Genomic DNA, 57,404 nt, shown 5'->3' with positions numbered 1-57,404 from the left:
CCGACCGGCGGATGAGCCATGTCTTCATCCTCGATGTCCCGACCTATCCGCGCCCGATCTTTCTCAGCGATGCGGCCATCAACATCGCGCCCGATCTCGCCACCAAGAAGGATATTGTCCAGAACGCCATCGATTGCGCCCATGCCCTTGGCGTCGCCGAGCCGCGCGTCGCCGTCCTTGCCGCCGTCGAGACAGTTCACCCGAATATGTCCGCGACGCTTGACGCCGCCGCCCTCTCGAAAATGGCGGAGCGTGGCCAGATCGTCGGCGGGCTGGTTGACGGCCCGCTCGCGTTCGATAACGCAATTTCCCCGGAAGCGGCCGCGACCAAAAAGATCACCTCACCCGTGGCGGGGCGCGCGGACGTGCTGATCGCGCCGAATATCGAAGCGGGCAATATGCTGGCAAAGCAGCTTGCCTATCTCGCGGGCGCCCAGTCGGCGGGCATCGTCATGGGCGCGCGGGTTCCCATCATGCTGACGAGCCGGGCCGACGGGCGTCTGTCGCGACTGGCCTCCTGCGCCGCCGCCCTGCTGGTCGCGCGCCATGAAAGGATCAAACCGAGCCGATGACCGATGCGCTTCTCGTCCTCAATGCCGGATCGTCCAGCCTGAAATTCGCGGTTTATGGCTGCCAGGCCGAGCTGCCGCTGCTGTTCAAGGGCAGTATCTCCCGCCTCGCCCATGAACCACGCCTCAAAATCCGTGCGGGCGGCAAGACCGTCTGCGACCGGATTACCGGCCCCGCCCCCATGCCACTGCACGCCGCCGCCCGGGAGGTGTTCGCCGCGCTCGATGAGTATGGGCTGACCGATAATATTGTCGCCGTCGGCCATCGTATCGTGCATGGCGGACAGGCTTTCACCGAACCCGCCCTGCTTGACAGCGCGGCGATCGACCGGCTCCGCCGTCTCGTGCCGCTCGCGCCCCTGCATCAGCCCTATAATCTCGACATCGTCGATCTGGCGACGAGCCTGCTGCCCGCCGCGCTTCAGGTCGGCTGCTTCGATACGGCGTTCCACGCGGCAAGGCCACGACGCGACCGCCTTTATGCCCTGCCGCGCGAGCTTAGCGATGACGGCATCCTCGCCTATGGCTTCCATGGCCTCTCTTACGCGCATATCGCGCAAGCTCTGCGCGCACAGGACGGCGAACGCGCCGGGGGCCGCACCATCGTCGCGCATCTTGGCAGCGGCGCAAGCCTCTGCGCCATGGACAGGGGGCGGAGTGTTGCGACGACAATGGGCTTTTCGGCGCTCGATGGCCTTGTCATGAGCACGCGCTGCGGGTCACTCGATCCGGGGATCATCCTGCATCTGTTGCGCGACCGGCAGATGAGCCCTGACGCGGTCACCGATCTTCTCTATGCGCAGTCCGGCCTGCTTGGCGTCTCAGGGATTTCCAGCGATATGCAAACGTTGCTCGAAAGCACGGATGCGCGCGCGGCCGAGGCGATCGATCTCTTTGTTTACCGGATCAAGCGTTCCATCGGTTCTCTCGCGGCCGCGCTTGGCGGGCTCGATACGCTGGTCTTCACGGCGGGGATTGGCGAGAACGCCCCGGCGATCCGGGAGCGCATCGGCGAAGCGGCCGCGTGGCTCGGCGTCCGGATTGATCCCGCGCGCAACGACCGCGGCGAGTTGAAGATCAACACCGCGCAATCAGCCGTCGATGTGCTCATCATCCCGGCCGATGAGGAACATGCCGTGGCTGAAGAGACGCTGGCCTGCATCGGAAAACAAAAGGAGGGAGCTGCGGCGGGATGAACGATACTGCGGGAGATCCGGGCGGCCTCAAACCTGCCGCAAACGCCGCGGCCGCTTATCATGCAATGCCCCCTGACGAGGCGCTGGCGCATGTTGCCGCGATCCCGCCGGGTCTCGATAGCGCGGAGGCGGCGCGCCGGCTTGCGCGCACAGGCCCGAACGAGCTTCCCGCCGCCAGAGGCCGCCATCCCGCCCTTCGCTTTTTCGCGCAGTTCAACAACGCGCTGATTTATTTCCTGCTCGCGGGAGCCGTCGCCGCATGGATCCTCGGCCACATCGTCGATGCGTCGGTGATCGTTGCGGTGGTCGTCGTCAACGCCATCGTCGGCTTCATCCAGGAAGGAAAGGCCGAGAACGCCCTCAACGCCATCCGGAGCATGATCTCGCCGCGCGCCAATGTGCTCCGCGACGGCAGACGGATGAGCGTTCCTGTCGCCGAGCTGGTACCGGGAGACATCGTGCTTATCGAGGCGGGCGATCGGGTGCCCGCCGACTTGCGGCTCATTCGCGCGCGCGGCCTTCTGATCGACGAAGCGGCGCTGACGGGCGAATCCGTCGCCGCCGAAAAGCAGGAAGAGCCGGTGCCCGCCGATGCGGCGCTCGGCGATCGCGCGTCTATGGCCTATTCGGGAACAATGGTCGCTGCCGGCCAGGGGACAGGCATTGTCGTCGCGACAGGCAGCAATACGGAAATTGGCAGGATCAGTACGCTGATCAGCGGGGTTCAGGAACTGACGACGCCGCTCTTGCGGCAGATCAACCGCTTCGGCCGGCGCTTTACCTGGGTCGCGATTACGGGCGCTCTTCTCCTCTTCCTCTTCGCCGTGTTCGTGCGTGATTTCGCCTGGGCGGAGGCGTTGATCGCCGTGGTGGCGCTTGCCGTCGGCGTCGTCCCCGAGGGCTTGCCCGCCGTCATCACCATCACGCTCGCCATCGGCGTGCAGCGCATGGCGGCGCGCAATGCCGTGATCCGCCGCCTGCCCGCCGTCGAGACGCTCGGCGCGACCTCCGTCATTTGCTCCGACAAAACGGGCACACTCACGCGCAATGAAATGACGGCGCGGCGCGTCATCGTTCAGGGTGATGAAATCGTCGCGGGCGGCTCCGGCTATTCGCCGGAAGGTGAGCAGCTCTTTCCTGACGATGCGCCGGATGCCGCCGCCGAGCATGGCAACGCGCTGACGCTGATCCGCGCGGGGCTTCTCTGCAACGATGCAGAGCTGCGGCACGCGGCGGGAACATGGACGATCGAAGGCGATCCCATGGAAGGCGCGCTGGTGACGCTCGCCGTGAAAGCCGGCTTCGATCCGGAGAACATCAGGGCCGAGTGGAAGCGTCAAGACGAAATTCCGTTCGATGCAGAGCACCGTTTTATGGCGACGCTGCACCGGGTTCCCTATGGCGGGCGGGTCATTTTAGTTAAAGGCGCACCCGAGCGCGTGCTCGAGATGTGCTCGCATCAGGCGGATGGAGACGGCATCTCCGCCCTTGATCCCGGCTATTGGGCCGGCCGGATTAGCGCCGCCGCCGCGGAAGGCGAGCGGGTTCTCGGCTTCGCGATGAAACATGCGCCGGAAGTCATGGACCGGCTCTCTTTCGACGATGTCGAGCGCGGTCTCACCTTTCTCGGCGTCGTCGGCTTCATAGACCCGCCCCGGGAGGAGGCGATTGCGGCAATTGCCGAGTGCCGGTCCGCCGGTATCCGGGTGAAGATGATTACCGGCGATCATGCCGCGACGGCCGCCGCGATTGCCCGGCAGCTTGGCCTTGGCGAAACCGGGCGTGTCCTCACGGGCCACGATCTCGACAACATTTCCGACGAGGAATTCGCCGCCGCTGTCAGGGACACGACCGTCTTTGCGCGCACCAGCCCCGAACACAAGCTCCGCATCGTGCGGGCGCTCCAGGCGGACGGGGAAGTCGTTGCCATGACGGGCGACGGCGTCAATGATGCCCCCTCGCTCAAGCAGGCGGATGTCGGCATCGCCATGGGCCGCAAGGGGACCGAGGCGGCGAAGGAAGCCTCGCAGATGGTGCTGCTGGATGACAATTTTGCCTCCATCGTCGCCGCCGTCCACGAGGGACGGACGGTGTATGACAACATCCGCAAGGTCGTCTCCTGGACGCTGCCGACGAACGGCGGCGAGGTGCTGACCGTCATCGCGGCCATCCTCTTTAATTTCACGATGCCGATGACCCCGGCGCAAATCCTCTGGATCAACCTGATCCTAACCGTCACGCTCGGTCTCGTCCTCGCGTTCGAGCCGCCGGAGCCGAATGTCATGAAGCGCCCACCGCGCGCGGCCAGCGCCGGGCTGCTTTCACCCTTTCTGGTCTGGCGCATCGTCTTCGTCTCGCTGATCTTTGTCGCCTGCGCGCTTTTCATTTTCTTCTATGCGCTCGGCAAGGGCCTCGATGTCGATACCGCCCGGACGATGGTGGTGGACATGATCGTCGTCCTCGAGATATTCTATCTCTTTAACGTCCGCTATCTGCACATGACTTCGTTCACATGGCGTGGCGCGCTCGGAACGCCGGCGGTGCTGATCGCCATCGCCGTTGTCGTGGCGGCCCAGCTTGCCTTCACTTACCTGCCCCTCATGCAGCAGCTTTTCGCAACACGGCCCGTAAGCTTGCTTGACGGCATGCTGATCGTCGCGATCGGCGTGCTCGCCATGGCGATACTCGAAGGCGAGAAATACCTGATGCGCGCCCTCGGACGACAAACCGACTAAAGCGTGACCCTTACGCTACAGCGCCAGCATGTTGAGCCAGGCGTCATGCTTGTTACAGAGCGAGACGATATAGAGGCGATTCTTTAGGCCGGTGATGTCATAGGTGGTGATCGGGGCGTCGATTTCGGGGTTGAACAGCCGTTCCTCGACGAAACCGAGGTTCTCATCGAGCAGGATATGCTTGATGATATAATGGACATAGCTGTCCATCTCGTGGCCGGTGGTCACCTCGATGCTGTTGCCGCTCCGCTCGATCATGGGAACGTGGGTTTCTTCCTTGCCCTGCCAGCGGCCCGGCGCGGCCTTTGTGTAATAGAGGGCGCCGGCGAATTTCGAGCCCATCGGATCGGGCATCCCGCCCGCAAAGGCGCCCCTTGGCAGGACCACGGAAGACGCCACGCCAAGTAGCCCGAGCCCCTTTAAAAATACCCGTCTCTGCATCTCTCCCTCCCTATATTCTCCGCCCCTGTCAGTGAACGGCAAAAGCTTCAACCAGCTCAAGCGGCCCCTTGCCCTTGACGTTGAGCGTGCCGAGCGACCGGGCATCGCAGTCACTTCTGATTTCCCGCCACGCGGCGTTCGTCATCACGACGCTGCCCGGTGTGCCATGCTCGACCAGCCGCGCGGCGATATTCACCGTATCGCCCCAGACATCGAACAGAAACTGATGCTTGCCGACGATCCCGGCAACGACAGGCCCGACATGGAGGCCGATCCGCACCTCCCAGTTCGGCGCCATCGTGCCGGCAACGCGCGACATCTCAAGGCCGCAGCGGACCGCCGTCAGGAGCGGCGCCTCGACCGGGCGGAGCAGTCCGCTGGTCGCCATGAAGGCATCGCCGATGGTCTTGATCTTCTCCATCCGGTGCCGCTCGACAAGTGCCTCGAACGCCTCGATCAGCGCCTGCAGATGACCGACGACGGTCTCCGGCAGGTTGCGGTCGCAATAGGCGGTAAAGCCGACGATATCGCAAAAGAGGATGCCCACGGCCTCATAGTTGCGGGGCCGAACGGCGCCTGTCTCTTTCAACTCGCGCACCGCCGTCGCGGGAAGGATGGCATGGAGGAGCTCATCGGTGCGCTTCTGCTCGGCGATGATCTGGATGCGGTGCGCCTCCTCCTGATCGCGCAGGCGCTTCTTTTCGAGCGATGCCGACACCCGCGCCTTGAGGAGGGTCGCGTTAAAGGGCTTGGGCAGGAAATCCTCGGCCCCGAACTCGATGCATTTGACGACGCTTTCAAGCTGGTCGGCGGCCGAAATCATGATGACCGGGATATGGCGAAGGCGGACATCCTTCTTGACCGTTTCCAGCACCTGATAGCCATCCACCTCCGGCATCATGATGTCGAGAAGGACGAGATCAAACGGCCGGGACATCATCTTCTCCAGCGCCTCGCGTCCGTTGATCGCGGTCTCCAGCTGCCGATAGCCGATCTTTTGCAGCCGCCGCGTGAGGGTGAAGCGGTTATCCTCGTTATCATCGACAATCAGAATGCGGGCGGCGGCGTCCATCACGATGGCGCCCCCTTATCGAGGAAATGGCGGATCTTCTCCAGCAGCCGCTCAAACTCGACCGGCTTGGTATCAAAGTCATCGCAGCCCGCCGCGAGCGCCCTCTCCCGCTCCCCCTCCAGCGCATGGGCCGAGAGGGCGATGATCGGAATGGCCTTCGTCTCCGCGCCGGATTTCAGCAGGCGCGTCGCCTCCCACCCGTCCATGACCGGCAGGCTGAGGTCCATCAGGATCAGTGCCGGTCGCTCGCGCCTTGCCGCCTCGATCCCGGCGGCGCCATCCTCGGCGGTCACCACCTCGAAGCCTTTGCGTTTGAGGCGGCGCGACAACATGTAGATATTGTCCTCATTGTCTTCGATATAGAGGATTTTGGTCATCCTGCTTCTCCGGCCGTCGAGTAGGGTGCTTTGAGATGGCGCCTGACATAACGGCGCACTTCATCGAGGAAAGACGGCGCGCCATCGACCGTTTTCTGGATAATCTGCTTCACCCCGCCATTGAGCCGCCTGCGATCCTCATCGGAGAGATCCGCGCCGGTGATCACCACGACCGGCACGCCCCGCGCCTCGGGGATTGACTTCAGCGCATGGACGAATTCAAAGCCATCCATTTCCGGCATGATCAGGTCGAGCAAGATGAGATCGGGGATGGCCCTGCCGACCAGCTCGAGCCCGGTCCGGCCGTTCACCGCCTCCCGCACGCGCCAGCCTTCGGCGACAAAAATCCGCCGCATCTGCTGACGGGTCGATCCGTCATCCTCGACAATCAGAACACTGCCGCCATTGCCGTTCAGCTTGTAGCGCTCCAGCAGCGTAAGCAGGCGCTTGCGATCGACCGGCTTGGTCATATAATCGGCGACGCCGAGCGAGAAGCCCTTGTGCTTGTCGTCAACGATGGAGACCATCACCACGGGGATCTCGCGAAGCTCCGGATCGGCCTTCAGATCCTGAAGCAGGCTCCAGCCGTCCTTGCCCGGCATCACCACATCGAGGGTGATCAGCGCCGGGCGGAGTTTCCGCGCCTCGACCAGCCCCTCCTCGCCGCCGCTTGCCGTCACCACCTCATACCCCTCGCTTGTGAGGAAGTTGCAGAGGATGTCGCGGGCCACCGGATCATCATCGACTACCAGCACGACATTGCGGCCCCGCCCGCCCCGCACGGGTATGCGGGCAGGCGGCGCGCCGGGCCGCGCGTCAACCTCCAGCCCCGCCGGTATTTCAAGGGGCAGGCGGACGCGGAAAACCGATCCCTTTCCGGGCGTGCTCTCGACGCTGACATCGCCGCCCATCATCCGGCAGAAGCGCTGCGAGATGGCGAGGCCGAGACCGGTGCCGCCATATTTCCGGGTCGTCGAGGAATCGGCCTGCGAAAAATCGCTGAAGAGCCGCTCCAGCTGCTCGGGCGTCATGCCGATGCCGGTATCCGAGACGGCAATCTCGACGCTTCCTGTCTCTTCTCGAACGCGGATGCCGATGGTGCCGTTTTCGGTGAATTTGCAGGCATTGCTGACAAGGTTGAAAACGACCTGCCGGACCCGCGTGATATCGGAGACCATCGGCGGCAGGCTATCGGGCAGCGTTACCTCGATGCGGTTGTTGTTCGGCGCCGCGAGCGGGCCGGCCATATCAACGCAGTCGCGGATCACCGAGGCGAGATCGAAACGCTCCACATGCAGTTCCATCTTGCCCGCTTCGATCTTGGAAAGATCGAGGATGTCGTTGATGAGCTTGAGGAGATGCTTGCCCGCCCGGCTGATCCGCTGCAACGGCTCGATCATATGCTCATCACCGTCGGCGATGGCGTCTTCCTCCAGCATTTCCGTAATGCCGATCACGGCGTTCAGCGGCGTGCGGAGTTCATGGCTCATATTGGCGAGGAACTGGCTCTTGGTGCGCGTCGCCCGCATCGCCATGTCACGCGCCTCGGCCAGCCGGTCGACCATCTCGCCAAGCTCTGTCTCACGCGCCTTGGCTTCGGTGATATCGGTGAACACCCCAACGATGCCGCCGTCCGCCGTCTTCTGCTCGTTAATGCGCAGCCACTGCCCGTCGGCGCGCAAATGCTCATAGGGCCCGGTCGGGTTGCGGTGCCGCTCGAGCCTCTCCGTCAGCCACTGATCGGCATTGCCCTCCGCCGCGACGATCATTTTCTTCGCCACCGCGGCGGAGATGATCTCCTCGTAGCTGATGCCCTTTTCAATCGGCAGGCCGAGATAGCTGTACATCTCGCGGTATTTCCTGTTGCTGACGATCAGGCGGTCATCGGCGTCATAAAGGGCGAAGGCGTCGGTCACGGCCTCGATCGCCTCGAGCAGCTTCTCCTGCGCCGATCTCGCCTCGGCCTGCGCTTCCTCGCGCTCGACCTCAAGCCGGTCCCGCTCGATCAGGCTGTCGCGAAAGAGGGTGAGGGTGCGGGTCATCTCGCCGATTTCATCGCGGCCCGCGGGCGGGATCGCCACCTGATGATCGCCGCGGGTGATCGCGCGCATGGCGGTGACAAGGCGCATTAGCGGCGTGCGGATCGAGCGAAGCACGAGAAAGGTCAGGAGCAGCCCGACAAGCGTTGCCGCCGCGATAATATAAAGCGACAGGGTGACGGTCTCGCGCGCCGAGGAGAGACCCGCCCGGCTCTCGGCCAGCGCTTCGGCTTCGAGCCGGCTGACAATCTCCGAGAGATGATCGTCAATCGTCTGGATATGCACCCGCGCCCGCGCCATCAGGGAATTGCCGATCACCCGGCGCTCATCCGTATAGGCCTCAACGGCGAGCAGCGCCTCCTTCATCAGAAGATCCAGCTCCTGATTGATCAGCGCGACGCGCTCGGGCTCATAGTCCGCGAGCTCGGCAAGGCTTGACTTGAGCGAGGCGCGGGCCGCTTCGGCATTCCGCTCCGACAGGGTGAGCAGGCTGACCGCGAGGTCTGAGAGCCAGAATTTCAGATCGCCAAAGGATTTGCTCGCCGCATTCGCGGTCGTCATCCGGCTGACAAGCATTGCCTCTGACGCGATTGTCTCCGCATTCTGCGTCAGCCGGTTGTTGAGAAAAAGGTTCGACCCGACAAGCATCACCAGAAGCGCCACGCTCAGGATTGAAAGCCGCGTCAGAATGGAAAAATTGCTCATCTCCCTACCGCGCTTTCATTGAGGTAGCGTCATTTTCGAAACAGCGTCACACTGATAACGCCACCGAGATCGCCAATCTCGCCGCCCTCTTTCGGATAGCCGGTGATATCCAGCTCTCCCTTCGGCCCGCCATGACAGGAGAGGCAGCCCGGCGTGTAATATTCCGGCACCAGAACCCGAAAGGCGGGGCGCCCGTCCTTCTCCGCGAGGGCGGAATACACTGCGCCCGGCTCCCAGTCCGGCGCTGCCAGCGTCTTGCGAATGGCCTCGATTTCCCACTCATCGGGGCGCGCCTTGCGGTTGCGGATCAGCTCCGGCGGGGCGGTGACCTTGACTTCGGCCTCCGCGCCCATCTTGCTCTGGAACTCCTCATTCACCAGGCGGGCGAAAACGGCGGGGACGAAGCCCTTGAAGCCGATATCCGGCTGGTTGATGGTATCCTGATGCTGCTCCACGACGTGGTAGATCGCCTCCACCTGCGCGCGGAGCAGGCGGCTTTTCAGATCATCCGATTCAAGATCCGGCGCCTCGCCGCCCTTTGCCTTGATGAATTCCTCAATCGCCCGCGCCCGAACGACCGCCCCCGTCAGCCCCTTGTCGCCGATCGCCGGGTCGTTGATCAGATCCTGATTTGCCCCGATGACCGCGCGGGCGGATTGCAGCATCGTCGCGAGATCGATCGCGATATCGTAATCAATGTCGGTGTCAGCCGCATATCCGGGGAAAGAAACAAGCAACGTCAGGGCATAGAGCAGAATCGCGAAGCGTCTGGTCCGGTGTATGATAAACATTCCACACCTCCCCGGTTTGCAAATCACTTTAACGGCCGTGCCGTCATGATTTGCAGAAGATGCAGAATATCAATTTACCACCAATCCGTAAAGGATTTCACTCGGGGAATGGAGACACTCCCCGCTCATACACGCGTCACCGCGCGGCAGGGCGGGTGTTCAACTATATGGACAAGCGCGGAAAGTCCGCTAACATGGTCTTCTAATAATAAACAAAAAGATGAGTTTGCCATGACCTTCACCCTGAACGAAGCCGACGTCATTGACCGGATTTTCGCCCATATGGATGCGAAGACCACCGATGCGGGAGAGCGCGTCTGGCGCGAGCCTGTGGAGAATTACCGCTCAATCGAGCGCTTCAACGCGGAGATCGAGCTGCTGCGCCGCCTGCCGGTGCCCTTCTGCCCGTCCGCCGCGCTGCCCGAGGCGGGATCCTTTATTGCCCGCACGGCGGCCCAGACGCCGATCGTCGCGGTGCGCGGGGATGACGGCGTTGTCCGCGCCTTTCGCAACGCCTGCCGTCACCGCGGCATGGCGGTGGCCTCGGGGAGCGGCTGCGCCCGCGCCTTCGTCTGCCCCTATCATGCCTGGACCTATGGCCTCGATGGCAATCTGAAGCATATTCCGGGGCGCGAGGGATTTCCCGATATCGACATGAAAGCCCACGGGCTCGTTCCGGTCACCGCCGAGGAGCGCGGCGGCCTCGTCTTCATCACGCAGGAGACGCCGGTTTCAAACGGCGCGCTTGATGCGATGCCCGAGATCCTGAGCCCCCTTCAGGATATGTTCGCGACCGATGAATATAGCGATGCGGCGAACTGGAAGCTGATCGCTGAGACCTCCATGGAGGGCTATCACATCAAGAGCCTGCATAACCGGAGCTTCTATCCATATGGCCTCGACAACACCAATATCGTCGAGATTTCCGGTCTGAACTCGCGCATTATTTTCCCGTTCCGCCGCATCAACAAGCTGCGCGACATTCCGCGCGAGAAACGCCGCATGAGCGGGATGACGACGGACGTCTTCCAGTTCTTCCCCAACACGCATCTTTCCGTTCTCTCCAACCACACGCAGCTCGTGATACTGGAGCCGATCTCACCGTCGGAGACGCTCTCGATTGTTTATCGGCTCCGCAATCTCGATGCGAACGGCGCGCCGGTCGATCTTGAAGTCGCCCGGCGCGATGCGGGTTTCGTCAAGAACTCCGGCATCGAGGAGGATCGGGAAGCGGCGCGGACCATCCAGGCCGGGCTCGGCTCCAAAGCCAACAGCCATTTCACCTTCGGCCATTATGAAAAGGCAATCGTTCACTTCCACGAGAACCTTGCCGCGCATCTTAGGCGGATGGGCGCGCCTGCGGCCTGACCGCGCGCCTTGTAAAACAAGGGCCGCCCCGCACTCTGCGAGGCGGCCCTTTTCCGTTCAGGCGCTCTGACGCACGACCCGGTGCTGCTGATGGCCGAGACCCTTGATTTCAAGCCGCAGCTCATCGCCGTCGCCGAGAAACACCGGCGGCTTCATGCCAAGCCCGACGCCCGCGGGCGTGCCGGTCGAGATAATGTCGCCGGGCTCCAGCGTCATGAAGGAGCTGACGTAGCTGACAATCTTCGCGATATTGAAGATCATATTCTTCGTCGAGCCGTTCTGGCGCACGTCACCGTTGACGCGCAGAAGGAGATCGAGGGCGCCGGGATCGCCAACCTCATCGGCGGTCACCAGCCAGGGGCCGAGCGGCGCGAAGGTATCGTGGCTCTTGCCTTTCGTCCACTGCCCCTGCCGATCCATCTGCCAGCCGCGCTCCGACAGTTCGTTGACGATGAAATAGCCCGCGACATGATCGAGCGCCTCGGCTTCCGAGACATTCTTCGCGCGTGTGCCGATGGCACAGCCGAGCTCGATTTCCCAATCGAGCTTCGTCGCGCCTTCAGGAAGCTCCACATCGTCATAGGGGCCGTTGATCGCCGAGGTCGCCTTCATGAAAATGATCGGCTCCTCGGGGATCGGAAGATCGGCCTCCCGCGCGTGATCGGAGTAGTTCAGGCCGACGCAGACCATCTTGCCGACATTGCCAAGGCAGGCGCCGATACGCACGTCGCCCGGAACCACCGGCAGCGCCGCGATATCGAGCGCGGCGATCTTCTGGAGCGCCTGCGGCGTGATCGCCTTTCCGTCGAGATCGCTCACAACGCCGCTGAGATCCCGGATGGCGCCGGCGCTGTCGATAATGCCCGGCTTTTCCGCCCCTTTATTGCCATAGCGTAGCAGTTTCATTTTTATCCTCTTCTCATTGCTTTCTGTTGATGGATGAGCCGCGATAGCCGTCGACCCCGGCAGTTTTTTGCCGGGCGGCTCAAAGCGGGTTTAAATCTTGCGGCGGGCGGGCGCCCTTCAGCCCCGTCGCGCCTCCCGGTGGGACGGCATTGCCTCGCCATTCTCGCCCATTGCCGCCTCGATCGCGCGCGCCGCATTGTGCAGCGCCTCGATGATCCGCTGCTCCAGCTCCCGCCCGACGTTACTGCTGATGAAGGTCGCCGCGACCATGCGGGTCATGCGCTCGAACGAGAAAACCGGCACCGCCACGACCGTCGCGCCGCGAAAGAAATTCTTATCGATGGAATAGCCCCGCTCGCGCACGATATCGAGCTGGCTCTGCCAGTCCTCGAACGAGATCGGCACTTCCCAGCGCACGCGGTCAAATTCGCGGCGCAATTGGGCTGGCTCAAAGGATGAGTAGGCGGCAACGCATTGTCCTGCGGCGCCCGCAAGGATCGGCACGCGGTTGCCGGGAGAGACATAGATCGCCGGCCCCGACTGCGCCCGTTCGGCCTCCACCACCATCAGATACTGATCGCCATAGGTGCGCTCAATCAGCGAGGAGGTGACCGGAAACTCGGAGGCGAGACTGCGCAGGATCGGACGGCTCGTCAGGCCGATCGAGTTCACGGCGGAGGTGTAGCCCGCGATTTCCGAAATTGTCGGCCCGATCCGGTAGATCCGGCTTGCATCGTCATATGTCACAAACCCGGCAAGCAGAAGTTCGTGCAAAATATGCGTGCATGTGCTTGGAAATATGCCGAGTGCACTCGCGATATGGCTCGCCCGTCCGCCCTGCTCTGACTTGGCGAGAGAGCGGGCAGGCTGATAGATTTAAACTCAGGAAGGACACCCGCATGCCTCTCCCAGCCACTATAATCTTCAATCTGGCTGGCAACCAGCCGGTTAGAGAGAGTACCCGGCACATGTTTGCTGCCCCCATCTGCCAGGCCGGCGTGATGCCCGGCGATGCAAAAGGCGAGAATACGGCCAAGGCCGGGACCATAAAGCTGCATGGCTTCCCGTGCGCCCGCCGTCGAATGATCCGGCCCCCTGAGTCCGCCATTGTGGCGGATATAAGCCTGAAATGCCGCCGACGTTTTGCCGATATCATGCAACCGTCCCGCTGCAACCCCAAGCCCTGATGCATCGAACCGGTCGGCGAAGCGGCCGGCCATTTCCCCAACCAGCGCGAGATGATCAGAAAGCGGCTCCCATTTCTCCTCGGCGACAGAATCCGCCGAATGTGCGAACACAGCGCGACTCACACAACCCCCTCAGTTGTATAATTTGCAAATAATTATACGCTTATATTTTGTATTATTAAATTACTTGCAGCAACTTCCAAGTGTGTCAACAGGTGATTCTTCAGAAGGCATACGCATTTTGAAATTTTCGCCTGGGAGCTCTGCTCATCTTGATTGCTCACACCGAGCCCGCATTACCCTCCGTGGAGCGCGGCAGAACAAATAACTAACACGAAAAAGGGCGCGCCGACCGGCGGGGTCGGGTGCGCCCTTTGAAGGATGCGAGCGACGATGCGCGCCCCGGCGGAGGCGCTTCAATCGGCGCGCGCGGGAGTTGACGGGCCGCGCCGCCGCGGCTTATGCGTCCCTGGCTGCCACGAGATGGCCGCTTTTGCGGGCGATCTCGGCGATGGTCTCAAGCGCCTCGGGATTGACGAGGGAGGAGGTATCGCCGAACGGTTTGCCGAGGCAGACGGCGCGCACCAGCCGGCGCATCACCTTCATGTTGCGCGTCTTCGGCAGGTCCGGAACGATGAGGATAAACTTCGGCTTGTAAGGATAGCCGAGCCCGGCGATGACCGCATCCGAAAGGGCTTTTTCAACCTCCGGCCCCGGCGCGACGCCGTCGTTCAGCACCACGACGCAGGCGACGCCCTCGCCCTTGATGTCGTCGGGAATGCCGATGGCCGCCGCCTCGCGCACCTTGCCGGTGGCGTTGAGAAGCGCCTCGATCTCCGAGGGGCCGGTCCGCTTGCCGGCGATTTTCAGCGTATCGTCGGAGCGGCCGAGCACGAACCAGAAGCCGTCCGCGTCGCGCACCGCCCAGTCGCCCTGCCGCCAGCAGCCCGGAATATCGCGCCAGTAGCTGTCAAGATAGCGCTCGTTATCATTCCACAGCCCGCGGCTGAGCCCGATCGAGGGTTTGCGAAGCACCAGCTCGCCAACCTCGCCGGTCGCGAGCGACTTGCCCTCCATATCGACGATATCCGCGCCCATCCCCGGCACCGGCTCGGAGAAGGCGCACGGTTTCATCGGCCGCAGCACAGAGCCCGCGAGGATGCCGCCGCCGATTTCCGTGCCGCCCGTGTAGTTGATGATCGGCGCATCGGACTTCAGTACATTCTTGAAGGTCCACCACCACGCATCCGGCGTCCAGGGCTCCCCCGTCGAGACGGCGATGCGGAGCGAGGAGATATCATGATCGCCCGTGCCCGCGCCATGCATGAAGCTGCGGATCAGCGTCGGCGCAAGACCGAAGAAGGTGACGCGGTGCTTTTCGATCAGCCGCCAGAGGCGCGTCGTGTCGGGATAGTCGGGCGCGCCGTCGGCAAGGACGAAAGACGCCCCCATCAGCGTCGCGCCAAAGGCGAGGATCGGCCCGACCAGCCAGCCCATATCGGAGAACCAGATAATGCGATCGCTGCTCTTCATATCCATCATCAGCGAGAGATCGAGCGTCAGCTTCGCCGCAAAGCCGCCGTGCGTGTGCACCGTCCCTTTCGGCTGGCCCGACGTGCCGGAGGTGTAGACGAGGAGCGCCGGGGTCTCGGCCGGGAAGGGCTCGTTCGGGAGATCCGCCGGCTGATCCGTGCAAAGCGCATCCCAATCGACATCCTTCGGCCCCATCGTAACCTCAAGCCCCGTGCGGCGAAGGCAGACGACATGGCGGACGTTCGGCGCGCGCTCGACGGCGGCATCGACAAATTTCTTCATCGGCGTCACCTGGCCGCGCCGTGACGTGCCATCGACGGTGAGAACGGCAACCGCGCCGGAGGCCGAGAGACGCGCGAGGATGGCATCGACGCCAAAGCCCGAGAAGAGCGGCATGACAACGCCGCCGATCTTGGCGACCGCGAGCAGCGCCGCGACCGCCTCATTCACATTCGGCATATAGACGGCGACCACCTCGCCCTTCTGGATGCCGAGGGATTTGAGGCCGGCGGCAAGGCGCGAGACTTCGCCATCAAGCTCCTCATAGGTCCAGATGCGCGTCTCGCCGCTCTCCGATTCGCCAAGGATCGCGGGCGCCTTCCAGATCTTTGTGTCGCGATGACGGCCGAGCGTGTTTTCAACGATATTCGTCTCGCCGCCGATGAACCATTCGGTAAATTCGATGCCTTTCGAGCTGTCGAAAATTTTCTTATACGGCGTCATAAAGGTGAGCTGCGAGGCGATGGCGTCCCACCACCATTCCGGCTCCGCCTCGGCGCGGCGCATCAGCGTCTCATAGTCAGCGATATCATGCTTCTTCATGAAGGCGACGAGATTGCTCTCGGCAATCAGCTTCTCACCGGGCTCCCAGACGATGCTTTGACGGGACAGTTCAGTCATTGTTTTTATCTCCAAGCCGATTGGAATTCATTGGATCAGTATGAGAGCGGCGTCAGGCCCGCTCAAAAAACGTTGCGGCCCTTAACTCCCGCGCGCGCCGGCGGCCGTGCCGGGTATTGTAAAGCGCCATTTGCCGGACGCAACGGCGGAATACGGCCCTTGTTCCGCCTGATGGAATATCACGGGCGCGCCCCGCGCACTTCCCGACCCTCTCCCTTTGCGTCCCCATTTCGTGCCGGCGCCGGCGCCGCATTTGTCGCCGTCGCGTCTCTTTTTTGCTTGCGCAATGAAATCAAAGGTTGCAAACCCAACCAAAGGTTGTTATAATATTGCCCATACGCGGTGATATTTGGGAGCAGCCCCCGATAAATATCGCCCCGCGGCCGGGAGGTTGGCTCTCCTCAGGTCCGAAAATATTTATCTTTACATTGAACAAGTCACGATGACGGGCGGCGCGTTGGCCCTCATTTTGTGGCCTTTAAAATCGGCCGGTCGGCCCCGTTTTCGCATTTCAAATCGCGGCATTTTCAGCCGCCCCAACCCCGATGGATCCGCACAGCCCGGCAGGAAGGAGCCTGCCGCCGCGGGAATGGAACAGAGGAGAGAGACAAGGTAAAACGCCCCTCCCCGAAGGGAGAGGCGCATCTTTAAAGGCGATCAGATCGGGCAGTCCTTGCGGAAGTTCGGGCTGCGTTTTTCGCGGTGCGAGGCGACGCCTTCCTTGACGTCTTCGCCCATGAAACCGAGCATTTCAAGCGCCGTGGAGGCATCGAAAATCGGGCCTGCCTGGCGCAGCCAGTTGTTGAGAGAGTATTTCGTCCAGCGAATCGCGCTCTGGGCGCCGTTTGCGAGTTCAACCGCCGTATTCAGGGCGATTTCCTGCAGTTCATCATCCTCGACGCACATGGAGACGAGGCCGATGCGCTCCGCTTCCTCGCCGGAAACGGGCTTGCAGGTGAGGAGATAGTATTTCGCTTTCGCCATGCTGACGAGGAGCGGCCAGACGATTGCCGCCACGTCACCCGCCGCGACGCCGAGACGCGGATGGCCGTCGACGATCTTGGCGCGCTTTCCGGCGATCGAGATATCGGCGAGGATGCCGACAACCAGACCCGCGCCGGCGGCCGGGCCGTTGATCGCCGAGATGATCGGCTTGTTGCAGTTGATGATGTTGTAAACGAGGTCTTTGGCTTCTTTCCAGGTCTTCATGATCGCGTCAAAGTTGCCGACCATATTCTCGATCAGGCCGAAGTCACCACCGGCGGAGAATGCCTTGCCCTCACCCGTGACGATCACGGCGTTGATGTCCGGGTCGCGGTCGATATCGCGCCAGATATCGGTCATCTGGGTATGGGTTTCCTCATCGACGGAGTTGAAGGTCTTCGGATTACTGAAGGTAATCCGCAGGACGCGCTCGGCCGGATAGTCGATTTTCAGTTTGGTATAGGCAGAATAACGATCAGTCATTTTTGCTTCTTTCTCTTTCGAGCCACCATTGCTGATGACGGCGTGGACGGAATTATGATTGGCCAGGGATGAGCCGATGAGCCAACAGGAGGACTGCTATGGGATCATTCTGGCGCGTAGTCATCGAAGGCGAAGCCTTTTCACAAGTTGGATTGATGCCCCGGAAACAAGGGCAGAGGGCAATGCCTGAAAACATTTCCTAACATTTGTTAGATTACTGCGGGCGACTTTCGCTTGTCAATGCACAAGATGCGGACATGGCGGCAAATCTCCGGCGCGATGGCGGGAGGGCCCGGCAAAGTCCGGCGGGCGGGCGCAGCGAGGCGCGAAATAAAGGCACGGAAAAAGCGGCGCGGAAAGAGCGGCGCGGCGCGTGGGCCCCGGTGATCTTGCCGCCGCCCCGGCGGGTGGCTGCGGCGACGCCGGCCGGAGTGTTGGCAGCATCAATAGCGTGAGGTGCCACGCGGCGGGGCGCTGGCGCAAAGGCGCGGCGAGGAGCCGTCTGGCGGAGCCTTGGAACAATAGGCGGGCGGAGGATATCCGCCCGCTCTCAAAAATTATGATCGCCGAGGTTTCGCCGCCCCGCCCGGGGACGGCCGGCAGGCGAGCGGGCGATCGGCCCGCCCTGCCCCGGTTATCCGCCGATCGACATATTCGAGGTGATGCCGCCATCAACGGTGAAGATGACGCCCGAGGTATAGCCCGACCGGTAGGAGGCGAGGAAGGCGAAGAGGTCGGCAATCTCGCGCACCGACGCGGGGCGGCCGAGCGGGTAATTCGCAAGCAGCTCGCCGTAGCGGCTTTCATCGCCGAAACGCTCCTTGGCGCGGATTTTCATGATTTTCACGATGCGGTCCGTCGCGACCGGGCCCGGATTGACGCCGACGACGCGGATATTGTCTTCAAGGCTGCGCCCGCCCATCGCCTTTGTGAAGGCCATCAGCGCCGCGTTGCCGGTGGTGCCGGCGATATAGCGGAAGTCGTAATTCTCGCCGCCGCTGCCGATATTGTTGAGGATAACGCCGTGGCCGCGCTTCTTCATGCTGGCATAGAACAGCCGGGTCATATCGATATAGCCCATGACCTTGACTTCCCAGCCCGGCCGCCAGTCATCGGCGCCGACCTGCCAGAGATCGCCGCCCGGAATGGCGCCCGCGTTATTGACGAGGATGTCGATATCGCCCGCCGCCTCATGCACGCGCTCGATGTCGCCGCGCCTGGTGAAATCAGCGGTAAAATAATCGGCCGTGATGCCGTGCGCCTTTTTCAGCCGCTCGGAAATCTCCTTCAGCCGGTCCTCCTGCCGGGCGACGAGGAAGAGATTGGCGCCTTCTTCGGCGAACACTTCCGCAAGCCCCTCGCCGATCCCTTGCGAGGCGCCGGTGATCAGCACGCGTTTACCTTTAAGTCCCAGATCCATTATCCTACCCTCACTTGAAAGACGAAGAGGGCGGCGGCGATAATCCGCCCGGCCGCCCCTGAGTTTCCCGAAGGACGCTGACGTTAGCGCAGATTCTCCGGCAATTGGCGGAGCGTCAGCGCGACCTTGACCGCGCCCGGCTTCTCGAAGGTGTCGGCATCGACAATGCGGACATCGGCCTTGAAGGCGAGCGAGTTGCGAAGATGCGTCTCGATCGATTTTTTCAGCTCCGCATCATCCGCCGGCGAGCGCGCGGGGCCGCGCTCGACCAGAACTTTCAGCGCGCCCTGCGAGGTATGCCCTTCAAAATCGGCATAGACACGCATCACGCCGTTGGTTTCCGGCACCATCCCGGTGATCACGCTCTGGATCGCCGAGGGGAAGACGTTGGCGCCGCGAATGATCAGCATGTCATCGGTCCGGCCGATGCAGCGGACCTTCGGACCCGTCCGGCCACAGGCGCAGGTCGTGCCCAGCACCTCGACATGATCGCCCGAGCGGAAGCGCACCAGCGGGTTCGCCTGCCGCCCGATCGCGGTATAGACAAGCTCGCCCTCCGCGCCGTCGGTGAAGGGGATGACTTTCTCCGTTTCCGGGTCCAGAAGTTCGGTGATGATATAGTCGGGCGCGACCATATGCATGCCCTGCTGGTGATGGCATTCGCCCCAGTAGGCGACGCCCATGTCGGTGCCGCCCAGCATCTCGCAGCATTTTGCGCCCCAGAGCTTCTCGATCTTCTCCCGGATGGCCGGAATGCCGCCCCCCGGCTCGCCGCCGACGAGGACAACCTCAACGCCGAGGGTTTTGGCTTCGACGCCAAGAATTTCCGGCGCCTTTTCGGCGAGGAACATGGTGAAGTTCGGTGCGCCGGCGAGCACCCGCGGGCGCAGGTCCGCCGCCGCGCGCAGCAGGCGGTCCGCGCCGCCGTCCGCGCCGATCGGAATATCGACAACGCCCATATACTGCATCGACTGCGAAATCGGCAGGCCGCCGACGAAGCCCTTGGCCATGGCGAAAGCATGCAGCGACATGTCGCCCGGGCGAATGCCGGCGGCGAAGAAGCAGCGCGCGTCCATTTCGTGCCACATCTCCGCATCATCCTCCGTCAGCGCAACGTAAGACGGGCTGCCGGTCGTGCCGGATGATGCCTGCATCTGGAAGACATCCTTGCGATCGGCGGCGAGGTGAAGGCCGAACGGCGGCTTGGCATGCAGGCTCTCGCGGATTTCGGTCTTGTAGGTGAAGGGCAGCTTCTGCAGATCCTCAACGGTGCGGATCTCGTCAAAGGTGACGCCGGCGTCGGCAAATTTCTTCTGATAGAATTCGGACCGCCCCTTCAGATAGGCCATCTGTTCGACAAGTTTCTCATCCTGAAGCTTGCGCAGCTCATCGAGCGGCATCATTTCAACCGGATGCCAGCAGGGCGCGTCTTTCTTGGAAAGTGCGTCGGGGCGCCGATACTGCATCTTATATTCCCTGGAGGCCATTCTTCTTCCTTTTTCGCATCGCTGGAGTTGTCTTGTTTCCTGCCCCTCAAGACCCGGGGCCGGTATGGTTCCGGGAGGAAAGCCTAACTTACGTTCGAAAACAAGACAAGACAAATTACGGCCGCGAGAGGGATATTCTGCACACCGGAAAAATTCTCTATGCGATTGTTAATAAAGGGAAAAATTGATTTTGAGGAATGTACATCCGGGCCGCGGAGGACGCGGCTGCGGCCGCGCCCGGGGCACAGCGGGCGGCGGGGAACGCCGCGAAAATCGCCCCGCCCCGGGCCGTGCAATCGCACCCCGGGGCGGGTGACGCGTTGGTGTCAGCCGTGCATCGTGAGGCCGCCGGAGACCGAGATGGTCTGGCCGGTGATAAAGCCCGCATCGTCGGAGGCGAGGAAGCAGACGATCCCGGGATAGTCCGTCGGCTGCGCGAGGCGGCGCATCGGGATGGCCTTTTTCAACGCCTCGGTGATGCGGTCGGCGCCCGCGCCGCCGCCGGCGATCCCGGCAAAGAGCGGCGTGTCGGTCGGGCCTGGGCAAACGTTGTTGAGGGTGATGCCGGAGCGGGCAAGCTCACGCGCGACCGTCTTGCTGAAGGCAATCAGGCCGCCTTTGCAGGCCGAATAGACCGCCTCGCCCGAGGAGCCGACGCGGCCCGCATCGGAGCTGATATTGACCACGCGCCCGCCGCCGTTTTTCACCATTCCCGGTAGAACAGCGTGATGCATATGGAGCGGGCCGTAAAGGTTGATATCGATCACCTTTTTCCACAGCTCGACGTCCGAATCAAGGAAGCTCACCATCCGGTCCCAGCCCGCATTATTGACCAGAACATCGATCGGGCGCACTTTTTCCGCCGCCGCCACCGCACGGTCAACCGCGGCGCGGTCGGTGATATCAACGGTATAGACGGCGCCCTTGCCGCCCTTCTCCTCGATCAGCCGCAATGTCTCCGCCGCCCCGTCGCCGTTCATGTCAAACAGCGCAACCTCAGAGCCTTCCTCGGCAAACCGGCAGGCGATCTCGCGCCCGATGCCGCTGCCGCTACCCGTTACGATGACGTGCTTTCCCGCTAATCCGCGCATTTTATTCACTCCCGGATCTATAATTAATTGAACTTCGCTAGGCTACAGGGTAAAATCAAACAATTGTTCGAATTACCTTGCTTGACATTCTTCTGTCAAGAAGGAATTAAAAGCCATGAACGTAAAACTAGAAATACCCGATCTTTCCAAGACGGCGACGAGCAAGTCGGAAAGAACCCGGCTTACGATTTTATCGGCGGCAGCGAAACAATTCAAAATGCGCGGCTATGGCCCCTCTACGCTTCGCAAGATCGCCGATGCCGCGGGCGTGGAAGCGGGCAGCATCTATTACCACTTCGCCTCGAAGGAGGAGGTTTTCAACGCGGTGCTCGATATCGGGCTGACGCAGCTTTACATCGCGGTGAAGGATGCGCGGGCGGAGTGCGAGGCGGCGGGCGCCGGCTTTCGCGACACCTTCCAGCAGATGGTCGCGGCGCATCTCTCCTATCTTCTGAAAGAGAACGACTTCACCTCCTCCAACATCCGCAATTATTCCATGCTGGCGGAGCCGATGCGCGAGCGGCACCGCCCGCTCCGGCTCGCCTATGTCGATCTCTGGGACACGCTGCTGAAAAAGGCGCAGGCAAAGGGCGACATCCGCTCCGATATCAAGATCATCCCGCTGCGCCAGTTCCTGCTCGGCGCGCTCAACTGGATGGGCGAATGGTTCAACGCCTCGCGCTATCCCGTCAGCATGCTTTCCGAGAGCGCCGCGACGCTGATCCTCGACGGGATGCTGGTGGACGCCTGCAAGCAGCCCTTCGCGATGACCGAGCAGGAGGATTTCACTGCGGCCTGCCTGATCGACGAGCCGGAGACGAAGGTCGCGCGCACGCGGATGCATATCCTCTCCTCGGCGGCCCGGGTGATGCGCGCCGTCGGCTACAGCGCCGCAACGCTCCGCCGCATCGCCGCCGAAGCGGAAATGGAAAGCGGCAGCATCTATTATCATTTCAGCTCGAAGGAAAATCTGCTCGACGAGGTGCTCGATCGCGGCCTTCGCGAGATGGCCGACGGCGTCTCGAAAATCCTCTATGACGAGACGCGATACCCCGATCTCAGCCACCAGCTCGCCGCCGCGATCAATGCGCATATGCGCGTCCTCTTTGCGCGCAGCGAATTCACCTCGGCGAACATCCGCATGTACGGGCAGCTGCCGCAGGAGCTGCGCGAGCGGCACCGCCCGGTGCGCCGCAAATACGCCGCCGCCTGGGATGCCTGCCTGCAAAATGCGCAGGCGAGGAAGGTGATCCGCGGCGATTTCGACGTGATGCCGCTCCGCCTCTTTCTGCTTGGCGCGCTCAACTGGACGGTCGAATGGTTCGACCCCGCCAAGGGCGATCAGGACGGCTTCTACACCCTTCAGGAAATGATTGCCCTGCAGCAGACGCTGCTGCTGAACGGCATTGCCCGGAGCGACACGGCAGACGCGTAAAGCCTGCGCCCCACCCCCGATATCCGCGGTGCCGCGCGCCTCATCTCGCGGCGGATTCGCGCGCGCCCTGCCCCATTCTGCGGCGCGATTGAGGGCTGAAAATTGCTATCGCGCGCATGACGCCCCAAAAAACTAACAAATGTTCAAAATCATTGACGGACATTCATCGATATGCATAGATTATGGCGAATTTTACGCGTCGGCTGATGCGCAACCAGCAACAGATTAAAGGGGAGAACAGGAGGTGTCCAGGTGACTGTAACGTCTTTAGCGCAATGTTTGCAGAACACATCGCGCCTTGTTGGAGACCGGGTTTTCATCAGCTTTGAAGGCGAGAAGCTCACCTTCGCCGAGTTCGATGCGAAAACATCGCAACTTGCCAATGTGTTCAAGGAATATGGCGCCAAACCGGGCGATGCCATCGGCATTTACCTGCCGAGCCGGCCGGAACTTGCGGTCGCCTACTGGGCGTGCCAGAAAATTGGCGCGATCGCGACGCCGATCAGCAGCATGAACCGCGCCCGCGAAGTCCGCAACACGGCCTCGCGCACCGGGATGAAGCTGATTCTCACCGCACGCGACACGCTCCCCTATGCGATTGAGGTGCGCGACGAGATCGGCAAGCCGGCCACGATCTTCATGACCGGCGGCGCGGCCGAAGGCGCGCTCGATGTCGATGCGATGATGGCGAAAGCCGACACCAGCTTCCCCATCCCGGCGAATTTCCAGCCCAATGACGTGGTCGCGCTCTTCTTCACCTCCGGCACCACGGGCGAGCCGAAGGGGGCGATGCAGACCCAGCTCAGCCAGTATACGACACTCCGCGACATGGCGGTGCATGGCGGCTTCCGCTGGGCGAAGGAAGTCTTTCTCTGCGCCCTGCCGCTCTTCAACAATTTCGGCGCCACCTGCATGATGAACGGCGCGGTCTATTCGGGCGCGACGATGATCCAGATGGAACGCTGGGACACCGAGGCGGTGCTCGACGCGATCACCCGGGAAAAGGTCACCTATCTCGCCGGCTCGCCGACGATGTTTCTCTACATGCTGCGCGATTTCGATCCCAAGCGGCATGATCTCAGCTCGCTGAAAACCTGCGTGACCGGCGGATCGCCCGTCTCGCCGAACGTCATGGAGCAGTTCCAGGAACAGATGGGCATCCCGCTGCTGCAGATTTACGGCGCGACCGAGAGCACCGGCTATGTCACGGGCGAACCGCTCTACGGCATCCGCAAGCGCGGCTCCGCCGGCCTGCCGATCGGCGGATCGACCATTCGCATCGTTGATGATGCGGGCAACGAGCTGCCGACGGGCGAGATCGGCGAGATTTGCATTTCCGGCGACGCGGTCGGCGCCGGCTACTGGGGCGATGCCGAGACGACGGCGGCGAGCTTCACGCCGAAGGGCTGGCTGAGCGGCGACCTTGGATATCAGGATGAAGATGGCTATATCTTCATTGTCGATCGCAAGAAGGACGTCATTATTGCGGGCGGCTACAATATCTACCCGCTGGAAGTCGAGGATCTGCTCTACCAGCATCCGGACATCCGCATCTGCGCCGTCATCGGGCTCCCGGACAAGGACAAGAGCGAAATTCCGGTCGCTGTCGCGATCCCGCATCCGGGCCATACGCTCGACGGGGCGGAAATTATCGCCTACTGCCGCAAAAACCTGTCGGCCTATAAATGTCCGCGCCGTGTGTTTACCGTTGAGGACATGCCGCTCGGGCCGTCCAACAAGATCCTGAAGCGCACCCTTCGCGACTGGTATGTCGAAGGCAATGGCAAACTGATAGAGGTAAAATAATAATGACAGAACAGAAATCCGCGACTGAACGCGGCCTGCCGCTCGCGGGCGCTGTCGCCCTGGTCAGCGGCGCCGGCGGCCCGATGGGCGCGGCCATCGCCGCACGGCTGGCCGCCGACGGCGCGGCGCTCGGTCTTATCGATATTTCCGGCCGCCGCCTCACGGCTGTTGCCGATGGCATCAAGGAGCGCCATCCCGGCATCCGGCTGCACGCCGTGCGGGCCAATGCGGTTGATGGCGACGAAACCAATGCCGCCATCAAGGAGATTGTCGAAAATCTCGGCGCGGTGACGACGCTGGTCAATGTCGTCGGCGGTATTCGCGGCGGCGAGCTGATCACCCCTATTCTCGGCATGAGCGAGGAGCGCTTCGACAGCACCTTCGATCTCAACCTGAAGCCGCTGTTCTGGATGGTGCAGGCGACTGCGCCCGGCATGATCAGCGCGGGCAAGGGCGCCATTGTCAATATTTCCTCCGTGACATTCGCCGGCGACGGCGATCAGCCGGAGTACGGCGCAGCCAAGGCGGCCGTCTCATCCCTCTCCCGGTCGCTCGCTATCGAGCTGGCGCCGGCGGTGCGGGTGAACTGCATTGTTCCGGGCCTGATCCAGACCTCGGTCATCGACAATGCCGCCCCGGACATGGTTGCGCTATATAAAAATCGGTCGTTGCTGAAACGCTTGGGCCGCCCCGAGGATATCGCGGGCGCAGTCAGTTTTCTTGTTGGTCCCGATTCAGAATATATTACCGGTGTCTCGCTGCCTGTTTCAGGAGGGATCCCTGCGAATCTCTAGGGATTCGCCAGCGTGAAAGAAGTCATGATAATACACAAGAAAGGGAGTAAGTCATGTCTATGAAGAAACTTATCGGTATCACTGGCGGGGCGCTCATCGCCCTGTTCAGTGCGCAGACGGCGGCGTCCGCCGACGAGATCCTGAAAGTGGGTCTCTCGGCGCCGATGTCCGGCTCTGCGGCCGCCTGGGGCCTCGGCTTCGAATATGCGGCCGAGCAGGCGGTTGAGAAGGTTAATTCCGAAGGCGGCATCAAGGCCGGCGGAAAAACCTACAAGCTCGAACTGCATGTCTATGACAACAAGTACAACGCCGCCGAAGGCGCCAAGACGGCGCAGACCATGCTGAACCGCGAAGGCATCAAGTTCATCGTCGGCAGTATCGGAACGGCACCGGTGCGCGCAACGCAGGCGCTGACCGAGCGTCAGGGCGTTCTGCTGTTCAACACCGGCTGGGGCAAGAGCATCAAGGGTCCGGATTTCCCGCTGACCTTCACGCAGATGAACACCCCGTTCGAAATCCTCGCGCCGTTCTTTGGCTACATCAAGGAACAGCATCCGGATCTCAAGACCGTCGCGATGATCACGCCGAACGACGCAACCGGCCAGGAAATGGAGCCGGTCGCCATTGATACGTGGAAAAGCCTCGACGTCGAGGTGATCTCCACCGACCGCTACGAGCGCGGCACGACGGAATTCCAGTCGATCGCGACGAAAATCGCCAACAGCAAGCCCTACGCCGTTGACTTCGGCGCCTCTCCGCCCGCTGACGTCGGCTCGATCCTGAAGGAACTCGACGTTCTGGGCTGGAACGGCATCAAGATTGTCGCTCCGGGTACCTCCGCGGGCACGCTCTCCAATATGGCCGGCGCGGCTGCGGAAGGCGTCTATCTCGGTGCATCCGCTGACTTCCAGGGCGATTCCGCCAGCGAAGCCCAGCGCAAGCTGAACGAGGGCGCGGTTGCCAAGCTCGGCGAATCCCTCAACAACATCACCATCTCCAGCTATGACGCGGTGATGGCGCTGAAGGCCGGTATCGAAGCCGCCGACAGCATTGATCCGAAGAAGGTTGCCGAGGTTCTGCCGACGATCGTGTTCGAATCCTCCTACGGCCCTGCCGCATTCGGGGGCAAGGATGTCTACGGCTCGCCGCAGCAGATCCTGATCCCGGTCATGATCACGCAGATCAAGGACGGGGCAGCCGTTGAAGTCGGACGCGTTGCGCCCGACGAGCTCAAGGAACGCCTGAAGACCAACTAAGTCACCAAACCGCCGATGCGCCAGCCTGATCCCAGGCTGGCGCATCCTCAATCTGGCCACGTAACGACCGGACCATATCGATGGAACTACAAGTACAGCTACTTATGAATACGCTGCAGATCGGGTCAGTCTATGTGCTCTTCGCACTCGGACTGACACTGATCTTCGGCGTCATGAAAATTGTCAATTTTGCCCACGGCACCTTCTTCACGGCAGCGGCCCTGATTGTCGCCTCTGTCATGATGTGGGGCATCGGCTCGATGGAGATGTCCGTCTGGCTTTCCTATGTCCTTTCCTTTGCGCTTGCGCTTGTGGCAGTCTGTATTATCGGTTTCGTCGTTTATGTCGGCGGTTTCCAGTATGTCCTGAAAGACCTGAACGGCTCGTTCATCCTGTCGATCGGGCTGCTGCTGCTGCTCAACGGCACCTACCTGATTATCTGGGGCGGCGTGCCGCGCTCCATCCCGGCGGTTGTCCCGGGCACGGTGACCATTCTCGGCGCCAGCCTGACGATGCAGCGGCTGGTGCTGATGATCGTCGCGGCGGTCATTACGATCGGTCTTTATATTCTTGTCCACCGGACCAAACTCGGCCTTAGCCTGCGCGCTGTCGCCGAGGATCAGGAAGCGGCAGCCCTGCAGGGCATTCCCTTCCGTCGCGTGGCGCTCTACGGCTTTCTCATTGGCGCGACCCTCGCGGCCTGCGCCGGAGCGCTGATGGCGACCGTCACCCCGGTGACCACGGTTATCGGCGATGACTTCCTCGTCAAAGCCTTCATCATCATCATCATCGGCGGGCTCGGGAGCGTTGTCGGCGCCATCATCGGCGGCCTTCTCATTGCGCTCATTGAAAGCTTTGGCGGCTATTATTTCGACCCGTCCACGGCAACGCTTGTCATGTTTGCGTTGGTCATTGTCCTGCTTATCGTTCGCCCACAGGGGATCCTAGGCCATGCTGAAAAATAATCCGGGGCTCGTCATCAGCATTCTGATCGCGATTGCCGCGGTCTGCTTTGCTCTGTTCGGCAACGATCCGTACTATGTCCAGGTTATCATCTGGGTCTTCTCGCATGCGGTGATCGCGGCCACGCTTCGCTTCGTCCTGTTGATTGGCGAGCTGAATATCGCGACCGCCGCCTTCTTCGGCATCGGCGCCTATACCACAGCCGTCGCGGTGACGATCTTCGACCTGCCTTTCGTGGTCGCGCTGATCGTCGCAACGCTGGTCTCGGCAGCCGTGAGCGCGCTGTTCGGCTGGATCACGCTCCGCACCAAGGGGCCGTACTTCCTGCTGATCTCCTTCGCCTTCACCGAAGTCGTCCGGCTGCTCTACACCAAGACGGAAGTCCTCGGCGGCAACTCCGGCATGATCGGCATCTATCCGCCGCTCGGGCTGGATCCCTATTTCCCGGCCATTGCCGTTGGCGTTCTCGCGCTGATCCTGTTCGTGCTTTATGCGGTGGAGCGCTCCAACCTCGGGCGCGTGTTCAAGGCGATCGAGAATAACGAGGATATCCCCCGCTCGGTCGGCCTCAATGTGATCGCGCTGAAAGTGCTCTGCTTCGTCATCGCCTCGGCCGCGGTCGGGCTGTCGGGCAGCATTCACGCCTTCACCAACAACGTGATCGCGCCGGCGGACTTCACCTATTTCGTCGCGGTCCTCGCCCTCGCCTATGTCAAGATCGGCGGCGAAGGCCATTTCGCCGGCCCCATCATCGGCGCAACGATCCTGACGCTCGCCGCGCAGTGGCTGCTGAGCTTCGGTCCCTATGAGAATATCTTCTACGGCGCGATCATCATCGGCGCCCTGCTTCTCATGCCGGACGGCCTCATCGGCCTCAAGGATCGTTTCAAAAGCCGTTCCAGCAAAAGGAGGGATGCGCAGTGACCGATATGCAAACCACCATGTCTTCGCCCGCCGCACCGGCGGGCGAGCGGAAGGTTCTCCTGAAAGCCGAGAATCTCGAGCGCCGCTTCGGCGGGCTGACCGCAGTCGCGGACTTCAGCTTCGAGCTTTATGACGGCGAGATCCTCGGCCTGATCGGCCCGAACGGCGCCGGCAAGAGCACGACCTTCAACCTGATCAGCGGTTTTATTCCGCCGACCTCGGGCAACCTCGTGTTCCTTGGCGAGAATATCACCCGCAAAAGCGCGACGCATATCAGCCGCATGGGCCTCATCCGGACGTTCCAGCATGACAGCCTGCTGAGCGATATGTCGGTCGCCGACAATATCGTCATCGGCACGACGCGTCGCCTGAAATCACCGGCCGCGCGCGAGCAGAAAATGCGCGAAATGGCGAAGCTGACGGGCCTTGAGGATCATCTCGACGTGATGGCGGGCAGCCTGCCGCACGGGCTGCAGCGCATGCTGAGTATCGCGATCGCGCTTGCCGCCGAGCCGAAAGTCCTCTGCCTTGACGAGCCGCTGACGGGGTTGCAGGGTGTGGAGGTCGCCGCGGCGCTTGATCTCTTCGAGATGATCCGCAGCCAACTTGGCATCACCATCCTGCTTGTCGAGCATAACATGCGGGCCGTGATGCGGATTTGCGACCGCATCCTGGTACTCAATCACGGCCGTCTCCTCGCCTCCGGCACGCCCGAGGCCGTGAGCCGCGATGAACATGTTATCGAAGCCTATCTTGGACATAAAAAATGAACCAGTCGAACGTCATTTTATCCATCACCGACCTGTTCGTCAGCTATGACGGCGTTCCGGCCCTCGACGGGGTGAGCCTGACGGTCAAAAAGGGCCAGATCACGACCATCGTCGGCGCCAACGGCGCCGGGAAAACCACGCTGATGAAAGCGGTCGCGGGCCTGCTCAAGCCCGGCAAGGGCCGCATCGAATTCGAGGGGCAGGATATCACCGGCCTCGCCCCGGCCGAGACCGTCGCGCGCGGGCTGACGCTCGTGCCCGAAGGGCGGCGGCTGTTCCCGACCATGAGCATTCGCGACAACCTGATGTCGGGGGCCTATATCCGCACCGACAGGGACGCCATCGAGAAGGATTTCGCGATGGTGCTCGATTATTTCCCGATCCTCAAAGATCGCCTCGGCATGCCGGCCAACTCACTCAGCGGCGGCCAGCAGCAGATGCTCGCCGTCGGCCGCGCGCTGATGGCCTCGCCAAAGCTGCTGATGCTCGATGAGCCGTCCATCGGCCTTGCCCCGACGATTGTCGAGACGATCGGCAATATCATCCAGACCATCTCCCGCAACGGCGTCGATATCCTGCTTGTCGAGCAGAACGCCCATATGGCGCTTGAGCTCGCGGAGGATGCCTATGTGCTGGAAAACGGCCGCATCTCGCTCACCGGAAAGGGCGCGGAACTGCTCGAAAACGACAAGGTGCGCGAAGCCTACCTCGGCCTCTGACACCCCCGTCCCGCTCCGCGCGGACCGGGCAAACCCGACAAAGGGGAAGCAACCGCTTCCCCTTTTTTGTCGCCGCCATCCGCGCGACTGTCACGGCGGGCTTATAATCCGCATCGACAAAGACGGGCGGGACGGGCTAGTATTCGCCACAAAACAACAAGAAGAACAGACGCGTTGCGCCCCTTCCCCCTGATCCTGATCTCTTTCCACGGAGGCACCCGATGTCGAGCCTGATCACCGAAACCGACGGCAACCTGCTGAAACTCACCCTGAACCGTCCCGACCAGATGAATGCCCTGTCGGCCGATCTTATTCAGGACGTCACCAACACGCTCCATGATGTGACGGCGAAACGCCTGCCGGCGCGCGCCATCCTCATCACCGGGGCCGGCCGCGGTTTCTGCGCCGGGGCGGACCTGCAGGGCGACGGGCTGGCGAAGCGGCGAAAGATGATCGAAGGGCAGATGATGGCGGGGATCAACCGCCTCATCCTCGCGATACGCGAAGCGCCGGTGCCGGTGATTGTGGCGCTGAACGGCCCCGCCGCGGGGGCGGGCGCAGGCCTTGCGCTTGCGGGCGATATCATCATCGCGGCGCGCTCGGCGAAAATGCTGACGGCCTTCTCGCGGATCGGCGCCGTGCTCGATGCGGGCATGTCGTGGTCGCTCGTCCAGAAGCTCGGGCTCTCGCGGGCGACCGCGCTCGCCATGTTCGGCGACTATGCCATCACCATGGAGGAGGCGAAGGAATGGGGTCTTGTCTGGGAGGTGGTCGAGGATGAGGCGCTGATGGCGCGCGCGGGCGAAGTCGCAATGCGGCTTGCCAACGGGCCAACGGTTGCGCTTGGCCTGATCAAACGCGAGCTCGCCTTCGCCGAGGCGAACAGCCTTGCGGATTCGCTGCGTTTCGAGGCCGCGTGCCAGGGCGAGGCGTTCCGCAGCGAGGATTTCCCCGAAGGCGTCAAGGCGTTTCAGGAAAAGCGCCCGGCCAATTTCAGGGGCGAATAACGCGCTCAGGCAAAACTGTCGGAGAGCCGTCGCGCTTCGCCGCGCGGCGTCTTTTCGGCGGTTTTGTTCCATTTTACGCAAAAAAACCGTTAATCAGGCAAATTTCGCCTTCATCAGTCTTTAATTTTTTCCCCGTAAAGCTCTAAAATACAATCCTTGCCTCTGAAGCCTATGAGAGAAAAATCATGATAAACCGGCTGCAAACGCTTCTTACCCTGATTGTCGCCCTGTTTGCCCTGACGGCCTGCGAAAGCAATCCACTCTCTTTCGGCTCGACGCCCGCAGCCTCGACTCAGACGGCAGCGCCCGCCACCGCCAGCGTGCTGGCCGCCAACCCTTCTGCGCCGGGCAGCATTCTTTTTGTTATCAAGCCATCGCAGGTCGGCAATTATTACGGCTGGCAGATGGAGCTGCGCGCGGCGGAACAGAACAAGGGATTCAAGCCGTTCATCACCAATTCACTGAATGAAGGATATGTACTCCGTACCGACCTCTGGCCCGACCGGTACTGGCTGCGGGTGCTGTTGCGCGGTGATGTGGAACTTAACCAGTGGATTGATGTACAGGCCGGGGAAACCCGGGTCGTGGTTGTTGATATCGGCTTTCTGATGAATGATATTACGGTGCTGGCGCGAAATTCACCCGATCTGGCAACGGCGCAGCAAACTCCGCCGCGCGAAGTCCTCTCCGTCGCGCAGACATATGACCCCCTGAACATAGTGCTCAAGGTTGACCTGGTGGCAAAATATAACGGCCCGAGAAAAGGCGACATCCCTTACGGCGAAGGCGAGGTCACGCTTCTTGATAAGACAAGCGAGATCGGGAAAATGCCGCAGGCGGTCGTTCAGAACGGACGGTTGACCGGCGATATTGTCTTCAAGGACGGGCGAACCACGACCGCGAGGCTGGACGAGAGCTATTCCTTCCCCGAGGGCACTCGGACAAGCTGGCCGAACGGGACGCATTTCGAAGGTCGCTACTACGGCGTAAGCCCGACCTATGGCACGATGACCTGGCCGAACGGGGCCCGCTGGACGGGACCGATTGCTGATTACAGGCCCTATGGTCCCGGCCAGGCAACCAGCCCTGATGGCACTCTCTTCGAGAAGGTGCCGGGGATGAATGCCAGTCTCTATAACGGCGCCTATCCGTGCACACGTGCGGGACAGGCCCCCGGCACATGCTATTTCGTCAACGGCGAGCAACTCGCTTCGGAAGCCGACTATCTGGCGCAGCTGGAACGGGTGAAACGCGAAGCGGAAGCGGCCACGGCTGTTGCCGCAGCAAAAGCGGCAGAGAAGCAGGCGAACAGTCAAAGTCAGCCTGCCGCCGCCCCCTCTGCGTCGCAGCCGATTGATGGCTGCACCTATGTCGAGGGGGAATTCGGCGCCGATGCCGGGCTCAGCAAGCTGACGCTCGACGGGCGCGGAAGCGGGCATCTCTGGCAGCAGACATATGGCGGCGCGACAACTTACACCATGGATATCGACTTCACCTATTCCGGCACGCGCAACAGCATGAGCTTCAATTATCAGCCCGCAGAATACCGGGACGCATCCGGCGCTCTGCTCCGCACCATTCCGGTGCCAGGCGGCACGGGGGACTGCGACTATGATGGCCGGAACCTCACGATCAACGGCAAAGTTTATACCCGAAGCTGATCTCGTGCGACGCGGCTCACCCCGCTCATCACCGCAGAAAAGGTATCACAGTCGCGGGGCATTGCCGCTCGCATAACCGGTTTTGAACCAGCGCACGCGCTGCGCCGAGGTGCCATGCGTGAAGGAATCGGGCACCACTGTCCCCGCCCCTCTCTTTCATCGGTCTTTAAGATATTCTCCGTAATGCTACGCCCTATCGGACGCCTCTGCTCAATGGAAAAACATGATAAAATGAAGAGCACCTAAAGCCGCGCGGCGGAAAAGGTATCGCAGTCGCGCACATCGCCGCTTGAGTAGCCTGTCTTGAACCAGCGGACCCGCTGCGCCGAGGTGCCGTGGGTGAAAGAATCGGGGACCACGGTTCCCGTCGCCTGTTTCTGCAGCCGGTCATCGCCGATGGCTGTGGCCGCGCCCAGCGCTTCCTCGATATCGCCGCTTTCCAGAAGCTGGCGCGCGTTATCGGCATGGTTGGCCCAGATGCCGGCGAAGCAGTCGGCCTGCAGTTCGAGGCGGACGGAAAGCCGGTTGCCCTCGGCTTCGCTGACGCGCGAGCGCTGCTCATGCACCTTGCCGGAAATGCCGAGCAGTGTCTGGACGTGATGGCCGACTTCATGCGCGATCACATAGGCCTGCGCAAAATCGCCGGGCGCATTGAAGCGCGATTTCAGCTCCTTGAAGAAGGAGAGATCGAGATAGACCTTGCGATCGCCGGGGCAGTAGAAGGGCCCCATCGCCGACTGCGCAAAGCCGCAGGCCGATTGCACCGCGCCCGAGAACAGAACGAGTTTCGGCTCCTCATAGCTGCGGTTGAGATCAGAAAAAATCTCATGCCAGCTTTCCTCGGTATCGCCAAGCACGACGGCGACGAACTGCGCGGTCTCGTCCGACTCGGGGCCGACGGTCTCATATTGCTCCGGCTGCTGCCCGCCGCCAAGGCCACCCTGCAGCAGGACGCCGGGGTCGATGCCGAGGAAGAGCGAAATGCCGACGACCACGAGGATGCCGACAATGCCGAGCTTGCCGCCGCCCCCGCCCGGCAGCCGGACCGGGATCCGCCCGCCGCCGCCAAAGGGGCCGCCCGCGGACTGGCCGCGCCTGTCTTCGATATTGTCACTCCGTCGCCGGCCCCGCCATCGCATGACGCACCTCCAGATAAAGTCCTCGCGAGGCCTTAAAATTACGGGAGTTTGCGCGCCGATACCACTCAAATATTCGCCGTGCGCGCATTGATGAGGCGGGCTGGCGCTAGCCGGATTTTTTGACGAACTCCGTCAGGATGACAATGCGCTGGCCCTCGACCCGGCCTTCGATCTGGCCGGCATTGTCGGGGACGAGCGAGATGCCGCGCACGGCCGTGCCGCGCTTGGCGGTGAAGCCGCCGCCCTTGACCGGCAGATCCTTGATCAGGATGACGGTATCGCCGTTGCTCAAGGCCGCGCCGTTGCTGTCGAGATGGCGGATGCTCTCCTCCGCGTCGCCGCCGCCGCCCGCGGCTTGCGCAAAGGCCAGCGTTTCCTCATCGAGATAGAGCATATCGAGCAGGTCACGGGCCCAGCTTTCTTCCTGCAAGCGGTTGAGCATCCGCCAGGCCATGACCTGAACCGCCGGCGTCTCGCTCCACATACTGTTGTTCAGGCAGCGCCAGTGCGCAGGGGTCAGCTCTTCCCTCCCCTCGACCTGCGCGCGGCAGACGGCGCAGAGCAGAACGCATGTCTCGGCGCTTTCCTCCTCCGTGGGCGGAACGGCGTACAGCGAAAGATCATCAGCCCGCTGGCAAAGCTCACAAAGCCCGCCGCTCCGGGCATGAAGGTCGGATAGAACTGTCATGGATTAGTCTCGTCTCAAGTTGGGTATCGCCGGAAATCAAGGGCGGCGAGACGCTCCGGTCCCGCCGCCCTGCTGTCACTTTATGTCAGGATCAGGCGCGCTCGAAGATCGCCGCGAGGCCCTGACCGCCGCCGATGCACATGGTCTCGAGACCATAGCGGGCGCCGCGCCGCTCCATTTCACGGAGCATCGTGGCGAGGATACGCCCGCCCGTCGCGCCGACCGGATGGCCGAGCGAGATGCCGGAGCCGTTGACGTTCAGCCGCTCGAAATCGGATTTTTCGAGCTTCCAGTCGCGGGTGCAGGCGAGAACCTGCGCGGCGAACGCCTCGTTCAGCTCCAGAAGGTCGATGTCCTTGAGCGCGAGGCCGGCGCGCTCCAGCGCCTTGGCGGTCGAGGGAACCGGGCCGATGCCCATGATTTCGGGGCCGACGCCGGCAACCGCCCAGCTCACCATCCGCCCGTAGGGCTTGAGGCCGAGTTCATCGGCGATGGCGCGGGTCGTGACGATGCAGGCCGAGGCGCCGTCATTCTGGCCGCTGGCATTACCGGCGGTGACGGTGGCGTCCGGATCCTGACTGCCGAGAATGGCGCGAAGTTTCGCGAGGCTCTCGAGGCTGGCGTCGGGGCGCGGATGCTCGTCCTTGGTGATGACCGTCTCTCCTTTGCGGGTTTTCAGCGTGATCGGGATGATTTCATCGTCGAACTTGCCGCTGTTCTGCGCGGCAACGGCGCGGCGGTGCGATTCAACGGAGAACTCGTCCTGCTCGGCGCGCGGAACGGAATGGCTGCGGCGAAGATTTTCCGCCGTCTCCAGCATGCCGCCCGGAACCGGGAAGTTGATGCCGCCGGCGGTCGAGCGGCCGCGCACCAGCCCGTCGTGGAAGACCATCGACGTGCCCTTGATGCCCCAGCGGTTGTTGGTGGAATAGAAGGGCGCGTTCGACATGGATTCCGCGCCGCCCGCAATCACAACGTCCGAGCCGCCGGTCGCGACCTGCATGACCGCGTTGATGACAGCCTGCAGGCCGGAGCCGCAGCGCCGGTCCAGCTGATAGCCGGTGGTGGTGATCGGCAGGCCGGCATCCAGCGCCACGACGCGCCCGATGGCCGGTGCTTCCATCGTCGCATAGCACTGCGCAAAGATCACGTCGTCGACACGATCCTTCAGCCCTTCACAGCGGTCGATCAGTCCTTTGACGACCATGCGGCCGAGTTCATGCGCCTGGAGATCCTTGAATTGTCCGCCAAACCGGCCGACCGGGGTGCGGACCGGTTCGCAAATCACGACATCTTTGAGCATCTTCGTTTTTCCTTCTTCTTATGATGGGTTTATCCGGGTTTCATTTTATAGTGTGACGGCAAGCGGCCGCCGCCGCTTCCCCCTTGATACTGCTGATATGTCTTCAGAGCCAGCGGAAGGCAACCGGCACCAGTCGATTATCGCCTGCCCGCCGCATTTTCGCCGCGCCTGCTTGAATTTCAGACGGATCCCGCGACAGCTCCGGCCACGTTCTGACATTTTTGGCGCGCCGCTTCAACTCCTTCGCCGTTGTCGCCGGTCTTTTTACCCGCTGGCAGGGCGGGCGCGCAACCCTTCCCTGAATCGCCGGAGCGGGGCGCGCGGGGCAACGGCGGCGCCACCGGCCCTTCGCCCGTGCCTGCCCATAAGCATAAGTGAATGATTATATTGAGATATTTGGCATTAAAATCAGTCATTCATCGGTTTTGACAAACGGAATTCTGCTCGTTATATTGGCGGCGGGGAGGCGGCTATCACAATCCAAAGTTAAGAAGTAAATCACGATAGCCCGCTAAATCATCTCGTTACGGTTGAAGTTACGCAGACTATCTGTCCAGACAGACTGGCTGACTTGTCGAAAAATCAGGCAAGGTCAGCTCCCGCCGAAGGGCGGAGAATCAAGAATAACAAAATGTAACCCTGCCAATGCGAACCAAAAATTGGGAGATAATAATGAAAATAAAAGCCATGCTCACCAGGCGTTTCGTTATGCTTACAGCGCTTGCGTCACTCTCTGCGTTCAGTACCAATGCCTATGCCGACTACAATCTTCGCTTCTCTGAAATCGGTCCGCCGCGCGGCGCCCGCGCCGAAGTCATGCAGTGGTGGGCGGATGAAGTTACCAGGCGCACGGACGGAGAAGTCAAAATCGAGTTCTTCTGGAACCAGGCGCTGACCAAAGGCAAGGATACGCTGCGCGCCGTCGGCACCGGGCTCGCCGATATGGGCACCATCATGGGCATCTACAACCCCGCGGAAGTCCCCGTCTGGAACTATGGCAGCCTGCCGTTCGTTGCCGATGACGTGTGGGTGACGCTCCGCACCTGGCAGGAACTGCAGCACTCCATGCCGGAACTCAAAAGCGAGATGACGGGCCACAATGTTCATATCCTGAAGAATTACACGACCGGCCCGAGTGACATTATCTCCAAGGCCCCTATCCGCACGGCCGAGGATATGCAGGGCAAGAAGATCCGCGCCTCCGGCTCGTTCCTCTCGCTGCTCAACAATATCGGCGCGGTCCCGGTCAATATCGGCTTTGGCGAGGTTTATCAGGCGATGGATCGCGGCACCGTCGACGGGGCGGTCGTTTACACCTACGCGATCAAGGCCTACAAATTCCATGAGGTCGGCGACTATGTAACCGAAGTCAACATGGGCCTCGTGCCGACGATGGGCGCGGGGATCAATCTCGACCTGTGGAACAGCATGCCGGAGAATATCCGCCAGGTCCTCACCGAAGTCAGCGAGGAGTTCCCCGACCGTCTGGCCGAGGCGCTGATCCGCGACATGACTGACGCCCGTGACGAGCTGGAAGGCGGCGTTGACGGCAGGAAGCTCCAATTCTTCACCCTCAACCCCGAAGAGCGGGAAAAATGGAAACAGGCGGCCAATGACTTCATTGTCGACTGGAAGAAGCGGGCCACGGAAAAAGGCCTTGATCCTGAAAAGATCATCGAGCAGGTGAACGCCGTCGAAGCGAAATATGAAAAGGAACTGGCGGAAAAGGGCTATCCCTGGACCCGCAATTGATCTGTATCCGCCAGGAGAACAAGAAAAATAACGATGAAAACAAACTTTCACGATAGCGAAAGATTTCTCGTTCCGGTCGCCGGCATCGCCCCTGTGGCGGTGTCGGCGCGCATGAGAGTTTCCGTTGCTGGCCGCAGGCCATCGGCGGAGATGACGGGGGGCGGCGCAACCCGCCGGACCACCCCTTCACAGTTGAAGTTACGTATAAACTTGCGGCGGTCCGCTTCTATAAGTTGACTGTTGCAAAATTCTATACCAACTTCCAGCGTGTTTCGGAGAATCAAGCAAACGATAGAAAGTAGCCTGCCCGAAGCCAATTAATGATCCTAATGGGAGACAATAATGAAAATTAAAGCCATGCTATCCAAGCGGTTCGCAATGTTTGTGACGCTTGTATCGCTCTGTGCTTTCAGCACCAGCGCATATGCAGAATACAACCTCCGGTTTTCGGAGTTGGGCCCGCCCCGCGGCGCCCGCGCGGAATCCCTTCAGTGGTGGGCGGATGAAATTACGAAGCGCACCGACGGGGAAGTCAAGGTCGAGTTCTTCTGGAGCCAGGCGCTGGCAAAGGGTAAAGACAACCTGCGCGCAGTTGGCACCGGTCTCGCCGACGTTGGCACGATCATGGGCATCTACAACCCGGCTGAAGTCCCGGTCTGGAGCTATGGTAACGTTCCGTTCGTTGCCGGCGACAGCTGGGTAACGCTGCGCACCTGGCAGGAGCTGCATCGCACCATGCCGGAACTGATGGATGAAATGAAGAACAACAACGTTCGCATTCTCATCAACTACACGACCGGTCCGAGCGACCTGCTGACCAAGTTCCCGCTGAACACGGCGGAAGACCTGCAGGGCAAGAAGATCCGCGCAACCGGTTCCTACATGAACCTGCTGAGCACGCTTGGCGCAGTTCCGGTGAACACCGGTTTCGGCGAAGTCTATCAGGCGATGGACCGCGGTACCGTTGATGGCGCCGCCATCTACATGTTCGCCGTTCGCTCCTACAAGCTCTATGAAGTCGGCAGCCATGTCGTTGAAGTCAACATGGGTCAGGTTCCGGGCTACGGCGCGGGCATCAACCTCGACCTCTGGAACAGCATGCCGGAGAACATCCGCCAGATCATCACGGAAGTCAGCGAAGAATTCATCGATCATTACGGCGAAGCGCTGATCAAGGATATCGATGATTCCCGTGCGGAACTCGCAGCCGGCATCGACGGCAAGGCCCTCACGATCACGACTCTGGATCCGGCTGAGCGCGAAAAGTGGAAGGCTGCTGCCGAGCCGCTTCTCGACGAGTGGAAGAAACGTGTCACCGACAAGGGCCTGGATCCTGAAAAGATCATCGAGCAGGTCAACGCTGTTGAAGCAAAATATGAAAAGGAACTTGCTGAAAAGGGCTATCCCTGGACCCGCAACTAACCTTTTCTCATAAAAAAAACGTTGGAAATCTCGATGAATAATAGCTTCCACTATTTCGAAAGATTTCTCGTTCTGATCGCGGGCATCGCCATTATGACGATGCTCGCAATCACCACCGTCTCCGTGATCGGTCGCTATTTTTTCCATGCGCCGGTCCCGGATGACGTGACGATGAACGAGTTTCTGATGGTCTTCGTTATCTTTCTGCCGCTTGCCTATGTCCAGTTGAAACGCGAACACATCATGGTGACGCTGTTCTCGGATATGATGCCCGCAAAGGGCGTCGCGTTCCTGGATGTCCTTGCGCATCTTCTCGGATTGATCTTTTACGGGCTGATGGCGTGGTCCGCCTATTACTACTTCCTGGATTCATGGATCGTCGGAAGTTACATGGATGGCATGCTTGCCCTCCCGGAATGGCCGACGCGGCTTGTCTTCTTCGCGGGCGTCCTGATCATGTCTGTACGTCTCATAGGCGACCTGATCCAAGCCATCCTCGAAATCACAACAAGAAAGTAACGATCCATGGACCTGATTACTCTTGGCTTTACCGGTATCGGGGTTTTGATTTTCCTGATCATGCTCCGGGTGCCGATTGCCGTTGCTCTCGGGCTCGTCGGCTTCGTCGGCATTATGCTCGTACTGGGATGGCCAGCCGGCCGCAACCCCGATTTCGCGCGCGGATTTTCCGCGGCCTTCAACTACCTGTCGTTTGAACCATTCTCGTTCGTCACGTCATTCTCACTGGTGGCCATTCCCCTCTTCCTGATGATGGGATATGTCGCCTTCCACTTCGGCTTTACCCATGACGGATATACCGCGGCGCGCGCCTGGCTTTCCAAACTGCCGGGCGGTCTTGCGATCGCGTCGGTTCTCGGCAGCGCCATGTTTGCCGCCGTCAGCGGCTCCAGTATGGCCACCGCCGCCGCCATGGGCAAACTCGCCGTCCCGGAAATGCTGCGCTATAAGTACGACAAGGGCCTTGCCACCGGCACGATCGCTGCGGCCGGTACGCTCGGCGCCCTGATCCCGCCCAGCATTCTGATGATCATCTACGGCCTGTTTACCGAGCTTTCGATCGGAAAGCTGCTGATCGCCGGGTTGCTGCCCGGCCTCCTGTCCGCGGCCGGTTATGTCATTCTCATCATCATCCGCGCAACGATCAACCCCTCGCTGGCTCCACCTGCCGATCATCACATCACCTGGACGGAGCGGGTCACCTCGCTGAAGGGCGTGTGGCCGATTATCGTCCTGTTCATCCTGGTCATGGGCGGCATTTATGCCGGTATCGTGACCGCGACGGAAGCGGCGGCGATCGGCGCTGCAGGCACCTGGGCCCTTGCGGCGCTCGCCCGCAAGCTGAACGTTGAAGGGGCGAAGCTGTCGATCCTTGAAACGGTAACGCAGTCGGCGGCGATTTTCGCCATTGTTGTCGGCGCCAAGATCTTCGTCGGCTTCATCGCCATGACGGGTGTTGCGGGGTATCTGTCCGATATCGCGCTCGGCCTTGACGTGTCACCGATTGTGATTATTCTGGCGCTGTCGGTGGTCTACATCATTCTGGGCACCTTCATGGATCCGCTCGGCATCATGCTGCTGACGCTCCCGGTGATCATCCCGGTCATCGACAATCTTGGCTATGATCTCATCTGGTTCGGTGTGATCATGGTGAAGCTTCTGGAAATCGGCATGATTACACCGCCGGTCGGGCTGAACGTGTTCGTTCTGAAAGGCGCGATCGGGGATACTGTCCGGCTTGAAACCATCTTCAAGGGCGTAACCTGGTTCCTCTTTGCGGACGTCATCGTTCTCGTCATCCTGATCATGTTCCCCTGGATCAGCCTGGTTCTGCCACGGTCCTTCTAGGGTTTGCAACTCGCGTCAACCATTGCCCCGGCGGTGGTTGACGCACTCGCACTTTTTCTTCTGCATCCGCTTCCTCCCTCCTCCCCCCTTCTACCAGACATGACCCGGCCGCAAAGGCCCGCCTCCGATTGTCTGGGGCGCTCTTTATTATCCTGCCATCCCGCTGGCGCCACGACACAATCTTAACGAAAACGGGCGCAAAATAGTTCGCTAATCTTGCTCGTCGACTTGTATTGAGTGGCTCTTTATACTACGATCTTTGCGGGATTAAATTAGCTCAAGGATCAACGGGTAACGGACCTGACAAGAAGCCTGATCCCAGTTCTGTTGTCTGCTCGGGAGATTTCTCAAAGAAAAAGATGCAGAAAGCAACGACAAAAGAACGGCTGTAAAGTCTAAGAACAGCCCCATTGCAAACGGGAGGAAAATGATGGGAAAAGAAGCGAATATGATTAGTAGACGAGGCGCACTTACTGGCGGCGCGGCCATGTTAGCGGCTCCGGCCGTGATCGGAAAGGCTGCCGCCGCGGAAAAAGTCACGTGGAAGGTGCAGGCGCATTGGCCGAAAGCCTCGTCATCCTTCAGCGAAAGCCTGGAGATCATCGCAGATGAGCTGAAAGCCAACACGGAGGGTCAGTTCGAATTGCAGCTTTTCGGCGCCGGCGAATTTGCCAAAGGCGGCGAAATCTTCAATATCGTCCGGCGGGGCGTCGTTGAAATGGGCACAATCTCACCGGGCTACATTCTGGGCGAAGCCCCGTCCGCCGGGCTTGCGTTCGGCGTTCCGGGTACCTTCCGGGAAGCATGGGAGTTCTCCTATTTCCTGAAAAACATGGGCATGGAAGCCCTGTTCAATGAAGATCTGGAAAAACATGGCGTGGTGAGCCGCGCCGAGAAGGTCTACCCGACGGAACTCGTCATTTCAAAAGAAGTCACCACTATTGAGGATTTTTCGAAGCTGAAACTTCGCTCCTCCGGTACGATCCAGAAGTTCCTTGAAGCGGCTGGCGCCACAACCCAGTCGATCGCCGGACCGGAACTTTATTCCAGCCTGGCAAGTGGCGTTGTCGATGGCGCGCACTGGGGCGCCGCGCAAGGCGCCAAATCCATGAGCCTCTGGGAAGTCGCGAAATATCACATGAAACCCACCCTCGGGATGGCGGTTGACACAATCATCATCAATCTCAACGCGCTAAACAGTCTGTCACCTGATCTCAGGAAAGAACTTCTCCATCTTCTCGACCTGCGTTTCTGGATGCGCACGGCTGAATATCAATACAAGGAAAAGATTACGCTGGCCCAGGGGCAGGCAGAAATGGGCGTTAAGCTTGTGGAATTCCCGCCTGTAATCCAGGAAAAATTCAAGTCCGCCACGATGGGCATCATTGACGAAGAACGGGCCAAGGGCGGCAATGGCGCCAAGGGCGCGGACATGATGGTCGCCTATCTTAAAGAACTCGGCTACCTGTAAGGTCTGATTTTCCAGTCGAAATCCCCGCCGCGCGGAGCGAAATGAAACCGGGGTCTTTTTTCAGAAAAGACCCCGGTAGCGGACAAGCATCCCCTACCCTGTTTCCTCCGACGCTCGCGGGTGGCGATTTCGCCCCCAAGACATCAACAACTGGAGAGTCACATGGCGGCTTTGACAGCATTCGCACGGACAATAACAACCATAAATCTCTGGATTGCGCGCGTTGCATGTTACGCGATCCTGCTCCTGTTCCTTCTTTTATTCGGTGATGTGGTCATGCGCTATGTTACCGAAAGCCCGATTTCCTGGTCAGCTCTGGCTTCCAAATTGATCTTTGGCGTTTATACCATTATCGGCGGCGGATATCTGCTGGCCATACGTGGTCATGTCAATGTTGACCTGTTTTACAGCCACTTTTCAGCGAAGAAAAAAGCTGTCGTCGATATCGCTACCAGCTTTCTGTTCTTCCTGTTCATGGCGGTGCTGCTGATGGAATCCTCCTCCATGGCCTATGACAGTATTTCCCGCCTTGAAGTCAGCTACGAGACAACCTGGAGACCTCCCATCTGGCCATCCAAGACCATGATCGTCGTCGCGGCGGCGCTTCTCACCTTGCAGGGAATCGTGAAGTTGATAGCGGACATCATGATCGTGATGGGCATTGATGTTGACGAAACCGCCTTTGGTCCCCTTTCGGACGATAAAACAGAAGAAAAGGGGCACGCGTGATGTTATCCATCGAGGTTTTAACGCTCCTTTTCTTCGGCCTCCTGTTCCTTTTTATCATGCTGGGGGTGCCGCTCGCTTTCGTTCTCGGTGGCCTGTCGGTTATCTTTCTATATTTTGTACAGGGGCCTATCGCCTTCTATCTCATCGCGTCCAAGATGTGGGACCTGATGGAGACATCATCGCTTATCGCGATCCCCCTCTATGTGTTCATGGCCCTGTTGCTGGAACGAAGCGGCGTCGCCCATGATCTGTATCGCATGATGCATTTATGGTGGGGCGGCGTCAGGGGCGGCCTTGCTATCGGCACTGTCGGGATTTGCACCATTTTCGCGGCTATGTCGGGTATTTCCGGTACCGCCGTGGTCACCATGGGGACCATTGCCCTGCCACAGATGCTGAAACGCGGCTACAATCACCGGCTGGCGCTCGGCGCAATCAACGCGGGCGGCGGTTTTGGCATCCTGATCCCGCCCTCGGTTCTGATGGTTCTTTATTCGCTCCTGACAGAGGTTTCTGTCGGCCGGTTGTTCGCCGCCGGCGTGATGCCGGGCCTGCTGCTGTTCCTGCTGGTTTCATTATATATTGGTATCCGCTGCTGGATTCAGCCCGAAATGGGCCCGGCGCTCCCGCCGGAGGAGAGAGCCAAATGGCCAGAAAAAATGCAGGCGCTGCGGTCCGTTGTCCTGCCGATCCTGATCATTTTACTGGTCCTCGGCGCCATCTTTGGCGGCTATGCAACGGTGACCGAGGCCGCCGCAGTCGGCGTGTTCGGCGCTCTGGTAGCCAGCGCTGTCAATCGTAAACTCAGTTGGACATCGCTCTCGGAAGCGTCGCTCCAGACATTCCGTCTCAGCACAATGATTGCCTGGATCATCTTTGCGGCGCATGCCTATTCCATGGCCTACACGGCCATGGGCGCGGAGGAGTTCATCTCCAACATCACCGCGCATATTCCCGGCGGAAAATGGGGGGCTCTTGCCTTCATGATGGTCGTCCTGCTGATACTCGGCATGGTGCTGGACCCGGTTGGCATTATGTTGGTCACCCTGCCGGTATTCCTGCCGCTTGTGACAATGCATGGATTCGATCCGATATGGTTCGGTATTCTGTTCGTCATCATGATGGAGATCGGCTATATGACGCCGCCGTTCGGCTTCAATCTGTTCTATCTCAAATCAGTTGCGCCGCCAGAGGTGAGCATGAAGGACATATACTGGTCCGTCGGCCCCTATACGATCGTCGAGTTGCTCGGTTTGCTGATCATCATCATCTTTCCGGCCATCGCGTTGTGGCTGCCGGATTACATATTCAATTAGCGCGCCGAGCCGCACGCTCTTGTGCAGAAGAACACGCGGCAGCCTCTGCCGCGTGTTTTTTTGATGGACGCGCAACAGGCGTCCAATTTCCCGAACCGGACGTAACGCCCGAATATTCACGCCTTTGGCACGCCAACAAAACTGGACAGGGCCACGGAAACCTCGTAACAAAATAGCGGTGATGCGCATAACCCGACAGTCAAGAGGTGGGTAACGTATGAGTTCCGCAAAGACCGCAAGCCTCAAACGCACCCTGCAAAACGGGCTGGCCGCCTATCAGGACCATACCTTTCTTTTCCTCGATCGTTTCCTGAACCTCGTAAACCTGCGCTTGCTGGCCTTTGTCGTCATCAGCGGGCTGCTCAGCCTCGGGATTGCGGCCTATCTGACGCAAGGCCCGCTGTCGATGGAAGGCTTCCGGCCCGAGCAGATCGCCTATCTCGGGATGCCCGATACCCGGTTGCAGACGACATTTTACAGCGTCCTTTGCATCCTGCTGTTCGCCGGCGCCCTTCTCACGGGGCTTGTGAGGCCGGGGGTGATTACCCGCAGCGCGCCGCGCGACATCCAGCTCTCCCCCGGCATCCCGGAGGCCGCCCGGCCATATTGCGTGATTGCCTTTTGGATCCTCGTCCTGCTGCTCTATGATCTCAAACTCCGCGACGTGGTGTTTGCGCTTCTTGCGGCCTATCTCATGAAGGAAGTGCTGAACGGGCGGTTCCGGACTTCGCAGATCATTCTGGCTTTTGTGATCGCCTTTTTCGGCCTCTACCTCCTGCCGCTGCTGGTGCCGCCCGCCATTCCCGACCGTGAGCTCTGGATAATGGACATGCACTGGTCGGCGGTGATCGGCGATGGCATCGCGGGCGCGGGCGATCCGCGGCACCTATATGAAGCCTTTTCCGCCTATGGCCTGCTGCTGACGGAGTTCATCGCGCTCGGGCAGAAATTTGCCCCCTTTCGCGACCTCGCCGGGACAGAGGCGTTGCTGATCCTCGTCGATATCCTGTTCTTCGGCCTCATTTTCCTGCTCATCCGTCAGCGCCTCGGGGCGGAGAACGGGCGGCTTATCTGGGCATCGGCGCTTCTCATCATGCTGCTGTTCGCCGGCACCATGTCGGGCGCGCTGCAAAACCTGATGACGCCGAACGCGCTGCCGCTTCGCTTCATCCTGCTGCCGCTGACCGCCCTGCTCGCCTACGCTTTTGGCCATCTCCCGATCCGCCGGGCGGCCTTCCTGTTCGGGCTGATCGCGCCGGCGTTCATCTTTTATAATTTCGAGACCGGCGTCTATTGCATCCTCGCTATGGGCTACGGCTTCCTGGTCCGGGGCGCGAAAGAGGGGAATTTGACGCTCCTCAGCGCCCTGCTGCTGGCCGCCATCGCCTTTGCGCTTTCCGCCCTTCTCCTCATCCTGCTCTTCTTTGACGGCCCGCTTGATATCGTCTTTCAGGAGCTTCTCGCAATCACGCGGGTCAAGATCGAGAGCGGCACCAGCGGTTTCGCGGGCCTCTCCTTTTATTTCTTTCCGCCCTTCGCCCTTGTCATGGGGCATGCGCTGATGCTGTTCGCCGGGCACCTCCTCGACATCCGGGACCGCACGCCGCTCTCACCGCTCGCCTTTCAGGGGGTTGTGATTGTCGGGCTGATCATCGCCATCGGCCCCTATGAGATGAACCGCTATCACATCACCAAGATGTGGCTGCCGCTGATCCTTTATTTTCTTCTGATGCTGCCCCGCCTCGCCCGCGGCGTGCGGGAGGATCGGCTGATCTGGTCCTTCACGCTGATTGTTCTGGTGGCGCCGTTTCTGTTCGGCAATCCGATCCGCTATCTCCTGAAGCCCGATCCCTATATCGCAGCGATCGACCGGCTGCAGGGCGACGTGGCGCCCTGTATCGACGGCCTTCCGGCCTCGCGCGCGCTCTGCGCCTATGCGACGGAGAAGGCGGCGGAGCTTGAGGCGCTGCAGGCGCGGCTGCCGGGAGCGAAATGGATGAGCGGGGTTGCCCTCAGCATGACGCGCCTGACGGGAACGGAGCCGGCTTTGCGCAAAAAGGCCATCTTCTTCTTCGCCCATCGCGATGAGCTTCGCGATGAGATTCTGGCGGATCTGAAAGAAGTGAATGCGCCCTACATCCTCTTCGACAGGGCGACGGATAAAAACATCGCCGGCATTCCCGAAGCGGTCGAGACGTTCCAAAGCAATATGCTCCGCGATGTCGGCTATGAGATCGCAGAGCGCGGGACCTATTGGAATATCGCAAAGAAACTGCCGGAGGAGTGAGCGCCGGGCCGGGCGGCCCGGCGATCACAGCTCGGCGAGAATAGCCTTCGCCGTCGTCGCGATCCGCTCGACATGCTCCTCCACGCCGCAATACATCGGCAGGCGGACGAGCCGCGAGGCCCCCTCTATCGTCTTTTCCATGGACCCCGAAACGCGGCAGAATTTCTGCCCCGCGGGCGAGGTGTGCAGCGGCACGAAATGGCTGAGCGCCTGAATGCCATGCCCGGCCATCCCTTCGATGAAGGCGCGGCGTTTCGCAGCGTCCGGCACCAGGCCGAAATACATATGGCCGTTCGGCTGGTTATCGGGTCCGTATTCCGGCAGCTGGATCAGGTTGCTCGGCCGCAGGATCTGGTCATACATCTTCCAGGCGTTGACGCGCCGCCTCGTAATTTCCTCGCCATGCTCAAGCTGGGCCAGCAGGAAGGCGGCCAGCATGTCGGAGGGCAGGTAGCTCGACCCGATATCCCGCCAGGTGTATTTATCGACCCGCCCCTCAAGGAAGGCTTTACGGTCGGTCCCCTTCTCGCGGATGATCTCGGCGCGCGCGATCATTTCGGGCCGGTTGATATAGAGCGCCCCGCCCTCTCCGGAGATGATGTTCTTCGTCTCGTGAAAGCTGATGCAGCCGAGATGCCCGATGCTGCCGAGCGGGCGCCCCTTGTAGTTGGAGAAGATCGCCTGCGCCGCATCCTCGATCACGATGAGGTTGTATTTTTCGGCAAGCTCCATGATCCGGTCCATCTCGCAGGCCGCGCCCGCATAATGCACCGGTACAATGGCCTTGGTTCGATCGGTGATCGCCGCTTCGATCAGCTCCTCATCGATATTCATGGTATCGAGGCGGATATCGACAAAGACGGGAACGCCGCCGCGCAGCACAAAGGCATTGGCGCTCGAGACGAAGGTATAGGACGGCATGATCACTTCATCGCCCGGCTGGATATCGGCAAGGATCGCCGCCATTTCCAGCGCCGCCGTGCAGGAATGCGTCAGCAGGACCTGAGCCACATCGAACTTCTTTTCGAGATATTCGCTGGCACGATGGGTAAAGCTGCCATCACCGGAAATCATCCCGCCCCGCTGGGAGCCGGCAATCGCCTCGGCGATATATTTTGCCTCGTCCCCGGTCACAAAAACCTTATTCAGAAATACATCCATAGACATACCAACCAGCCCTTCACCCTAATGCCCTGACGCACCTAAAGACCCTGTCGAAACTTCTTAAAACCAGTTGTTCTTTTGATCCCTGTTCCTCAACTCCTCCGCGCGACGGCCATCATGCCGCCGGTCTTACCGTAATTTTCATATAGGCCCCGAACGGCGCCGGCAGTATTTCCAGAAGCCGTCCCGCGCCCATCCGGTTTGCGGCAATGGCCACTTGCGCAAGGGCGCTCTGGCGTTTGCGAAACTCCGCATCCTCTTCCAGCCGATCCAGCATGCGCCGCATAATTGCACGGTCAAAGGTCGCCGCATAGCGTTTTTCTCGGCAGTAGCGAGATAACTCTGACGCCTTGATAAAGTTCAGAGATTTCCAAAGCCCGTGGGCATCGAGCCGCTCCTCAAGCTGGCGGATCCTGGACCCGAAAACGCGCTCGGTGAATGACTTTCCGAACAGTATCGGCAGGGCGAAATGCGACTCGTAAGGAATATTATAGTTCGGGCAAAGGATCACCAGCGCGCCGCCCGGCTTCAGCATGGAGAGGCAGATATCGATCCCCCGCCGCCAGTCGTCGAGATGCTCGAACACATTGACCGAGAAGATCAGATCGAACGTCCCGGGGCTTTGCATATCCTCGATGCGCTGGCGCATAATGGTGACGTTGTCATAGCTGTTCTCAATCGCGGCGAGACTTTCCGCAAACTGCGCGAAACCCGGCCCGATCGGCTCGACACCGGTGAAGGACAGCGTCCTGAACTCCTCCGCAAGCCGCGTCAGCAGCACGCCCGCGCCGCAGCCGACTTCGAGCACGGCGGCGCCCGCATCAAGAGACGCGAGACAGGGCGAGATTTCCCGCGCGCCGAATGCCGCTTCCGCCAGCAGGCGGGCCGCCTGCTGCTCGTCCCTGAAAGGCAACTCTCGCCGGACCGTCTCCACTCTCACCCCCTCCTCGATGCCCGGTAGACCACCTTGTCCAGCAGGATAAAGAGCGGAATAACGAGACACAGAAATGAAATCAGCGCCGCCCATTCGGGCCCGATCTGAAGCCCCTGCACCAGATAGACGACAAGCCCCATATGGCTGACGTAAACCAGCCCGTAAACCGCCACATACAGCGCTGCGGATTTGAAGATCGGGCTTTCATCCTGCCAGGACCAGTATTTATTGACGAGATACCCCCACGCCATCCCGAGGGCGTAACAGATGGTGATCGCGACCGGATAGGGAACGGACAGCTTGAGCAGGAGCAGGTAGAGGCAGTAGCCGATCACATTGGCAAGCACGCCGCTGATGGAGAAGCGCCACGCCTTGCTCCACAGGCTCGAGACAAACTCAAGACTCATTGCACAAGCTCCGCCAGCCCGATGCCGGTTTTGCCGTAGCTGTTACCGTTATAGAGCATATAGACCTGACCCGCGTGCCGGAAGACGAACGGATATTCGATCATCTCGCTGTCCCAGCCGGCGGCGGAGACGTCAATCCCCGGATCGCCGGGCGGCATGGTCCAGCCATCCCCCGTCTTGCGGCTGTGGCCGATGCGATAGGGCGTGCCGTCGCCGGAGCGATAGGAAAACCACATATCTTCCGCGCCGTCCGGCCCGACGAGGACGGTCGGGCGCGAGAAGGCCTGCGCAACGCCAAGGGCAAAAGGAATGGCGTCGCCGGCATCCGCCCATTCATGCCCGTTCGCGGATACCGCGCGGCGAAGGACATGCAGCATTTCGCCGTTGCCCGCATCCCAGTTGTTGTCATAGGTCACGCCGTACCACATCTCATAGCCGCCCGATGTCATGGCCTGCACCCAGGGATAGGAGAGGCTGATCCCGTTGAAATGGTCGGCGGGGATAAAGGCGGTTTCCTCGGCAAGGGAGAGGGTGTAATCGTCATGCACGATCAGCCGTCCGATATCGCCGCGCCAATGGGCATCCGGCGGGTTCTGCCAGCCCATGAACACCAGATAGGTGACATTGCCAACGCGATAGCAATTGCCGATGCTGACGCCGTCCGCATAGAAGCTGCCGGGCGGCCCGGCGCTGAAAAAGGGCGCGTGGTATTCCTCGATCACCTCACGCCGCATGATATCAAAATCAAACGCGCCGACGGCGGAGCGATTGCCCGCATCGCGGCCGTTGAAAAAAATCCGGTAGACATCGCCCGACATGTGAACGGGCAGCGGATTGGCGGCATGGCTCAGGAGCTCCGGATGTCCGCCCGCTGGCGTAAAAATCCGCCCAAGTTTGTTCCATTTGTGCCCGGACATGTCATATGCCTCGCAACTTGCTGCTTGGCAATCGGGCGCGCGCCGTCCGCTCGGAGATATAGACGCCCTCGGGCTCGACATCGCCGAGGATGAGCGCGTTTGCGCCAATCACCGATTTCTCGCCGATGCTGATGCCGTCGCGCAAGGTGCAGTTGACACCGAGAAAGCATTGCTCGCCCACCGTCACGCCGCCCGAGACGACAACATGCGAGGCAATGAAGCAGTGGCTTTCGATCGTCGAATGATGACCGATGTGATTGCCGCTCCAGAGCGTAACGTTATCGCCGATGGTGACGAAGGGCTGGATGGTATTGTCCTCGAGAATAAAGCAGTTCCGGCCGATCCGCCCGTCATTCAGCACCGTCGCCCTCGGACTGACATAGCTCACAAGGTCATAGCCGAGCGCTGTCGCCGCCTCGAACCGTTCGCGGCGGAGAATATTGAGCTTGGTGTAGCTGAGCGCGACGAAAAAGGCGTGGTCCTTGGGCGGATAGAGTTTTTCCACCCCGCCAAACGGCACCAGCGGGCGGCCGCAGAAGCTGTCTTCCTTCTGATACTCGGCGTCCACGCAGAAGGCCGTGACCTCAAAATCGGTATCGCGATCAAAGTAGAATTGCGCCAGCTCGGCAATCTGGCTGTTCCCGAAAATGACCAGTTTCTGTTTCATCATGACCTCACCAGCAGAGTAAACTCATACAGATCGTAATCATGAAGCAACGCCACGTTACGTGAATAGGTCCGTTTGCAGTGATCGAACAGGAAGCACGGATCGGCGTAGTAGAGATGATCCGCCTTGCGATCTTCATCGGAATAGGACGTCAGGCAGTTGAACGCGAAACCCTGCGTTGAATGTTGCGCCATTATATCGAGCGTGCGGAGGATATAGGCAAGCCATTCATCGGGGTCGGTGCCGAGGGAGACGTTGAATATGCCGCTTGCCACGGCGAAATCCGTCGCGACATCGGGCTCGGCGCCCTGGATGAAGCGCGCCCGCGGCTCATCGGCGAACCGTGCGCGCGCCGCTTTCACCATCGCGTCGGAGAGATCCAGACCGAGAAACTCGAACGCGGTTTCCGGGGGGAAGCGCTGCTGCAGGAATTCGAGGAAGGCGCCATACCCGCAGCCGTAATCGGTGATCGAGAACCGGTTCTTTGTCTGCGGCGCATCGAGGATCAGCCGCGACAGCTCTGCGAAACGAAGAAACTGGCCTTCGCGGTCCTTCCAGTCGACCCCTTTCGCGGTCGTGCCGAACTCTTCCAGCTTGCGGCTGTAGTAGGTGGCGACGTCACTGTGAATTCTGGAGTTACGATCTGTCATAGACCTGCCGGTAGATTGCGTTGGGACGTTGTTTTACTTCGGAATACACTTTGCCAAGATAGAGGCCGAGAACGCCCAGCCCGAAAAGATTAAGCCCGCCGAAAAAGCAGATCGCGACAATAGTCGACGGCCAACCCTCTGCGAGATTGCCAAAAAGATGCTGAATTATAATCCATATTGCCAATATACCGGAAAGGATGGCGATAATGAGGCCAAGAATACACATAAGCTTCAGGGGAACAGTACTGAAGCATATGATATGGTGCAGGAAAAGAGACAGCTTTCGGCCAAGATTATAATTCGTCTCGCCCCGTGAAAGCTTGTGGACTTCTATGCTTTTCTGGTTGAAGCCGGTAATCGCCCAGAGCCCGGCGATAAAGAATTCGCGCTCTTCATGCAGCATCAGCGCATCGACATAGCGCCGCCGCATCAGCCGCGCCGTCACCAGGTTCTTCGGGATTTCCGCTTCGGAGAGATAGCTGAAAATCTTGAAAAAGAGCATCCCGCTCACGCGTTCGAACCATTTTCCCTTTCGCCTGTCCTGCACGCCGAAGACGACATCTATCGTCTTCACGCCGCTCTCGCGCGTGATCTCCTCGTGGAACATGGCGAGCCATTCGGGCTGCTCCTCCAGATCGGAATCGAGCAGGAAAATATACTCGCCCGACGCATAGGCGAGGCCGGCCATCATCGCCTTGTGGTGACCGAAATTGCGCGAGAGATCGAGAACCTTGACCCGCGGATCGCTTTCGTGCAGCGCGACGGCGCGCGCGAGGCTGTCATCGGGCGAGCCGTCATTGACCAAAATGATCTCGAAATCATCGCCATAGAGGCTCTCTGCCGCCGTCACGCAGCGGGCATAAAACTCATCGATGAACGAGGAACTTCTGTAGAGCGTCGCAACAATCGATAGTTTCATTTGATAACCTGCTTCATATAGCGTGGCGCCTCCCTGCCCGTGTTCGCGATCAGATCGATAACGCTTACCTTATGCTCGAACTCGCCCCAGAGCTGTTCATATTCGGGATAGCCGGAATAGTCGAACCACTCGACCCCGACCCCCTCCGACTCGAACCATGCTTCATCAAGATACCCTTTTGCAAGCGGCCTGGAAACATACATATCGGCATTCAGCTGCCGGCAGATACCAAGCAGTCGTCCGCTCATCCCCTCATTGAGTTCAAAATCGGACGAGGAATATAGTTTTGTTTCGATGCCCAGAAAATCGCAGATGCGCCGCGTGATATTCTCATTGATATCAGAAAGATACTCGGGCACTTCCGCCTCGAAGAACGGGCCGATCAGATCGGCCAGCACGTTGAAATGCTTCGCCTTGTTATAATTGGCTTCGATGGCGCGCCAGTGTTTTTTCGTCCAGCCCGTGCCGTCGATCACCGTCTCGTTGATCTTCTGATAATATCTGTTCTTTGTCAGCACCGGGACAGTCAGCCATTGCAGCCCTTGCGGCGTTTTTATCCGGTTTCGATTTCGCCAGTCCCGCTTGGTGAACTGGACATCATCATAAAGCACAAAGCAATCAACCGACGCTATGAGGTCGAAATATCCCTTCCATGGGAGATAATTTGACTGAACGATTGCGACGCGCATTTTAATAGGCCTTTCAGAATCCGTTAATCAATACATGGCCCTGAAGCACCTGCCGGGAATGGTGGTGCTACTCATACCGCAAACGAAACAGAACCGTCATCCGTATGGGCATATATATATCCTCGCAATCCAATAGACAGACGGCACCCGCATAAGTATACAATGCAGCATGTCAAAAATATGTTCTGACACAGTTGACCTGCTGCATGCCGGGGTGTTGTATACATACCGGTCTGAAAAATATCGAAAATAATAATAAGAAGACAAAAATGCATTCAACGCAGTCTCTTCGGCCCGTTCTTCCCATTCTGATCGGCGCGGCCGTAATGCTCACCTTGAGCTTTGGCATGCGGCAGAGCTTCGGCCTGTTCATGCCCTCCCTGACCAGCGATATCGCCGTCAGCATTACCGACTTCACGCTGGCCATCGCCATGCAGAACCTCGTCTGGGGCATTTGCCAGCCGTTCGCGGGCATGTTTGCCGATCGCTGGGGCTATCGGCCCGTCATGGTGGCGGGCGCATTCTCCTACGTTATCGGCATGATCCTGATGGCCACCGCAGAGGGGACGATCGCGGTTCTGCTCGGCGCTGGCATCTGCGTCGGGATCGCGATGGCCTGCGCATCCTTTGCGATGGCGATGGCGCTCACGGCGCGGCTTGTACCGCCTGCGATCCGCAGCACGGCGCTCGGCATCATGTCGGCCGTCGGATCGGCCGGGATCATGTTTATCGCGCCGATCGGGCAGTATCTCGAAGCCAGCTTCGACTGGCGGATCGGCTTTCTCGGCTTCGTCGTCGTCGCCCTGCTGATCGTGCCGGCCGCCTGGATCGCCGGCCGCGTCGACAAGGAAGTGCCGCTCGTCCCCGCCGCCGACACCGCTGACTCCCTGTCCGCCGGGGCCGCCGCCCGCGTCGCCTTCCGCCACCCGCCGTTCGTGATGATGGCGCTCGCCTATTTCGTCTGCGGCATGCAGCTCGTCTTTATCACGACGCATCTGCCGTCCTATCTGGTGATCTGCGGGCTCGATCCGATGCTCGGTGCCTCGGCAATCGGCATCATCGGCGGTTTCAACATCCTCGGCAGCCTGTTCTTCGGCTGGGCCGGGCAAAGATGGTCGAAGCAGGGGCTGCTCGGCCTGATTTATATCGCCCGCTCCTTCACTCTCGCGGTTTATTTCATCCTGCCGCCGACCGCGACGACGACGATCATTTTCGCCGCCGTCATGGGCTTCTTCTGGCTCGGTGTGTCGCCGCTGGTAGCGGGATCGGTGGTTGAGATGTTCGGCCTGCGCTGGCAGGCGATGATCCAGGGCTTCGCCTTCTTCAGCCATCAGATAGGCAGCTTCTTCGGCGCCTTCGGCGGCGGCTGGCTGTTCGACAAGCTGGGGTCCTACGACCTTGCGCTGCAGCTCGGCGTCGGGATCGGGATCACGGCCGGGGTGTGCCAGATCCTGTTTGCCTTCTATTACCCGCCGCACCGACCAAAGCTGGCGTGACGGGCGCCGCATCGACCGGCGGCTAGACGCCGCCATGGGACATATCGGGGTTGGCGATCGGCAGGTCGCCAACCTCGCCCAGCGTCTCCTCATCGCGATGGAAAAGGTGCCCGCTTTGCATATAGCGGACCAGCAGATGCGCGAGCGACGTCAGGGAATCGATATGCGTGCGCTCATAGCCATGCGATGAATCGAGCGCGAAGCAGACCAGCGCCGTGCGAATATCGTTGCCCGCCTCCACCGCTGCCGCGGCGTCGCTGCGATAATAGCGAAAGACATCGCGGCTGTGGGTGATGTTGTGCGTCTTGCAAAGATTGATCAGGCTGCGCGTCAGCTGCCGGTCGAACGGCCCGGACGAATCCTGCATCGAGATTGTCACGCCATATTCGGAAGTATATTGCTGCGGCGCGATGGTGCCGTTGTCGATGGAGACAAGCTCCGCCACATCGCCATGCAGGACATGTGATGCCCCGACACCCACCTCTTCGGAAATGGTGAACAGCAGGTGACAGTCGATGGGCAGCACCGCCCCGGTCTCGACAATCGACTTTGCCGCCGCGAGCACGGCCGCCACCCCCGCTTTGTCATCGAGATGGCGTGAGCAGATGAAGCCGGTGTCCGTGAGTTCCGGCATCGGATCGATCGAAATGGTATCGCCGACATTGATCCCGAGCGCCACGCTATCGGCGGCGGAGGAGACTTTTTCATCCAGCCGAAGTTCGAGATTGGTCCAGGCGATCGGCTGCGTGTCCACTTCTTCGTTATAGGTGTGGCCCGAGGCCTTGAGCGGCAAAATCGTGCCGCGGAACCGGCGCTCATCCGCATAGACCGTCACCCGCGCCCCCTCGGCGAAGCGGGCGGACCAGGTGCCGATGGGGACAAGCTGAAGGCGGCCGTTGTCATAGAAGCCTTTCACCATCGCGCCGAGCGTATCGAGATGCGAGACGATCGCGCGGTCGGGCGATGATTTCGCGCCCTTCAGATCGGCGCGCACGGCGCCGCGGCGGGTCAGCTCAAAGGGAATGTCGAGATCCGCCAGATGCTGACAGAGATAGCCGACGATTTCATCGGTCATCCCGGACGGACTCGGAATGTGCAGCAGTTCTTTCAGGGTTGTCATCAGGAAGGCGTGGTCAATTTTCAACTTGTCAGTCATTTTTCTCCGCTTCTCTATTTCTTGCGGTGGCTTTCCGCAGTCTGCGGAAACAGCAGATCGACAAAGCGCTCCGCCGTCGGCTGCGGATGGTGGTTGGCGAGCCCCGGGCGCTCATTCGCCTCGATCACCACATAGTCCGGCGCATCAGGCGCCGTCACGACGAAGTCCATGCCGACAACCGGAATATCAAGCGTCCGGGCCGCACGAATGGCGGCGTCGCGCAATTCGTCATGCAGGATATCGGTGACGTCGTGAATGGTGCCACCGGTATGCAGATTGGCCGTGCGGCGAACCATCAGCATCTCTCCTTCGGCGAGGACATCGGTGAGGCTGTGCCCCGCGGCGCGAACGCAGCGGGATGTCTCCTCATCCATCGGGATGCTGCTCTCGCCGCTGGTGGCGGCCGAGCGGCGGCGGGAGAGTTTTTCGATCAGCTCGCGAATTGTCGTCTCACCGTCGCCTTTGATCGAGGGCGGCCGCCGGATCGCCGCGGCGACGACCTCACCATCGATCACGACGATCCGCAGATCCTGCCCTTCGATAAATTCTTCAAGAATGACGGCATCGCAGATCGCGCCGGCACTCCGGATTGCGGCCTTGACGTCCTCTTCGCTGCGAAGGTCAACGGCAACGCCCTGCCCCTGCTCGCCGCGCGCGGGCTTGACGACAACGCGACCATGGCGCGCGCAGAAGTCGGCACGGACCGCATCGCTCGTGACCGTGACCTGCGCGGGCAGCTTCAGCCCGGCGCGCTCGAGCAGTCGATAGGTCAGGCGCTTGTCATCGCACCGGCTGAGCGCCACCGCCGAGGTGAGATCGCTCAGCGACTCCCGGCAGCAGATCGCGCGCCCGCCATGCGTCAGCCGGAACAGCCCGGCCTCCGCATCCTCAACCTCGACCTGAATGCCGCGCCGTCTCGCCTCGTTGACGATGATCTTTGCATAGACGTTAAGCTCCGCATCTTCGGCCGGGCCGATATAGAGCTTCTCATTGATCGGATTTTTCCGCTTGATTGAATAGACGGGGATCTGTTCGAAGCCGAGCTTGTGATAGAGCGCGATCGCTTCATGATTGTCGTGCATGACGGAGAGATCCATAAAGCTGCGTCCGGCGCTTGCGCGCGAGGCGGCGAGCGCCCGCACCAGTGCCTCCCCCACCTTCGGATAGGGCGCCTGCGGATCGACGGCGAGCGCCCAGAGGCTGGAGCCGTTGTCGGGGTCCTGCATGGCCGTTTTGTGATCCACCGACATGACGACGCCGATGATGTCGTGATTGCCGGTCAGATCCTCCGCAACCAGCACTTCCACGGCATCGTCGATCTGGTCGGGGCTGAAGTAATTCTCCCGCACCGGCACCATGGAGCGGCTGAGATAGAGGCTGTTCACCGCCTTTTCGTCCCCCGCCCTGGCGTTGCGAATGGTGAACGGGTGCGGCGGCGAGAGGTCGGTGTCAAAGCTGCTGAAATCGAGCCGGAAGGTGTGGGACGGATCGAGGAACAGAAGCTGCGGCGCATGCGCGAGGATGACATGTGGCTCGCGCACATAGATCGCGATATCGCGCTCGCTCTCGCTCTCGCACGCAAGCTCCTGCGCCAGCGTCTCCCCGTCATCGAAGGTCTGGCCGAAGAGCAGCCGGCCCCAGCCGCAATCGACGGCCCTGTTGTTCCCGATGGAGTCGGCATTGAAGCTGTCGGGCAGGTCGCCCCAGTTTTTCAAAGACGCCTGCGAATCCCGCATGGAGATATCCGGACCCGTGTCTTTTGTTGTCGGCATCGCCTTATCCTCTTATAAGCCGTTGGTTTGCAGCCAGAGTT

General features: G+C 60.6%; 50 protein-coding genes and 1 pseudogene (2 of these 51 cut by a window edge). 23 read left to right on the top strand and 28 right to left on the bottom strand.

Annotation, left to right across the window (positions count from 1 at the left end):
- The 3 genes in view from V7Z56_RS12770 to V7Z56_RS12760 are tightly spaced (each overlapping or abutting the next) and all read left to right on the top strand, a layout consistent with a single transcriptional unit that may run on beyond the window.
- A protein-coding gene (locus V7Z56_RS12770) for a bifunctional enoyl-CoA hydratase/phosphate acetyltransferase (protein WP_334129888.1) crosses the window boundary here: on the top strand, window positions 1-572 show its 3' portion. 400 nt of this gene lie to the left of the window's left edge; 572 of the gene's 972 nt are visible here — the last part of the coding sequence; its start codon lies beyond the left edge, outside the window; it ends in the stop codon at window positions 570-572.
- Entirely contained in the window at window positions 569-1,765 is a 1,197-nt protein-coding gene (locus V7Z56_RS12765) for an acetate/propionate family kinase (protein WP_334129887.1), read from the top strand. The genes V7Z56_RS12770 and V7Z56_RS12765 overlap by 4 nt, the downstream gene beginning before the upstream one ends.
- Window positions 1,762-4,500 (top strand): cation-transporting P-type ATPase, encoded by a 2,739-nt coding sequence (locus V7Z56_RS12760; RefSeq protein WP_334129886.1) that lies wholly within the window; start codon window positions 1,762-1,764, stop codon window positions 4,498-4,500. Before V7Z56_RS12765 ends, V7Z56_RS12760 begins: the two co-directional genes overlap by 4 nt.
- A gap of 15 nt (window positions 4,501-4,515) precedes the next feature.
- Here the strand turns inward: V7Z56_RS12760 and V7Z56_RS12755 are convergent, their stop codons facing one another.
- From V7Z56_RS12755 to V7Z56_RS12735, 5 genes are read right to left on the bottom strand one after another with little or no spacing between them, the layout of a single operon-like run.
- On the bottom strand, window positions 4,516-4,941 hold the full coding sequence (locus tag V7Z56_RS12755) for a hypothetical protein (RefSeq protein WP_334129885.1): 426 nt from the start codon (window positions 4,939-4,941) through the stop codon (window positions 4,516-4,518).
- Between the two features lie 28 nt (window positions 4,942-4,969).
- Entirely contained in the window at window positions 4,970-6,013 is a 1,044-nt protein-coding gene (locus V7Z56_RS12750; protein ID WP_334129984.1) for an adenylate/guanylate cyclase domain-containing protein, read from the bottom strand.
- Complete coding sequence (locus V7Z56_RS12745; protein ID WP_334129884.1) at window positions 6,013-6,390, bottom strand: response regulator; 378 nt, start codon at window positions 6,388-6,390, stop codon at window positions 6,013-6,015. The genes V7Z56_RS12750 and V7Z56_RS12745 overlap by 1 nt, the downstream gene beginning before the upstream one ends.
- The gene (locus V7Z56_RS12740) at window positions 6,387-9,134 is read right to left on the bottom strand and encodes a response regulator (protein ID WP_334129883.1); all 2,748 of its coding nucleotides are present in this window, start codon (window positions 9,132-9,134) and stop codon (window positions 6,387-6,389) included. Before V7Z56_RS12740 ends, V7Z56_RS12745 begins: the two co-directional genes overlap by 4 nt.
- 29 nt (window positions 9,135-9,163) lie before the next feature.
- Complete coding sequence (locus V7Z56_RS12735) at window positions 9,164-9,925, bottom strand: Tll0287-like domain-containing protein (protein ID WP_334129882.1); 762 nt, start codon at window positions 9,923-9,925, stop codon at window positions 9,164-9,166.
- A gap of 231 nt (window positions 9,926-10,156) precedes the next feature.
- Between V7Z56_RS12735 and V7Z56_RS12730 the strand changes: the two genes are divergently transcribed.
- A complete protein-coding gene (locus V7Z56_RS12730; RefSeq protein WP_334129881.1) occupies window positions 10,157-11,293 on the top strand; it encodes an aromatic ring-hydroxylating oxygenase subunit alpha in 1,137 nt (378 codons plus the stop codon).
- Window positions 11,294-11,350: 57 nt separating this feature from the next.
- On the opposite strand, the gene V7Z56_RS12725 is transcribed toward V7Z56_RS12730, so the two are convergent.
- The 8 genes from V7Z56_RS12725 to V7Z56_RS12690 all read right to left on the bottom strand — a co-directional run bounded on the left by V7Z56_RS12725 (window position 11,351) and on the right by V7Z56_RS12690 (window position 21,284).
- Window positions 11,351-12,199 carry a fumarylacetoacetate hydrolase family protein gene (locus V7Z56_RS12725; RefSeq protein WP_334129880.1) on the bottom strand — a complete coding sequence of 283 codons (849 nt, stop codon included), beginning with the start codon at window positions 12,197-12,199 and terminating at the stop codon, window positions 11,351-11,353.
- Window positions 12,200-12,316: 117 nt separating this feature from the next.
- A complete protein-coding gene (locus tag V7Z56_RS12720) occupies window positions 12,317-12,973 on the bottom strand; it encodes an IclR family transcriptional regulator domain-containing protein (protein ID WP_334129879.1) in 657 nt (218 codons plus the stop codon).
- Window positions 12,943-13,497, bottom strand: a complete 555-nt coding sequence (locus V7Z56_RS12715) for a CRISPR-associated endonuclease Cas3'' (RefSeq protein WP_334129878.1) — start codon at window positions 13,495-13,497, stop codon at window positions 12,943-12,945. The genes V7Z56_RS12720 and V7Z56_RS12715 overlap by 31 nt, the downstream gene beginning before the upstream one ends.
- 348 nt (window positions 13,498-13,845) lie before the next feature.
- On the bottom strand, window positions 13,846-15,819 hold the full coding sequence (locus V7Z56_RS12710) for an AMP-binding protein (protein WP_334129877.1): 1,974 nt from the start codon (window positions 15,817-15,819) through the stop codon (window positions 13,846-13,848).
- A 657-nt stretch (window positions 15,820-16,476) separates the two neighbouring features.
- Window positions 16,477-17,286, bottom strand: coding sequence for an enoyl-CoA hydratase/isomerase family protein (locus V7Z56_RS12705; protein WP_334129876.1), 810 nt, complete (start codon window positions 17,284-17,286; stop codon window positions 16,477-16,479).
- 634 nt (window positions 17,287-17,920) lie between these two features.
- Window positions 17,921-18,706 carry an SDR family oxidoreductase gene (locus V7Z56_RS12700; RefSeq protein ID WP_334129875.1) on the bottom strand — a complete coding sequence of 262 codons (786 nt, stop codon included), beginning with the start codon at window positions 18,704-18,706 and terminating at the stop codon, window positions 17,921-17,923.
- 83 nt (window positions 18,707-18,789) lie between these two features.
- Window positions 18,790-20,172, bottom strand: a complete 1,383-nt coding sequence (locus V7Z56_RS12695; protein WP_334129874.1) for a phenylacetate--CoA ligase family protein — start codon at window positions 20,170-20,172, stop codon at window positions 18,790-18,792.
- A gap of 347 nt (window positions 20,173-20,519) precedes the next feature.
- Window positions 20,520-21,284, bottom strand: coding sequence for an SDR family oxidoreductase (locus tag V7Z56_RS12690; RefSeq protein ID WP_334129873.1), 765 nt, complete (start codon window positions 21,282-21,284; stop codon window positions 20,520-20,522).
- 115 nt (window positions 21,285-21,399) lie between these two features.
- Here V7Z56_RS12690 and V7Z56_RS12685 point away from each other — a divergent pair, with 115 nt between their 5' ends.
- From V7Z56_RS12685 to V7Z56_RS12640, 10 genes are all read left to right on the top strand, one after another.
- A complete protein-coding gene (locus tag V7Z56_RS12685) occupies window positions 21,400-22,719 on the top strand; it encodes a TetR family transcriptional regulator (protein ID WP_334129872.1) in 1,320 nt (439 codons plus the stop codon).
- Window positions 22,720-22,971: 252 nt separating this feature from the next.
- Window positions 22,972-24,525 carry a class I adenylate-forming enzyme family protein gene (locus V7Z56_RS12680; protein ID WP_334129871.1) on the top strand — a complete coding sequence of 518 codons (1,554 nt, stop codon included), beginning with the start codon at window positions 22,972-22,974 and terminating at the stop codon, window positions 24,523-24,525.
- Window positions 24,526-24,527: 2 nt separating this feature from the next.
- Window positions 24,528-25,319, top strand: a complete 792-nt coding sequence (locus V7Z56_RS12675) for an SDR family NAD(P)-dependent oxidoreductase (RefSeq protein ID WP_334129870.1) — start codon at window positions 24,528-24,530, stop codon at window positions 25,317-25,319.
- A 59-nt stretch (window positions 25,320-25,378) separates the two neighbouring features.
- Complete coding sequence (locus V7Z56_RS12670) at window positions 25,379-26,575, top strand: ABC transporter substrate-binding protein (protein WP_443023812.1); 1,197 nt, start codon at window positions 25,379-25,381, stop codon at window positions 26,573-26,575.
- An 80-nt stretch (window positions 26,576-26,655) separates the two neighbouring features.
- On the top strand, window positions 26,656-27,540 hold the full coding sequence (locus tag V7Z56_RS12665) for a branched-chain amino acid ABC transporter permease (RefSeq protein WP_334129868.1): 885 nt from the start codon (window positions 26,656-26,658) through the stop codon (window positions 27,538-27,540).
- Entirely contained in the window at window positions 27,527-28,462 is a 936-nt protein-coding gene (locus tag V7Z56_RS12660; RefSeq protein ID WP_334129867.1) for a branched-chain amino acid ABC transporter permease, read from the top strand. Before V7Z56_RS12665 ends, V7Z56_RS12660 begins: the two co-directional genes overlap by 14 nt.
- A 5-nt stretch (window positions 28,463-28,467) precedes the next feature.
- The gene (locus V7Z56_RS12655; protein WP_334129983.1) at window positions 28,468-29,232 is read left to right on the top strand and encodes an ABC transporter ATP-binding protein; all 765 of its coding nucleotides are present in this window, start codon (window positions 28,468-28,470) and stop codon (window positions 29,230-29,232) included.
- Complete coding sequence (locus V7Z56_RS12650; RefSeq protein WP_334129866.1) at window positions 29,229-29,951, top strand: ABC transporter ATP-binding protein; 723 nt, start codon at window positions 29,229-29,231, stop codon at window positions 29,949-29,951. The genes V7Z56_RS12655 and V7Z56_RS12650 overlap by 4 nt, the downstream gene beginning before the upstream one ends.
- Window positions 29,952-30,172: 221 nt before the next feature.
- Window positions 30,173-30,958, top strand: coding sequence for an enoyl-CoA hydratase-related protein (locus V7Z56_RS12645; protein ID WP_334129865.1), 786 nt, complete (start codon window positions 30,173-30,175; stop codon window positions 30,956-30,958).
- Between the two features lie 185 nt (window positions 30,959-31,143).
- The gene (locus tag V7Z56_RS12640; protein WP_334129864.1) at window positions 31,144-32,619 is read left to right on the top strand and encodes a hypothetical protein; all 1,476 of its coding nucleotides are present in this window, start codon (window positions 31,144-31,146) and stop codon (window positions 32,617-32,619) included.
- Here V7Z56_RS12640 and V7Z56_RS15720 read toward each other — a convergent pair.
- The 4 genes and pseudogenes from V7Z56_RS15720 to V7Z56_RS12620 all read right to left on the bottom strand — a co-directional run.
- A pseudogene (locus V7Z56_RS15720) lies at window positions 32,604-32,775 on the bottom strand (neutral zinc metallopeptidase); the annotation flags it as partial. The gene V7Z56_RS12640 and the pseudogene V7Z56_RS15720 overlap by 16 nt on opposite strands.
- Before the next feature lie 86 nt (window positions 32,776-32,861).
- A complete protein-coding gene (ypfJ, locus tag V7Z56_RS12630; protein WP_334129862.1) occupies window positions 32,862-33,758 on the bottom strand; it encodes a KPN_02809 family neutral zinc metallopeptidase in 897 nt (298 codons plus the stop codon).
- Window positions 33,759-33,864: 106 nt separating this feature from the next.
- The gene (locus tag V7Z56_RS12625; protein WP_334129861.1) at window positions 33,865-34,446 is read right to left on the bottom strand and encodes a PhnA domain-containing protein; all 582 of its coding nucleotides are present in this window, start codon (window positions 34,444-34,446) and stop codon (window positions 33,865-33,867) included.
- A gap of 91 nt (window positions 34,447-34,537) precedes the next feature.
- Window positions 34,538-35,749 (bottom strand): acetyl-CoA C-acetyltransferase, encoded by a 1,212-nt coding sequence (locus V7Z56_RS12620; RefSeq protein WP_334129860.1) that lies wholly within the window; start codon window positions 35,747-35,749, stop codon window positions 34,538-34,540.
- 672 nt (window positions 35,750-36,421) lie between these two features.
- On the opposite strand from V7Z56_RS12620, the gene V7Z56_RS12615 reads away from it, so the two are divergent.
- From V7Z56_RS12615 to V7Z56_RS12580, 8 genes are all read left to right on the top strand, one after another.
- Entirely contained in the window at window positions 36,422-37,501 is a 1,080-nt protein-coding gene (locus tag V7Z56_RS12615; protein WP_334129859.1) for a C4-dicarboxylate TRAP transporter substrate-binding protein, read from the top strand.
- A 342-nt stretch (window positions 37,502-37,843) separates the two neighbouring features.
- Complete coding sequence (locus V7Z56_RS12610) at window positions 37,844-38,923, top strand: C4-dicarboxylate TRAP transporter substrate-binding protein (RefSeq protein ID WP_334129858.1); 1,080 nt, start codon at window positions 37,844-37,846, stop codon at window positions 38,921-38,923.
- Between the two features lie 33 nt (window positions 38,924-38,956).
- Window positions 38,957-39,442, top strand: coding sequence for a TRAP transporter small permease (locus V7Z56_RS12605; protein ID WP_334129857.1), 486 nt, complete (start codon window positions 38,957-38,959; stop codon window positions 39,440-39,442).
- A gap of 6 nt (window positions 39,443-39,448) precedes the next feature.
- On the top strand, window positions 39,449-40,789 hold the full coding sequence (locus V7Z56_RS12600) for a TRAP transporter large permease (protein WP_334129856.1): 1,341 nt from the start codon (window positions 39,449-39,451) through the stop codon (window positions 40,787-40,789).
- Between the two features lie 448 nt (window positions 40,790-41,237).
- Entirely contained in the window at window positions 41,238-42,260 is a 1,023-nt protein-coding gene (dctP, locus tag V7Z56_RS12595; RefSeq protein WP_334129855.1) for a TRAP transporter substrate-binding protein DctP, read from the top strand.
- Window positions 42,261-42,422: 162 nt separating this feature from the next.
- A complete protein-coding gene (locus V7Z56_RS12590; protein WP_334129854.1) occupies window positions 42,423-42,989 on the top strand; it encodes a TRAP transporter small permease subunit in 567 nt (188 codons plus the stop codon).
- Window positions 42,989-44,305, top strand: coding sequence for a TRAP transporter large permease (locus V7Z56_RS12585; RefSeq protein ID WP_334129853.1), 1,317 nt, complete (start codon window positions 42,989-42,991; stop codon window positions 44,303-44,305). The genes V7Z56_RS12590 and V7Z56_RS12585 overlap by 1 nt, the downstream gene beginning before the upstream one ends.
- A gap of 217 nt (window positions 44,306-44,522) precedes the next feature.
- On the top strand, window positions 44,523-46,592 hold the full coding sequence (locus V7Z56_RS12580; protein ID WP_334129852.1) for a hypothetical protein: 2,070 nt from the start codon (window positions 44,523-44,525) through the stop codon (window positions 46,590-46,592).
- A gap of 24 nt (window positions 46,593-46,616) precedes the next feature.
- Here V7Z56_RS12580 and rffA read toward each other — a convergent pair whose 3' ends face one another.
- The 8 genes from rffA to V7Z56_RS12540 form a co-directional block, all read right to left on the bottom strand.
- Window positions 46,617-47,753: a dTDP-4-amino-4,6-dideoxygalactose transaminase gene (rffA, locus tag V7Z56_RS12575; protein ID WP_443023811.1), complete on the bottom strand. Its 1,137-nt coding sequence runs from the start codon at window positions 47,751-47,753 to the stop codon at window positions 46,617-46,619.
- Window positions 47,754-47,871: 118 nt separating this feature from the next.
- The gene (locus tag V7Z56_RS12570; protein ID WP_334129850.1) at window positions 47,872-48,696 is read right to left on the bottom strand and encodes a class I SAM-dependent methyltransferase; all 825 of its coding nucleotides are present in this window, start codon (window positions 48,694-48,696) and stop codon (window positions 47,872-47,874) included.
- Window positions 48,693-49,097: a GtrA family protein gene (locus V7Z56_RS12565; RefSeq protein WP_334129849.1), complete on the bottom strand. Its 405-nt coding sequence runs from the start codon at window positions 49,095-49,097 to the stop codon at window positions 48,693-48,695. The genes V7Z56_RS12570 and V7Z56_RS12565 overlap by 4 nt, the downstream gene beginning before the upstream one ends.
- Window positions 49,094-50,014, bottom strand: coding sequence for a hypothetical protein (locus V7Z56_RS12560; RefSeq protein ID WP_334129848.1), 921 nt, complete (start codon window positions 50,012-50,014; stop codon window positions 49,094-49,096). The genes V7Z56_RS12565 and V7Z56_RS12560 overlap by 4 nt, the downstream gene beginning before the upstream one ends.
- Window position 50,015: 1 nt before the next feature.
- On the bottom strand, window positions 50,016-50,681 hold the full coding sequence (locus V7Z56_RS12555; RefSeq protein ID WP_443023810.1) for an acetyltransferase: 666 nt from the start codon (window positions 50,679-50,681) through the stop codon (window positions 50,016-50,018).
- Window positions 50,681-51,331, bottom strand: coding sequence for a class I SAM-dependent methyltransferase (locus tag V7Z56_RS12550; RefSeq protein WP_334129846.1), 651 nt, complete (start codon window positions 51,329-51,331; stop codon window positions 50,681-50,683). Before V7Z56_RS12550 ends, V7Z56_RS12555 begins: the two co-directional genes overlap by 1 nt.
- Window positions 51,318-52,250, bottom strand: coding sequence for a glycosyltransferase family 2 protein (locus V7Z56_RS12545; RefSeq protein WP_334129845.1), 933 nt, complete (start codon window positions 52,248-52,250; stop codon window positions 51,318-51,320). Before V7Z56_RS12545 ends, V7Z56_RS12550 begins: the two co-directional genes overlap by 14 nt.
- On the bottom strand, window positions 52,247-52,939 hold the full coding sequence (locus tag V7Z56_RS12540) for a WbqC family protein (RefSeq protein WP_334129844.1): 693 nt from the start codon (window positions 52,937-52,939) through the stop codon (window positions 52,247-52,249). Before V7Z56_RS12540 ends, V7Z56_RS12545 begins: the two co-directional genes overlap by 4 nt.
- 269 nt (window positions 52,940-53,208) lie before the next feature.
- Between V7Z56_RS12540 and V7Z56_RS12535 the strand changes: the two genes are divergently transcribed.
- Window positions 53,209-54,435, top strand: a complete 1,227-nt coding sequence (locus V7Z56_RS12535) for an MFS transporter (RefSeq protein WP_334129843.1) — start codon at window positions 53,209-53,211, stop codon at window positions 54,433-54,435.
- A 22-nt stretch (window positions 54,436-54,457) separates the two neighbouring features.
- Here V7Z56_RS12535 and V7Z56_RS12530 read toward each other — a convergent pair whose 3' ends face one another.
- The 3 genes in view from V7Z56_RS12530 to V7Z56_RS12520 are tightly spaced (at most 14 nt apart) and all read right to left on the bottom strand, a layout consistent with a single transcriptional unit that may run on beyond the window.
- Window positions 54,458-55,591: an osmoprotectant NAGGN system M42 family peptidase gene (locus tag V7Z56_RS12530; protein WP_334129842.1), complete on the bottom strand. Its 1,134-nt coding sequence runs from the start codon at window positions 55,589-55,591 to the stop codon at window positions 54,458-54,460.
- A 14-nt stretch (window positions 55,592-55,605) separates the two neighbouring features.
- Window positions 55,606-57,363 (bottom strand): N-acetylglutaminylglutamine synthetase, encoded by a 1,758-nt coding sequence (gene ngg / locus V7Z56_RS12525; RefSeq protein ID WP_334129841.1) that lies wholly within the window; start codon window positions 57,361-57,363, stop codon window positions 55,606-55,608.
- A gap of 12 nt (window positions 57,364-57,375) precedes the next feature.
- Window positions 57,376-57,404: the end of an N-acetylglutaminylglutamine amidotransferase gene (locus V7Z56_RS12520; protein ID WP_334129840.1), read on the bottom strand. Its footprint extends 1,750 nt past the window's final position; 29 of the gene's 1,779 nt are visible here — the last part of the coding sequence; its start codon lies beyond the right edge, outside the window — the gene reads right to left on this strand; its stop codon occupies window positions 57,376-57,378.

Origin of the sequence: Sneathiella sp. (genome assembly GCF_036844445.1) — a bacterium.
In the GTDB taxonomy this organism is placed as follows: domain Bacteria; phylum Pseudomonadota; class Alphaproteobacteria; order Sneathiellales; family Sneathiellaceae; genus Sneathiella.
This window is presented reverse-complemented; position numbering and strand designations above follow the sequence as displayed.

What these genes read in the sequence shown, in the direction of transcription:
- V7Z56_RS12765 (WP_334129887.1), top strand. Translation starts at nt 569, where the DNA reads ATGACCGATGCGCTTCTCGTCCTCAATGCCGGATCGTCCAGCCTGAAA.
- V7Z56_RS12760 (WP_334129886.1), top strand. Translation starts at nt 1,762, where the DNA reads ATGAACGATACTGCGGGAGATCCGGGCGGCCTCAAACCTGCCGCAAAC.
- V7Z56_RS12755 (WP_334129885.1), bottom strand. Translation starts at nt 4,941, where the DNA reads ATGCAGAGACGGGTATTTTTAAAGGGGCTCGGGCTACTTGGCGTGGCG.
- V7Z56_RS12750 (WP_334129984.1), bottom strand. Translation starts at nt 6,013, where the DNA reads ATGGACGCCGCCGCCCGCATTCTGATTGTCGATGATAACGAGGATAAC.
- V7Z56_RS12745 (WP_334129884.1), bottom strand. Translation starts at nt 6,390, where the DNA reads ATGACCAAAATCCTCTATATCGAAGACAATGAGGACAATATCTACATG.
- V7Z56_RS12740 (WP_334129883.1), bottom strand. Translation starts at nt 9,134, where the DNA reads ATGAGCAATTTTTCCATTCTGACGCGGCTTTCAATCCTGAGCGTGGCG.
- V7Z56_RS12735 (WP_334129882.1), bottom strand. Translation starts at nt 9,925, where the DNA reads ATGTTTATCATACACCGGACCAGACGCTTCGCGATTCTGCTCTATGCC.
- V7Z56_RS12730 (WP_334129881.1), top strand. Translation starts at nt 10,157, where the DNA reads ATGACCTTCACCCTGAACGAAGCCGACGTCATTGACCGGATTTTCGCC.
- V7Z56_RS12725 (WP_334129880.1), bottom strand. Translation starts at nt 12,199, where the DNA reads ATGAAACTGCTACGCTATGGCAATAAAGGGGCGGAAAAGCCGGGCATT.
- V7Z56_RS12710 (WP_334129877.1), bottom strand. Translation starts at nt 15,819, where the DNA reads ATGACTGAACTGTCCCGTCAAAGCATCGTCTGGGAGCCCGGTGAGAAG.
- V7Z56_RS12705 (WP_334129876.1), bottom strand. Translation starts at nt 17,286, where the DNA reads ATGACTGATCGTTATTCTGCCTATACCAAACTGAAAATCGACTATCCG.
- V7Z56_RS12700 (WP_334129875.1), bottom strand. Translation starts at nt 18,706, where the DNA reads ATGGATCTGGGACTTAAAGGTAAACGCGTGCTGATCACCGGCGCCTCG.
- V7Z56_RS12695 (WP_334129874.1), bottom strand. Translation starts at nt 20,172, where the DNA reads ATGCAGTATCGGCGCCCCGACGCACTTTCCAAGAAAGACGCGCCCTGC.
- V7Z56_RS12690 (WP_334129873.1), bottom strand. Translation starts at nt 21,284, where the DNA reads ATGCGCGGATTAGCGGGAAAGCACGTCATCGTAACGGGTAGCGGCAGC.
- V7Z56_RS12685 (WP_334129872.1), top strand. Translation starts at nt 21,400, where the DNA reads ATGAACGTAAAACTAGAAATACCCGATCTTTCCAAGACGGCGACGAGC.
- V7Z56_RS12675 (WP_334129870.1), top strand. Translation starts at nt 24,528, where the DNA reads ATGACAGAACAGAAATCCGCGACTGAACGCGGCCTGCCGCTCGCGGGC.
- V7Z56_RS12670 (WP_443023812.1), top strand. Translation starts at nt 25,379, where the DNA reads ATGAAGAAACTTATCGGTATCACTGGCGGGGCGCTCATCGCCCTGTTC.
- V7Z56_RS12665 (WP_334129868.1), top strand. Translation starts at nt 26,656, where the DNA reads ATGGAACTACAAGTACAGCTACTTATGAATACGCTGCAGATCGGGTCA.
- V7Z56_RS12660 (WP_334129867.1), top strand. Translation starts at nt 27,527, where the DNA reads ATGCTGAAAAATAATCCGGGGCTCGTCATCAGCATTCTGATCGCGATT.
- V7Z56_RS12655 (WP_334129983.1), top strand. Translation starts at nt 28,468, where the DNA reads ATGCAAACCACCATGTCTTCGCCCGCCGCACCGGCGGGCGAGCGGAAG.
- V7Z56_RS12650 (WP_334129866.1), top strand. Translation starts at nt 29,229, where the DNA reads ATGAACCAGTCGAACGTCATTTTATCCATCACCGACCTGTTCGTCAGC.
- V7Z56_RS12645 (WP_334129865.1), top strand. Translation starts at nt 30,173, where the DNA reads ATGTCGAGCCTGATCACCGAAACCGACGGCAACCTGCTGAAACTCACC.
- V7Z56_RS12640 (WP_334129864.1), top strand. Translation starts at nt 31,144, where the DNA reads ATGATAAACCGGCTGCAAACGCTTCTTACCCTGATTGTCGCCCTGTTT.
- ypfJ (WP_334129862.1), bottom strand. Translation starts at nt 33,758, where the DNA reads ATGCGATGGCGGGGCCGGCGACGGAGTGACAATATCGAAGACAGGCGC.
- V7Z56_RS12625 (WP_334129861.1), bottom strand. Translation starts at nt 34,446, where the DNA reads ATGACAGTTCTATCCGACCTTCATGCCCGGAGCGGCGGGCTTTGTGAG.
- V7Z56_RS12620 (WP_334129860.1), bottom strand. Translation starts at nt 35,749, where the DNA reads ATGCTCAAAGATGTCGTGATTTGCGAACCGGTCCGCACCCCGGTCGGC.
- V7Z56_RS12615 (WP_334129859.1), top strand. Translation starts at nt 36,422, where the DNA reads ATGAAAATAAAAGCCATGCTCACCAGGCGTTTCGTTATGCTTACAGCG.
- V7Z56_RS12610 (WP_334129858.1), top strand. Translation starts at nt 37,844, where the DNA reads ATGAAAATTAAAGCCATGCTATCCAAGCGGTTCGCAATGTTTGTGACG.
- V7Z56_RS12605 (WP_334129857.1), top strand. Translation starts at nt 38,957, where the DNA reads ATGAATAATAGCTTCCACTATTTCGAAAGATTTCTCGTTCTGATCGCG.
- V7Z56_RS12600 (WP_334129856.1), top strand. Translation starts at nt 39,449, where the DNA reads ATGGACCTGATTACTCTTGGCTTTACCGGTATCGGGGTTTTGATTTTC.
- dctP (WP_334129855.1), top strand. Translation starts at nt 41,238, where the DNA reads ATGATTAGTAGACGAGGCGCACTTACTGGCGGCGCGGCCATGTTAGCG.
- V7Z56_RS12590 (WP_334129854.1), top strand. Translation starts at nt 42,423, where the DNA reads ATGGCGGCTTTGACAGCATTCGCACGGACAATAACAACCATAAATCTC.
- V7Z56_RS12585 (WP_334129853.1), top strand. Translation starts at nt 42,989, where the DNA reads ATGTTATCCATCGAGGTTTTAACGCTCCTTTTCTTCGGCCTCCTGTTC.
- V7Z56_RS12580 (WP_334129852.1), top strand. Translation starts at nt 44,523, where the DNA reads ATGAGTTCCGCAAAGACCGCAAGCCTCAAACGCACCCTGCAAAACGGG.
- rffA (WP_443023811.1), bottom strand. Translation starts at nt 47,753, where the DNA reads ATGGATGTATTTCTGAATAAGGTTTTTGTGACCGGGGACGAGGCAAAA.
- V7Z56_RS12565 (WP_334129849.1), bottom strand. Translation starts at nt 49,097, where the DNA reads ATGAGTCTTGAGTTTGTCTCGAGCCTGTGGAGCAAGGCGTGGCGCTTC.
- V7Z56_RS12560 (WP_334129848.1), bottom strand. Translation starts at nt 50,014, where the DNA reads ATGTCCGGGCACAAATGGAACAAACTTGGGCGGATTTTTACGCCAGCG.
- V7Z56_RS12555 (WP_443023810.1), bottom strand. Translation starts at nt 50,681, where the DNA reads ATGAAACAGAAACTGGTCATTTTCGGGAACAGCCAGATTGCCGAGCTG.
- V7Z56_RS12550 (WP_334129846.1), bottom strand. Translation starts at nt 51,331, where the DNA reads ATGACAGATCGTAACTCCAGAATTCACAGTGACGTCGCCACCTACTAC.
- V7Z56_RS12545 (WP_334129845.1), bottom strand. Translation starts at nt 52,250, where the DNA reads ATGAAACTATCGATTGTTGCGACGCTCTACAGAAGTTCCTCGTTCATC.
- V7Z56_RS12540 (WP_334129844.1), bottom strand. Translation starts at nt 52,939, where the DNA reads ATGCGCGTCGCAATCGTTCAGTCAAATTATCTCCCATGGAAGGGATAT.
- V7Z56_RS12535 (WP_334129843.1), top strand. Translation starts at nt 53,209, where the DNA reads ATGCATTCAACGCAGTCTCTTCGGCCCGTTCTTCCCATTCTGATCGGC.
- V7Z56_RS12530 (WP_334129842.1), bottom strand. Translation starts at nt 55,591, where the DNA reads ATGACTGACAAGTTGAAAATTGACCACGCCTTCCTGATGACAACCCTG.
- ngg (WP_334129841.1), bottom strand. Translation starts at nt 57,363, where the DNA reads ATGCCGACAACAAAAGACACGGGTCCGGATATCTCCATGCGGGATTCG.